This is a genomic window from Desulfobacter vibrioformis DSM 8776 (assembly GCF_000745975.1).
In the GTDB taxonomy this organism is placed as follows: Bacteria; Desulfobacterota; Desulfobacteria; order Desulfobacterales; family Desulfobacteraceae; genus Desulfobacter; species Desulfobacter vibrioformis.
In genome coordinates this window covers 1-57,671 of record NZ_JQKJ01000010.1, presented here as the reverse complement: position 1 = coordinate 57,671, position 57,671 = coordinate 1, and the positions used below count along the sequence as shown (strand labels likewise).

Sequence of the window (57,671 nt, the reverse complement as noted above, 5' to 3'; positions counted from 1 at the left end):
TGGTGATGGGTTGTATGCCTGGTACGGGGCCGACTTTAGCGAAACCATCTGCCTGCTGGCGGAGCGGCCCTCGAAATTAACCGGTTCAGCCGCGAAGGCCAGGGCCGCTGCCTTGAAAGAGGTGGTCAGCCTTTTTGTAGCCCAACGCCGTCCATCGTATTTTCTTTCGGAAGACCCTGCCGTCCTGGAAGCCAAAACCAACAGTTACCTTCGTCTGCTGGCCCAGGCCGGTATCATTACACCGGGGGAAAGGGATGCGGCGATAGTGGCACCTGTCGTCATTCAGGAGCGGGTGGCGGCCCCGGGGACCGAATCATTTCTTTCTCGAAAGGCGCTCAATGCGATCAGAGTCCAGTTGCTGCACCTGCTGGATGTCGACCGGTTGTATCGGCTGGACCGTTTTGATCTCTCCGTTACCAGCACGGTGGATCAATCTGTACAGCAGGAAATGACCAGTTTGCTCAAAAGCTTCAGTGATCCCTCAACAGCCCGGAAGAAAGGTCTTTACGGCTATCACCTCCTTGGAGATGGCGATCCGTCCAATATCGTTTACAGCCTCACCTTGTATGAGCGGTCTGAAGGGGCCAATTTAATGCGCCTCCAGACCGACACGCTTGATCAGCCGCTCAACATCAATTCGGGCACCAAGCTGGAGCTCGGGTCATCAGCCAAATTTCGGACTTTGGCGACCTATCTTGAGATAATTGCTGCCCTGCATGAACAATATCATTCGCTCTCCCGGGCAGAATTAGCCGCAGTGGAGGTGGACGCGGCGGACCACCTGAGCCGCTGGGTGATCTCTTTCCTGAGCCGCGCCGGCGACAGGGAACTTTCCGCCATGCTGACCGCCGCCATGCAGCGCCGCTATTCGGCAAGTCCCCACGAGCAGTTTTTCACCGGCGGCGGGGTTCACACCTTTTCCAACTTTGATGACCGGGATGATACCCGCATCTTTTCCGTGCAGGATGCCTTTAATCAATCCATCAACCTGGTGTTCATTCGGTTAATGCGGGACATTGCCCAGTACTACAAATATCAGATCCCAGGTGTTCGGCAGCTTCTATCAGATGCCAAGGCCCCCGGGCGGCATAACTACCTGGCCAAATTTGCGGATCAGGAGGGGCGCATTTTTCTTCAGCGGTTTTACCGCAAATACGCAGGAAAACCCTTTGGCGAGGCCTTTGACATCCTGCTGGAGGGAATGCGCAAAAATCCGAAAAATCTGGCGGCTGTTTTTCGCTATATCAAACCGGAGGCTGGTCTGGACGAATTTACGACGTTTCTTGCAGGGCATTTAAAAAACGGACAGGGTGTCGGTGGCACCCTGTCAGGGCTTTTCGAAAAATCTGCCCCTGATGCCTATTCGCTTGTGGATCTGGGCTACATTACCAGGATACATCCTCTGGAGTTGTGGACCCTGGCCTATCTGAACCGGCACCCGGATGCCAGGCAGGGCGAGGTGATTCAAAACAGCGCGGCGGAACGCCAGGAGGTCTACACATGGCTGTTCAAGACCTCCAGAAAAAACAAACAGGATGTACGTATCCGAGCCCTTCTTGAAGAGGAAGCGTTCAGCGAAATCTTTTCGGAATGGAAGCGCTTGAAATATCCGTTTAACAGCCTGGTGCCTTCCTACGCCACTGCCATCGGCAGCTCTGCAGATCGGCCGGACTCCCTGGCAGAACTTGTGGGCATTGTTTTGAACAAGGGCAGGTGGTATCCCACCTTTCAGATTCAGGCACTTAGTTTTGGAGAAAAAACGCCCTATGAAACCAGACTGACATATCAAAAAAGCCAGGGGGAGCAGGTGATGCATCCGGAAGTGGCCGAGGAGCTGCGCCAGGCGCTTTCAGGAGTGGTCGAAAACGGTACGGCGCAGCGGATTCGCAGCGCATTTTTACTTTCAGACGGAACATCTTTGGCCATAGGCGGTAAAACAGGCACTGGCGACAACCGCCACAATATCTACAGTTCTGGGGGGCAACTCATTTCCTCCAAGGCAATAAACCGCACCGCCGTTTTTGTCTTTTTCATCGGCGATCGGTTTTACGGCGTCGTCACCGCCTATGTGGATGGCCAGGATGCCGATGACTATACTTTCACAAGCGGTCTTGCAGTACAGCTCCTTAAGGCCGCAGCGCCCAAGTTGATGCCGTTGTTGACAGCCGGCGGGCCGCAGCGGCCCCGGTGAACAAAAAAGTTTTGGACATGATATTGGCGGTGGATGCACCACCTAACCCCTGAACACAATTTTTGATCATTACTGCGGCCTCACGAGCGATGGCGGTATGAATTTTTCCGGTGCTGCGCGCCCCATGGGATGCGCCGAGCCTAAATTACCCAAGGTTGAGAACGATTTTAACGGTATCACCCGCTTTCAAATCACTGGCCCGTTTCAGCCTGTTGAGCTGGATCAATCTTTCGACTGATATTCCATTATATTTTTTAGAAATCTTCCAAAGCGTATCACCGGGCAGGACTTTGTAGTAAATAACGGTTGTCTCGGCGGGTCGAGGCATCAAGGTATAAATTGCGCCGGAATTTTTATGTATGCGCAATTTCTGACCCAGATGGATCTCACTTCCTTGAAGACCGTTCCAACTTTTCAATTGTTCAATCGAACATCCATACTGTTTTGAGATACCATAGAGGGTATCTCCCTTTCGTACCCGATGGCAAGTCTCTGCGTCGGGAGCAGAATGGGTCTCTTTGGGTTTGATGGCTATGGCTGACCTGGTTTTGGAATGGAGAGATCCCATGCCTAAAGCGATATAGGATTGGGAAAGTATACTGCCGACAAATCGATTTCTCACGGACTTGCACGCAATACCCAATGCAATGGCGATCATCCGTCGGCCGTTTTTTTCCGAAGTGGCCGCCAGGCAAAATTGCGCATTATTGGTGAATCCTGTTTTTAATCCGTCCACCTCTTCATAGGTCTTCACAAGTTGGTTATGATTTCTCAGCCGTATGAGTTTTCCACCTTGCGAGATCACGGATTCACCCATGCGGGTAATTTGCAGCAACTTATCATATTTAAGCATTTCCCTGCAAAGCAGAAGAAGATCCGAAGGACTGGAATAATTGTCATTATAACTGTTCGGCGCGGGCATGCCGGTGGCGTTGGAAAAACCCGTTGACGCCATGCCCAGTTGTTTCGCGCGCTGGTTCATTCGATACACGAAGTTTTGTTCGGTACCGCCCAAATACTGGGATAAAAGATATGTCGCATCATTGCCCGAGGATATAAGGGCTGCTTTCATCAGGTCCTCCACGCAAAGAGAGATGCCTGATTTCAGCCCGACCATGGAGCCTCCCACACGGGTCGCTTCCGGGGTGACCCTAATAGGCGTATCCCAGGATATTTTCCCGGCACGAATATCTTCAAAGACCAACAACCCCACCATCATTTTGGTCAGGGATGCAATGGGATAAGTGTGATGCATATTCTTATTCCATACAATGGTGTCTGTAGAAAGATCGAACAAAAGTCCGGCCCGGACCGCCTGGTCGTTAATTCGAACCGTCGGGGGGAGTAAATTCGATTTAGATTGTGCGGCAGAAGCGGCATATCCTTGAAATAAAAGTAATATAAATGTAAAGAAAAGAAGATAAGAGCGTTTCAAACTGCGTGATTTTTTTGTTTGCGGCATTATCACAAGATATTTAAGGTGAATAAAGAATAGCCTTTTTATTTGACAAAATATAGGCGGATCAATTTTTCGTGTCAAGTGTTAAGCCGAACGCGGCATGCAAAATCTCGACACCCATAGCTTACTATAAATTTATTCCCAGAAGTGCCGCAGGCCGATAATTTTAAGACGCCACCCCGTTTTCTTTTTTAATATCAAAGTAAAATTTTATTGCAAGGGACAGTGACGCCAGTTTTGACCGTGTCGAATCCCCCCTTGACGTCAGGATCAGGGGCATATCACCACACAGAATAACCCCGGCAAGGGCTGCCCCTGACTGGGTTGTCAGGGTTTTCCATAAAATATTGCCCGAATCAATGTCCGGCAGGATCAGCACATCGGCATTGCCTTGGATCCGGCCAGTGTAATGCTTTTCTTTGGCAATGGCAGGATCCATGGCCACATCCAAAGACAAGGGGCCTTCCACAATGCAGTCGTCCCTGTCTGCAAAACGGGCAGCAATCCGTTCTGCTTCAATGGAGCTGTCCACGCTGCGGTTTACGTTTTCAACGGCAGAGACCACTGCCACCTTGGGAACCTTGATATTCAGGTTATGTACCACTTTTAATGCATTTTCAAGGATCGCCACACGTTTTTCTTCATCAGGGTAAGTGTTTAACGCACCGTCTGAAAATGCCAGCAATTTGTTTCGGGTGGGGATATCCACAATGGCGGTGTGGCTCATGACCTGGCCTTTTTGAAGCCGGCCGCTGGCTTTCAGGTATTTAAAAAATCCCCTGAGAATATCTTCTGTATGGATGGACCCTTTCATGAGAATATCAACCTTGCCCTCGTCCAAAAGGTTGACAGCTTCTTCTACGGGGTTCTCCGTATCAAAGATGGTGTAGTTGTCATTGTCAATGACAAGGTCGTATTCATAGGCCATCTGGCTGATCTCCTGGAAATCGCCAAGGAGCACGAATTTGGAGATGCGGAACCGGCCTTCTTCATTGGCCCTTTTGGCCGCCTGGATCGCCTCTTCGTTGTTGGCACCCACAATGGCGATGGTTGGGGCATAATTTTCTTCGACCGTCAGGTATGCTGCATCAATAATATCGTCCAAGGTGGTCAACGGCGCGCCTTTTTTCTTGAACCTGATTTCGCGTTTGAATACCGGGGTGTCGATCAATGCGTCTTCATCATGCCTTCTTTTTTCCAGGGCATTCCGTTCGGTTTCGTAGTCCTTGAGTGTTTCAGAGGCATAATACCCCCGGATCTGTCCGGCAGCCAGGGCTTCATGTTCAAAGTAACCGGGCATGGTTACCACGGGGTAACGTCCTGCGATATTCTGTTTGACCCGGTGCATCATGTCCGGATTTTTGGCAAGTCCGCCGGTGATCGCCATCACCCTGACATCTGCCCCGTCCGCGGTCAGCTTGAGCATGCCGCCGGCGATTTTTCTTGCCAGAAAGTTCTGGACCAGTTCTATTTTTTTGCGCTGCACAGGGGTGGCACCCTGGCGCAGGAATCCGATCATGGCGTAAAAATCATTGGTGCCCACAAGTGAGAGCAGTCCGCCCCGGCTGTCCAGAACCTGTTCAAGATCCCGGATGGAGATCTCCTTGGATTTGATGGCTTTGATGACCCGGTCAATGTCTATGGCACCGCTCCTGCTTGTAGACGGCAGGCCGGAATAGGCATCTATGAGCATGGTGACCTGTCCTTGTCTGTGTGCGGCAAGGGAGGTGCCTCCGCCCACATGGGCGGTGACGGCATTCACCTGTTCCGGTGCCTGATTCATCAAAGAGGCCACGATCCGCCACACAGCCTTGTGATTTAAATAATGTGCCCCGGCACCGTTGCGCTTGATTTTTATAAATCCTGTAACCCGGTCCACCAGATCCATTTCGTCGCAGACAAAGGGATCTGTGGTGGTCAAAAGCAGATCCTTTTGATGGCCTGCCATCCGGGCCAGTTCCATGCCCATGGGAATACCCATATTGCTGGCATGGGACCGCAACGGCGCTTCCACAAGGTCTGTGACCATTTCCGGGACCACCCGGTAGGTTCCGGATGGGATGGGTTTGAGAAATCCGCCCTGGCAGGCGATGCCGTCAAAGGAGGCAAGATCAATTCCGGCGCGGTCCAGATGCGCTGCCACAGCCTTGACCCGATGATCTAAGCTGTCTTCCTCATCGGGAAGAACATGGATCTCAAAACTATGCACCTGTTCCAGACCCTGGTATGCGGCAATCCGGGTGGAGGGCGTGCCCGGATTCAGCAACAGAAATTTCATCTCATTCTGCCGGGCTTCTTTGGCCAGGGATGGACCGAGAAGACGTTGTATCACGCAGGATTTGTCCTGGCCTGCACGTTCCATTTCCAGCATCATGGTCAGGGCATCGCCTATAATGGTATTGATACCGGGGGAAGGGGGGGATTTAATCAGGATCTCGATGACGGCTGAAAGATCGCTTTTCATGATCATGGCATCCGAAGTTCCCATGCCTTGTTTTATCTGTTCGGAAAGATCAGCCAGCCATGCTTCACAGGTCACTGTCAAATCCCTTTCAAAGGCGGACATGGAAATATTGATTTTTCCGATTTCACCCACTGCTTCAATTATTTTATTGCGAAGTTTGGCGCTCACTTTTAGGGCTCCCTTTTACATGAAACTAGAAACAAGATACAGGAAACAAGAGGGCGGATCGCCTGGGGCGTACCGTTTTACCCTGCATTGTTGGCGTTTCAGTTTCATTATTTGTTGTGGGCTTGTGGCCCGTGTGCGTTTATTTATCGTCAATCAATTTTCCAAGTCTTTTGTTCGCTCTGGCTGATATGTCAGTCAAGGGGTTCCTCCCCGGCTGCAATGCGGCGCAAAACAGATCTGAACAGTTTTCCTGTGGGGGTCTTTGGCAGCTGATCCGTGATGATGATTTTTTTGGGTACGGCAAAACGCCCGATTTTATCAGCAATATAATCCTTTATCTGGTTAATACATTTTTGTTCATCCTGAATCGGATTACGGGGCACCACGAAGGCCACAATATCCTCCCCGGATGTGTCCTGGGCGCCGATAATAGCAGCTTCTTCAACCAGGGGGTGGGAGGTCAGCATCGTTTCGATCAAGGACGCGCCCAGGCCCTGTCCTTTGACCTTGATGATGTCATCAAGCCGTCCCATGAACCAGAAAAAACCGTCTTTGTCAGACCTGACCCCGTCGTAGGTAAAGAAACAGCCTGGGAATTTTGAAAAATAGGTTTTTTTAAAATGTTCGGCTGTGCCGATGGTGGCTGTTGCCATGGCCGGCCATGACCGGTCAAAAATCAGGTTGCCGCTGATGTTGGTTTTACAGGGTTCTCCAAAATCGCTCATGATCAAGGGCTCCACCCCTAAAGCGCCGAATCCGAGGGCGCCGGGGCGGTTCAGCTCCGGGGTCGGATATGAATTGAGCAGGGCGGTACCGCTTTTGCTCTGCACCCACAGGTTCACCACCCGTTCCGGACCGTTTACCAGTATGCCGTCTGCATATTTGACCAGCCGGGGGGGCAGGGCGTTCCCGCAACAGGCAATTACGGGAAACCGTTTGGCCGTGTTCAGCTGTCCCTCCTGTCCCAGCTGTTCCCTGAGTTCTGAAATCAACGTCGGCCGGCAAAGCAGGGCCGGATTTGGCTGATCATTGAGAATCTCTTCAATGGTATTCACCCGGATTTTTTTATCAATGAGGATAATACCTGTGCCATTGGTCAAAGGTCCCCACAGCCCGTATGCCTGGGTATGCGCTTTGCACATATCCAGCGTGTTGACAATCATCCTGGGTTTGTCCTGAACAAGGGCTTTGTTAAAAATATCATCAAAGGAGGTGTGGGCCTGGACCAGAAATCCGCCTGTTGGAAAAACAGACCCCACATGTTTGCCGGCAAGGCGGTTTTCATAAATAGCAAACAGGGGATGATCTGCCTGGGGGCAAGCCGGCTCAAGTCCGGAAGGATCTGCCTGGCCTACGTATTCTTCAAGCGTTGGGACCCCTTCAAGTTTTTCATCTGAAATGAGAATGGGCAGGTCTTCAAGCAGGGCGCGGACCGTCTGGACATGGCCTTTTTTTTCTTCGTAGGCGTTGCTGTCTGCCATGATTACAAGTTTTGCCCTTGATGCAGTGACATCTTCTGCCACAATGGAAGCGGGCAGATGGCAGCCGATGGGCAGGTAGGTAATGCCAAGATAGGCGGCTGCCAGGGCGCTGATGATAAATTCAGGACAGTTTGGGAGATTTAAGGCAATGCAGTCTCCCGGGACAAGATCGTCCCGGTGAAAAGCCGCTGCAAGGCTGAGTACTCTGTTTTTAAGTTCATTAAACGTCAGGGTGTCCACGTGGCCGGATTTTTGATAAAAGACCAGGGCCGGTGATTCTCCCTTCCCTGTTTCGATTATTCTGTGAAGTGCGTTTTGGGCGGCATTGATCTGTCCGTGACAGAACCAGGATGCCATGGGCCTGGAAAAATCTTCCTTGACCACACAAGAAAAAGCAGTCTGCCATTGCAGCCGCTCTGCCTGGGCAGCCCAGAATTGTTCACGGTGGTCAAGCGTGTGCCTGTGCAGACGGCGAAACGCGTCAAGACGTGCGGGTAATTTTTGGTCAAGGTCAGGATTTTCCATAGTTTTACTCCCTAATTTGGAACATTCAAGGGGTCATTCTTATGTGATTGCAGCCATCATATCATAATTGACAGCGTACCAGTTAGAATAAATACCATTAAAATGGGAGTCAATACAAAACCCGGGAAATGTTTAAAATGAAACATTTTTAAGGACGCACAGATAAGGATTCTGTCTAAAATATCCGGGTGCTTAACATGGGTTGACTTTTTCACGATTTCTTTCTAAAGTCCCGTCATATGAAGCAAAATGCGACAAGATATGATACGAACCGGAAGATTAAGCAGGTTCTTGTCAGTCACAATACAGATCTCAGCGGAATCTCTTTTTCGTTTTCCGGAAAGACAGCCCGGTTTTCCGGTCGGTTTTTAAAAATTTCCGGACAGGAAATGAAATTCGAAGAGGTGGAAACCCTGTGCAGAACCCTGACAGGCCTTGACGGTATCCGGTTTTTTAATTTTGACATGGAGGACTGGGCCATTTCAGCCGGCCCGGGTTCCATGAATATTGTCAAGAAATCCACATCGGTTTCCGTCGTTTCAGACGAGAGAAAAGTCCATCATATCGACACGCCGGAATCTGTTGAAGATGTTCTTAAAGATGAATTTGATGACAACTAAAGAGAAACTTGTCCCGGCCGAACTTCTTGTATAGAATGCAAAACAGCTATTAAAACATGAAAGGCGAAAAACGGCCTGCGGCCATTGATTAAGGATGACGGACTGATGAAAATATGGCCCCTGCTGTTCAAGGCGCCTAAATATCTTGGTTTCTGGATACTGGCGGACACTGCCTATGTTTTTTTTCTGTTCTTTTTTTTAAACGCAATAATCTCATTGAGTTTTTCCAAATTTATTTTTGTCCATTTTTTGGCTATCGGTGTCGGTGCCATGGTGATGTTCACCGGCCTAGGCGCCGGTATTCTCTGGATACCGGTTTTGATCTTCCTGAAAATCAGGCCTTCCGAGGCTGTTGTCATTTCAATATTTACCCAGATAGCCGGCAAAGGCACCGGCTCATTGACCTATTTTTTCAATGGCATGGTCGATGTAAAAACAGCCGCCGCCTTTATTCCCATGGCACTGGTCGGCGTGACCCTGGGATTTATATCCAGTTTCTACATATCCAGGGGATACGAACAACTTCTGCTATACATTTTTGTGCTTATTGCCGCCTATCTTTTGATCCGGACCATCCAGTCCCTAGGAAGCCCGATCCCTGTTATTGAAGCGCCCCCTTTTATCACCCCGCCCATTATCCATGCCCGAAGCTATCCTGTGGTTATTGTGTCTTCTTTTTTCACAGGGCTGTTAAGTATCGGTAATACGGACTGGCTTATCCCTCACATGACGCTTAAGCTCAAAATGCCGACCTCCCGGGCCGTGGCCACCAGTCTGCTTATCATGTTTGTGACCATTCTGTTTTACCTTTTGCTGGCCTGTATCAGTGTCTGGCAAGGATATGCGTCCTGGCCCCATGGAACCCATCTGTTATTTGCAACCTGCAGCGGGGTTATCGTGGGCGGGCAGATCGGCACCCGCCTGATTCGCATTCCCTGGTTTGAAAGATATCAGAAACATACGTTTATTGTATTGCTGGGCGTTTCCATTATTCATTTGCTGTGTTGAAAAATAAGGAGTTACCGTTATGGCATACGAAACCATTATTGCACAAACCCTTGACGGCCATGTGGGCAGTGTGACCCTGAACCGCGCCGGGGCAATGAACACTTTTTCCAGTCAGATGGCAGAAGAGCTGTATGATGCACTTAAAGAATTTGACGCAGCCTCTGATGTCAGGGTCATTCTGATCAAAGGCGCAGGCAGGGCATTTTGCGCAGGTATTGATGTCAATGAGCTCAAAGGCAAGACAACGAATCAATATCGTGAATGGATTGAAACAATGGAAGCCCCTCTATTGCTGATATCCAAATTAAAAACCCCGGTGATTGCCCAGGTCCACGGGGCAGCGGCAGCCAATGGTATGGGCCTTGTGGCGGCATCGGATCTGGCCATTGCCGCTGATAACGTAAAAATGGGGCTGACCGCCATCAACGTGGGATTAAACTGTGTGGGACCGGTGATTCCTGTGGCCCGGTGTGTGGGACAAAAAAAGGCACTTGAACTGCTGCTTTACGGGGATCTGATCAAGGCGGACCAGGCATTGGAGCTGGGGCTTATCAACCGGGTGGTTCCCAGGGAAGATCTGGATGAGGCTGCCCTTGCCTGGGCCCGGGACCTGGCAAAGAAGAGTCCTGTGGCTGTGAAAATCGCCAAATCAGCTTTTTATGCGTCCCGGGATATGCCTTATGAAGCCCAGTTCGCCTATATGAACGAAGCATTTGCCAGATTGTGTGATACCTGTGATGCCAAGGAAGGGGTGGCGGCTTTTTTTGAAAAGCGTCCGCCAATATGGCAGGAGAAATAGGCCTGTACACCATTTTTATAAACCACGGAAGACACGAAAGGCACTGAAAGTTAGCGCGTAAAGCGCTTAATTTGTACTTTTCTGTGTCCTTCCATGCTTTCCGTGGTTCAGCGGCGGCACAGGACAGGAAACACAAGAACGCCTGCCGCCATGACAAGGCTTCCGCAGGGGAACGCATAGGAGAGGCTGAAAAAGTCCATGGTCAGGCCAGCCATGACCGAACCTGTGAACATGCCAAGGGAGTGGGCAGCAGTCAAAATAGCCATTACGGATCCCAGGGCCTGCCTCTGTTCACCCTTAACCACGGCAAGGGCTGTCAGGGCCGGCATGGAAATACCCCCGCCCAGCCCGAAGATACAGACGCCTGTAAACAGATCCATAAATGAAGTGGCCCAGAACGGGTATAAAATACCTGCGGCAGACAACACGCCGCCGACAACCACCATGATCCTCCTGTTCCACCGGTCCGCAGCATAGCCCATAGGCACCTGCAAGGCACCGGAGACAAACACGCCGGCGCTCACAAGCAATCCGATTTTTCCGCCGGTCAGATGAAAGGTCTTGTCGGCATACAGGGGCATGAAACACCAGACAATGCCGATGCAGGCTGTGTAGGCATACCTGAAAACCACCAGACCGGCCAGTTCCCGGTCCCGGATCACCACGGCCAGGGAGGCTGGTGATCGTTTATTCATTCGAATCTGTTCCTGGGACAAAGGCGGCAGACAGATAAGACAAAGGGCCGCGCCCAGGGCAGACAAGATGGTCATGCAGTAGAATGCCGCATTCAAAGACCAGGTCTGCTGGACCACACCCCCCATCACCGGCCCCAAAGAGAGACTTAAAAACATGGACAGGTTGAACAGCCCCATGGCGTATCCTTCGGTGCCTTCATGACAGATTTCTCCCACATAGGCCTGGACCACGGGCATGATCATGGCAGAGCCTGCGCCCTGGATAAAACGGATGGCAATAAGCCCTTCCACATTGGATGCCCATACAAAGGCAATGGCCACCAGCATGTAAGTCGCAAGGCCAGCCAGAATAAAGGGTTTGCGCCCCTTTTTGTCTGACAGACTGCCAAACCAGGGCAGAAAAAACGCCCGGGAAATGGAAAAGGCCCCGAAAATCATGGCCACGTAAATACCTGTTGCACCAAGATCATGGGCATAGATCGGCAGCAAAGGCACCACAATGCCCACCCCGGTAACTGTAATAAAAATAATAAAAAAAAGGGTGAGAAATATCTTTTTGTGGTCCGAAGGGATGGCCCGGGAGCCACGGTGCATGATCCGGGCAGCGGCCTGGGATACGGGTTCTCGTATGCCGAAAAAAAAATCCATATTCAAAAATCAGCGCCTGGGCGCTAGTCCAGACATTCCCTGACCTGATCAATGAACCGGCTGGGGGTGGCAAAATCGCCTTTGCGGTAATTGGCGTAACTTAGATATAAAAACCGCTCGGCCCGGGTCATGGCAACATACATGAGCCTGCGTTCCTCGAACAGGGCCGCATCTCCCTCGTCAATGGAACGCCAGTGGGGAAACAGCCCCTCTTCGCACCCGGCGATGAATACCACGTCAAACTCCAGCCCCTTGGCCGAATGAATGGTGAGCAGACCCACCCCGTTTTCATCCTGGTCATCCTCGTCTTTATCCTCCCGGATCAGGGCCGCCTCTTCCAGATATTCCAGCATGGTATCCTTGGCCCGGGCCGTATGGATCAACTGTTCGATATTCTCTTTTTTGGAAATAAATTCCCCGTCGGTTTTTGTCTTATTTTTCAGGTGGTCATAATACCCGGCGCGGTCAATGACGGTTTCCATGGCCATGGCCGGGGCCATGTCATGGATGGTATCCAGAATATCCAGGGCCTCGGACATATTTTCATGGATTTTTTTGGTCAACAGCCGGTCCTGGACCATAATCCGGGCCGCACCCTGGAGCGAGCCGCCCCGGGAGCGCAGGCCAGCTATTTTTTTAATCATGGACGGCCCGATCCCACGCTTGGGCGTATTGACAATCCGCTCAAAGGAGAGATCATCATTGGGGAAAAACGAGGCGCTTAAATAGGAGTTGATATCCAGTACTTCCATACGTTCAAAAAAGCCCTGGGAGCCCATGAGACGATAAGGAATGCGGAAGGCCCTGAAGGTCTTTTCAAAGGGCAGGGAACAGAATTTGGTCCGGTAGACCACAGCCATTCTGTCAAAGGGAATACCCTGTCCCTGTTTGTTCAGACCCATGATACGCCTGGCAACCCACTCGGCCTCATGGGCATCGGACATAAAATCATAGATCTCCACCACCCCGCCTTTTTTCTGGGAAAAACAGCGTTTCTCCATTTTGTCGGGGTTGTAATCAATGAGATCATTGGCTGCCTGGACAATCTCGTCGGCTGACCTGTAATTTTCCTCCAGCCTGAAAATTTTTGCATCTTTATATTTTTGTGCAAACCGTAAAAAGTGGCTCACGTTTGAACCGCGGAATCCATATACAGCCTGCCAGTCATCTCCGACGCAGAACAGGTTGCGGTGCCCCCCTAACAGAAGTGAAGTCAGCTCCTCCTGCAGATTGTTGGTGTCCTGGTACTCATCCACCAGGATATGGGAAAACAGATCCTGGTAAAACTGGCGCACATCGGCATTGTCCCGGAGCAGGTCCCGGGTCTTGAGCAGGATATTGTCAAAATCAACGCAGTTCATTTCCGCCAGGCGTTCTTCAAACTGGACAAAAATATCGGCCATCCGAATGTTGAGAAATCCTGGTTTGCGGTCAAAATATTTGGCAGGATCACCGTCGTTCTTGGCCCGGGAAATGGATGAAAGAATCCGGTTTGCGTATTTTTTGTCAATATTGTTTTTTACACACAGCTCCTTGATCAGCTTGTCCTGCTGGTACACGGTGAACACCTGTAAAGGCGGGGTGTACCCCATGATCTGACAATGCCGTTTCAAGATCATCAGACAGGCGGAGTGATAGGTTCTCACCCATTCAAAGCGCATCTGGGAAAGACCGGTCATCTCCATAAGCCGGGTTTTCATTTCCTGGGCCGCTTTATTGGTGAAGGTGATGGCCAGAATGCGCTCCGGGGCATGGCCCGTGGCAATGAGGTGGGAAAATTTAGCGGTCAGGGTTCTTGTTTTACCGGAACCGGCTCCCGCAACCACTAGGGCCGGGGAGCCGGTATGATGAACAGCGTCCTGCTGGGGCTGGGATAATTGCATAAAAATTAATTACATATCCTCAATGATTCTTTTCAAATCTGTTTCAATTTCGGTTTTAATTTCTTCCAGGCGGGATTCGGTCAGGGCCTCAAAGCGAAGCACCAGGGCCGGCTGGGTATTGGAGGCCCGCACAAGGCCCCAGCCGTCTTCATAGATGGCCCGCAATCCGTCAATGTCAATGACCTTTTGCCGGGATTTATATAATGCCACTATCTTTTCCACAACCTGGAACTTGACCGCATCCGGGCAGTCAACCCGGATCTCCGGTGTGGTAAAGGTTTTGGGCAGGTCTTTGATCAATTCGTCCACACCAAGGCCGGTGCTGTCCATGATCTCCAGAAGCCGGCAGGATGCATACAGGGCGTCGTCAAATCCGTAGTAACGATCCTTGAAAAACATGTGCCCGCTCATTTCCCCTGCCAGGGCCGCATCCTCTTCCTTCATTTTCTTCTTGATCAGGGAGTGGCCTGTCCGCCACATGATGGGGTTGCCGCCCATCTTTGCGATCTGATCATACATGACCATGGAACACTTGACTTCGGAGATAAAGGTGGCACCGGGATGGCGGGACAGAATTTCCTGGGCATAAATCACCATGAGCTGGTCCCCGTAAATGATGTTTCCGAACCTGTCCACCACACCGATGCGGTCGGCATCCCCGTCATAGCCGATGCCAAGGTCCAGATTCTTTTTTTTCACCAGGGCAATGAGGTCTGTCATATTTTTTTTCTGGGTGGGATCTGCCTCATGGTTGGGAAAGGTGCCGTCCGGATCGCAGTAAATTTCATGGACCTCGCAGCCCAGTCCCCGCAACACCGGTAACGCAGTAATGCCGCCGGTGCCGTTGCCCGCATCAATGCCGACCCGGATTATATTTTTCAGCGTGATGTTTTCCTGAATCATGGCCATATATGGAGAAATCACATCTGCCTGGGTCAATGTGCCCTGGCCCCGGGTATAGGCCTGGGTTTCGATGATCTTGCGGATATCCTGCAATCCGTGGCTGTGGATGGAATCCAGCCCGCTCATCAGCTTGAACCCATTGTATTCCGGAGGATTATGGCTGGCCGTAATCATTGCCCCGCCGTCAAGGCAAAGATGGTGAATGGAAAAATAGAGAACCGGCGTGGGGCATACACCGATATCCACCACATCGCATCCTGCGGACAACGCCCCGTTGATAAATGCCTTTGAATAGGCTTCAGAAGTGATGCGGCAGTCCCGGCCAACAGATACTTTTTTGCGGCCCTGTCCCATGAGCATTGATCCATATGCCTTTCCTACGGCATTGGCGTCCTGTTCGGAAATCTCTTCTCCTGCAATGCCGCGGATGTCATATTCTCTGAATATTCCAGGATGCATAGTTTTATCTCCTTATATAAAATTTGAAAAAAGCGCTAGAATTCCGGCCAGCCAGCAATAGGGTGCAAACAGATGAAACTTTCCGGTATTCACCAGTTTTAATAGGAGTTTTAATGCTGCCAGCCCAACGATGAATGAAGCGATTGTACCACAAATGGTGGCAGGGTCAATGTGTCCCTGGGATTCTATCATATCTTTTAAGCTGATTACCTGGGCACCGAGAATGGCAGGGATGGATAAAAGAAATGAGAACCGGGCCGCTGTTTTTCTGTCCAGGCCAGTGAAAAGTCCGGTGGCAATGGTGGAACCGGACCGGGAAATGCCGGGAATAACGGCAAGGCCCTGGACAATGCCGATGATCACAGCCCTTGAAATGGTTAAATGTTCACCTTGTTCAACCCTGTAGTAACGCCTTGACACCCACAGCAGACACCCTGTTAGCAGAAGCATGGCACCCACCAGCAAAGAGGAGGTAAACAAAATGTCCTCAAACTGTTTCAATGCGAATCCAATAATTGCCGTGGGCACTGAACCGATGATAATGGCGGCAGCCAGGGCCAGATTCGTTTCGTGCCCGGAAGGGTCCCGGGTTCCTGCATAGTACACCAGGCTTTTTAAAATCCCCTGGATATCTTTAAAATATACAATAAAAACCGCACCCAGGGTGCCCATATGTACGGACGCGTCAAAAACAAGGCCGTATTCAGTAATGTTGAAATAGATCTGGCCCAGGACCAGATGGCCGGAACTGCTTACCGGCAGGAACTCTGTAAGCCCCTGAAGAATACCCAGAATTATACCTTGATAGATCTCCATATTATTACTCCGACTTGGGTGTTGTCGTAAAAGTTAGAAAATTATGGCCCAAACTTGGGACGTATATAATTATTTGCCTCAAATTGCAAGGCACTGCAATGCGGCCCCCATTCATCAAAAAAAGAACAGTTGATTTCATTTATTTTTTTTTGTAAAATATCTGAAATTATTTGTATCAGATAATGCAATAGTCCTAACAAGAATAGTACGAACAAGAATTTAATTCTAAATTCTTCAAAAAGGAGATCCGATGAACAAGAAACGTTTAGTGCAAACCCTTTTGACCATTGCTGCCTTCCTCTTCCTGTTTGGTTGCGCGGCTAAGGAACCTGCAGGGCTTCCCTCATTTTCCGCCAAACAGTTTGATGCGTCCATGTATCAGTCCAAAGTAGATAACTTTGTTATTATTCTGGATGCATCCAGCTCCATGGATGACGACTATATGGGCAACCCCAAATTCATGGTTGGCAAAGCTATTGCAGAACGCATGAACATGACCATTCCTGAGCTTGGACAGACTGCTGGTTTGAGAAGTTTTGGGCATGCAGAGTGCATTTCTAAAAACGAAACCGAACTGTTTTACGGCATGGAAGGGTACAACTCGGCTGCCCTGGCTGAAAAACTCGGTGAGATTTCAAAAGCTGGCGGCTACAGCGCCATTGGTTCCGCCATTGCGGCCATGGGTACTGACCTTGAAAGCCTTTCCGGAAAAACCGCCGTTATTATCATTTCCGACGGTCTGGACATGAAAGCCGGCGCTGTGCAGGCGACCGCCGTTAAAGAACAGTATGGCGATGCCATCTGCTTCTACCCTATCCAGGTAGGCGATGCCAAAGAAGGTACCGAATTCCTTTCTGAGATTGCAAGCATTGGCGGCTGTGCAAGCCTGATGAACGCCAAGGATCTGCTGGGCAACGATGCAATGGCCGCTTTTGTTGAAAATGTCTTCCTGGAAAGAGCTGTCGTTCCTGCTGCCCCTCCTGCTGCCCCCATGGACAGCGATGGTGACGGCGTACTTGATCCCGATGACCAGTGTCCCGGAACGCCCGCAGGCGCTAAAGTAAATGCCGTTGGCTGCTGGGTTCTTGACAACGTATTATTTGATTTTGATAAAGACGTGATCAAACCCGAAGCGTTTGCACAGCTTGATGCCATTTATGAAATTCTGGAGAAAAATCCTGCAATGAGCATTGAACTCCAGGGCCACACCGATAATATCGGTTCTAAGAAATACAATATGGACCTGTCCCAAAGGCGCGCTAACTCTGTAGCCAATTATCTGACAAACAAAGGTATTGCCCGCAACCGTCTGGCCACCACAGGCTTTGGTTTTGATAAACCGGTTGCCCTGAACAGTACAGACTTTGGCCGCTCCCTGAACAGAAGGGTTGAAATCCATCCCTACTAGATAAGGTTCAGCGTTAAACGCACAATATTTTAAGTAAATAAAAACCCCTGGCAAACATTTGTTTGCCAGGGGTTTTTTTATGGGGTTGTTAAGTTTTAAAGTGTTAGGGAAATGGAAATTCCGATACTTTAAATTTAAGAGTATAACGTTCGTCTCAATACGAACATACTTCCCTGAGCTGTTTCAAATTCTTCCAGGGCTTTGATGGACATGGTGGCAAAAGGAATTGCTTCCAGCCGCCGCAACCCGATTTCATCCCCGGTCAGTTCACAGTATCCGAAACTGCCGTCGTCAATACGCGCTAACGCATGATCCACCTGTACGATCATATCTGAATGGCGTTCAAAACTTTTTACCTCAAGCTCCAGATCAATATATGCGTTGCTCCGGTCAAGGATATCGGCCTGGGCTCCTTCAAGGGTTTTAATTTTTTTTATGGATTGGGCAATTCTGTTGCTCAGATCATCCTTTCGCTGCATCAGTTTGCTCTTAAAATAAGTGAGCTGTCCTTCACTCATATAGGGCTCGTTGTCCAAGGGACAATACCTGTCCGACGATAACTGCAAAGCCTGTGCCATTTTCTGTATTTGCCTCCATGAAAAAGAATTTTGGAAAGATACAAGAAAATGTTTAACAGGCAAGGGTTAAAAAGTAATTATAATGCTGTTAGATTCCTGTGAAAAAATCCTATTTTAAAACATCTTTCACTCGCGCCATGGCCTTGGCTACATTTTCAGGGCTGTTAAACGCAGAAATTCTTATATACTGCGCCCCACACCGGCCAAAGCCCTGGCCCGGGGTACAGACCACACCCGCTTTATCCAGCAGCAGATCAAAAAATTCCCAGGAATCCCGGCCATTGCCGTCAATCCAGATGTATGGGGCATTTTTACCCCCCACATGGTCAAATCCAAGGTCTGTCATGGTCTGGCAGACCACCTGGGCATTGGCCAGGTAATAGTCAATGTTTGCCTTGATCTGGGCCTGGCCCCCGGGGCTGTAAACCGCCTCGGCAGCCTTTTGCACCGGATAGGAAACGCCGTTGAATTTGGTGGACTGCCGACGATTCCACATGTTATGCAAAGAGACCTTTGATCCGCTGGCCGTATAGATCATGCAAGATTTCGGCACCACGGTAAATCCGCAGCGGGTGCCTGTAAAACCGGCTGTCTTGGAAAAGCTTCTGAATTCCACGGCCACCTCTTTGGCCCCGGGGATTTCATAAATGCTTCTGGGAAGATCCGTATCCCGGATAAAGGCTTCATAGGCCGCGTCAAACAGGATCAGGGCTTTGTTGTCCCGGGCATAATTCACCCAGGCAGCAAGCTGGTCCCGGGTGGCAGTGGATCCGGTGGGGTTGTTGGGGAAACAAAGATAGATCAGGTCCACGGGCGCGTCGGGCAGATCCGGCATAAACCCATTTTCTTTCAGGCAATCCATGTAAACAATGCCCTGGTACCGCCCGTCCTTGAACTCACCGGTTCTTCCGGCCATGACATTGGTATCCAGATACACCGGATAAACCGGATCCGGAATGGCAATGGTAATATTATTGGAGAATAATTCCTGGAAATTGCCGGTGTCGCATTTGGCCCCGTCGGACACAAAAATTTCATCCGCTTCAATATCCGCACCCCTGGACTGGAAATCTCCGGCTGCAATGGCTTGCCTCAAAAACAGATATCCCTGTTCAGGGCCATACCCTCTGAATGTGGCATCAGCGGACATTTCATCCACACCCTTTTGAAACCCCTGAACAACCGCAGGGGGCAGCGGCAGGGTAACATCGCCGATGCCCAGGCGAATCACCTCCTTGTCAGGATTGCTGTCCTGGTAAAGCTGAACCCGTTTGGCGATATCTGCAAATAAATATGAAGCATTCAGTTTGTTGTAGTTTTCATTGGCTGTAATCACGCGTAAATTCCTTATTTCGTTATTATACTTTAAACTTGGACATCATTTGAAAAAGCGTTTCCGCCAAGCCCGACAGGCCGGCTGATTTATCTTTTACCTGCCGGCTGGCATCCACAATCTGAGAGGCTGCAGTGGTGACTTTTGCCGCATCACCGGACACACCTTTTGCCATGACAGATCCTTGGGCAATGTTTTCATTTACCTCTGAAATGCCGAGATACGCCTGGGAAATATTCTGGGTAATCTCATTGGTGGTGGCGGACTGCTCTTCAACCGCCGCAGCAATGGTTGAAACAATCTCATTGATATCTCCCACCACTTTTGTGATGGAGACGATCTCTGCCGTAGTGCCTTCGGTGGAATTCTGGATTCCTGCCACGCGCTCTTTAATCCGGCTGGAGGCACTGGCTGTCTGGTTTGCCAGGTCCTTGATCTCATTGGCAACAACCGCAAAACCCTTACCGGCCTCACCGGCTCTGGCCGCCTCAATGGTGGCGTTCAGGGCCAGCAGGTTGACCTGGGAAGAGATATCTGTAATGGTCTCCACCACGGTAAAAATTTCTTTGGCTGCTGTGCCCAGCTCTTCCACCTGGGCGCTGGCATGCTCTGCCTGCCCAACGGCCTCGGTTGTAATATTACGGGCTTTTTCTGCATTATGGGCGATCTCTGAAATCGTTGAGCTCATCTCCTCGGATGCAGCCGAAACCATGTTGATATTGCTGGCGGCCTGTTCCATGGCAGCAGACATGGAATCCATATTCAGACTCATCTTTTCCGATGCCGATGTCACTGAATCTGCACGGCCCGAGGTCTCTTCGGCCGCTGAATTCAGCTGGTCGGAAATGCCGGCCAGCTCTGAGGACGCATCCGTAAGATCATTGGTATTACCCTTTATTTTCGCGATCATGGTCTGGATATTTTCAATGAACCGGTTAAATCCCTCGGCCAGCTCCTGGGTCTCGTCACCGGAGTTATCAATAATACGTTTGGTCAGATCGCCTTGCCCGGAAGCAATATCTTTAAGCATATTGATCATGTTGCGCAACGGTGCCACAATTCCTTTGGCCACAACAAAATAGGAGAGTACCACCGACAGCACCATAATTCCCAGGACAATGGACAATATTTTCATGGTTGCCGCCTTTACGGTGGATCCTATTTCTTCCTGCTCATTGGCAATAGCCGTTTCAATATCATCGGTATAGGAGCCTGTGGCGATGTACCAGTTCCATTCAGATAATTTTCTTACAAAGGAAATTTTCCTGAAATCCTCACTGGAACCCGGCTTGTTAAAATAATATTCCAAGAAATCCCCTTCGGGGCTGGCATCGGCCTTTTTAATCAGCTCCCGGGTAATATAAAGCCCTTTGCTGTCCTTTAAATCCCATTCATTCGTGCCCACAGCTTCGGGCCGGTTGGGCATGAGAACACAATCTCCCTTGGAATCGTAAATAAAAAAATAGCCAAGGCCGTCTTCTCCATACCGGATGGATCCGATGTTTCTGAGCGCATCCTGCTGGGCCGCTGTTTCAGTGCATTCAAGGTATACGCCGGCACCGATGACCCAGTTCCAGGGCGCAAACAGTTTGACATAAGAGATTTTATCCTGGGGTTTGTCAAAGCCGGGTTTTGGCCATTTATAATCCACAAATCCATCGCCGTCTTTTTTTACAAGACGCTCCATTTCAACAAAGAGCGGTACGCCATCGGGATCTTTTATATTTCCATAGGATTTACCGTTCAACTGCTTTTGCAGGGGATGATGAACAATGTGTCCGCTCATGTCCTGGATCCAGAAATAGTTTTTGCCGTCAATCCCCCAGCGCATTTTGTCCATCACTTTGATGGCATCTGCCTGGCGTTCTTCCAGGGGCCTTGGATCATCGGGCATATTGTTGGCTTCAAACACGGCCATCGCCTGATTGACCACCGACTTGACATTGTCGCCATGGGTCTTTCGAATGGCATTTTTATCCCTTGCCGCATCAAGGCGGGCTTTGGCAATGGTATACGCAGAGGAGACCAGATCCTTGACGTGCTCCTTTTTAATCTTCTCCATATCCGTGCTGTATTTCCCGATGGCAAACCGGCCTTCATCCTTTAAGGCGGATACGGAGAAAATTAAAGAAGCCCCGCCCACAAGCACCATGGCAGAAATGATAAGAAGATTTACTTTTGACCCGATTTTAAGCTTTATCATGTTCTCCTCCGCACAGAATTTTTATGGAAAAAGAATAACCCGTGTTCATGAATTATCTGCGCTACGCCCCCAGGGTAAACGCATTAAAGTTTCGGGTGTAATGAATTTAATTGGTTACAAAACGTTATTTTTACTTTAATTTTTTTTCAAAAAAAATAGCATGGGTTAATTTTAATGTAAATGAAAACATGGTATAGACAGGACTATGGAAGAAATTCAAAAAATAAATAAAGAGGGGTATGGTGGATATTAATCCGTTCCCTTTTTTGTTCAGTGCGCTTGGCAAATTTATTTATGCACGGATGGGCTGGACTTACGATCCGTTGCCGGTCTATTGGGAACCCAGATGCGTGGTCATTGGTTTTCCCCACACAACCAACATGGACACAGTCCGCGCCCTGACCTATATCAAGCTTGCCAGGATTAATGCAAAACTGCTGATCAAGTCCAAGTGGTTCTTTTTTCCCATGTCACTTTTTTTAAAAAGTCTCGGGGGACTTCCGGTACAGCGTGACAAGTCCTGTGGATTTGTGGACAGCGTAATTAAAAAATTTGAAGAAAATAAGAATCTGGTGGTGGCACTGGTGCCCGAAGGCACCCGCAAGTCCGTACCCACAATCAAAACCGGATTCTGGTACATTGCCAAAGGCGCGGATGTTCCCATTATCTGCTGGTATCTGGACAATCAGAGGCAAAGAACCAGATGGCTGGGCAAAATACATCCCGGGGAAAGCCTGGAACAGGACCTGGATGAAATACATGCAATTTATCAACGTGCCGGATTTTCAATCCCCACAAAATTCAGGAACATTTAATCCCCCCCTTTGTCTCTGTCTTTATATAATGTTTTGTCCCACGGCAAATTTTTTGCATATTTATATTTTGCAGAATATGAATATGGATTTATGGTTAAAGACCTATTTTTTCAAGTAGTTATTTGACATCTTCTGTGTTCCCGCATTACCCCCCTCTGCCGCAACCATCCTTAACGGAAAAATAAAGATTGACAGTCTTTATAAGTGCCTTTAGTCTTTAAGTTTCGAAATTTTGGCCCGCAGTCTTTTGACTGTTTAAAGAAAAGACCATAAGGAGTTAATAAAGTATGTGTCGTCTGTTTGCAATCACCAGCAAGGATCCTCAATCGCCCATGCTGGCCATCAAAGCCCTTGACGTAATGAAGGAAGGGCATGACGGCTCCGGCGTGGGGCTTTTGCTCCAGGACCTTGGTGGCACTTTTGAAGAGATGAAAGATGCCCCGATCCTGTCGGGAATCTTTACCGAAGAAGGCATTTGCCGTCTGGACCTTTTTATGATGAAGCTTGGTTTCATGACCAAGCATAAAATCTCTTTGAAACCACCTAAAACCAGGGTAGAAGGTATTCCCAGACGACATATCTATCTGATCAGAGCCTATGAACTGCCCGAAGGCTGGGATGCCCTGACCCAGGAAGAGCTGGCCGTAAAACTTCTGGAAGTACGGCTTAAAATACGGGAGATGGGTGAAGAGAAAAATGATATGATCGTGTTCTCCTTCTGGCCGGACACCATCATGCTCAAGGAGATCGGGGATCCCATGAAACTGGCCGAATACCTGGGCCTTGACAGAAAAGAACTTGAAGCACGGGTTATCATGGCCCAGGGACGGCAGAACACAAATTACGCCATCAGCCTGTATGCCTGCCATCCGTTCTTTATCAAGGGATACTGCACCATGACCAATGGTGAAAATACGGCGTTTATCCCCATCAAGGATTTTCTTTCCTCAAGGAATATCCCTGGCTATACCGGCTATCAGTCCGATTCCGAAGTGTTTGCCCACATCCTCCACTTTTCCATGGAAGAGCTGGGCTTGGGCATTGACGGGTATAAACATGTGATCACGCCGCTTCAGCGCGACGACCTTGCAAAGCATCCTAATTTCGAATTTCTGGATCATTTGAAAAAAACCTGCCGCCCTTTAATTATCGACGGCCCCAATATGGTCATCGGCACCCTGCCGGATCACTCCATGTTCATGGTTCAGGACCGCAAGAAACTGCGGCCCGGCGTGGTGGGAGGCAAGCCGGGTATGTTTGCCTTTTCATCCGAGATTTGCGGGCTTGACGCCGTCATCCCTGACCGAGACAAAACCATGGACATTCAACCCATGCATCTTGATACAGCTATTGTAAGCCCTGAGCGGCAGGAGGTAAATATATGTCGTCAAACAGAAGCCTTGAACCTTCCTCTTTAAGCCTGAATGATCTGCCCTGGCAGATCGAATATAATAATGACCGGTGTACCCTGTGCGGACAGTGTACGGCTGTGTGTCCGGTCAAGGCCATCGCCCTTCATCCGTTCCAGAAACGGATTGTAAAAACATCTGTGGGCAAAAATGCCGAGCACAGTAATGCCTATGACACCTTTTACGGTATCCGGCAGGACACCCGGGTTGAAAATGCCTGCATCGGCTGCGCCATGTGTACCCTGGTCTGTCCCAATGATGCCATCCGGCCCAAGCGAAATCCGGGCCTGGACAGGATGAAATTCCATATCAACCAGCATGGTATTCCCCGGCGCAGAGGCGGCCGGCGCAACGATTCTGGATCAGTACTCGACAGAATCAAGTTCACCAGAATCTCCATGCTCACGGACCCGGCCCTGGATGCCGGACGCCATGAATTTGAGATGAGTACCCTTCTGGGCCGGGTGCTTCCCCCCAGGGAAAACATGAAATGCCTGCGGGAAAAGGGATGGATCCCGCCGGTCAGGGAAATTTATCCTTTGATCATCGGCGGCATGTCCTTTGGAGCACTCTCCCCGACCATGTGGGAAGGCTTGCAGATGGGGGTTGCCTACCTGAACGAAGAGATGGGCATGCCCGTCCGCATCTGCACCGGCGAAGGAGGCTGTCCGCCACGGTTACTGCGCTCCCGGTTCCTTAAATATGTAATCCTGCAGATTGCTTCCGGCTATTTTGGCTGGGATGAGATCATCCACGCCATCCCGCACATGAAAGAAGATCCCTGTGCCATTGAGATCAAATACGGGCAGGGTGCAAAACCCGGTGACGGCGGTCTTTTGATGTGGCACAAAGTGAATAAACTTATTGCCGCCATCCGGGGGGTTCCCCAGGGTGTCAGCCTGCCCAGTCCCCCGACCCATCAGACCCAGTACTCCATTGAAGAGTCCGTGGCCAAGATGATCCTGTCCATGTCCATGGCATGGGGGTTCAGGGTGCCGGTATATCCGAAAATTTCCGCTTCATCCACCTCCCTTGCGGTGATGAACAACCTGACACGTAACGAATATGCGGCAGGGCTTGCCATTGACGGTGAAGATGGCGGTACCGGGGCGGCGTATGCCGTTTCCATGGACCACATGGGCCACCCCATAGCCAGCTGTGTCCGGGATAACTACCTGAACCTGACATCTCTGGGCAAACAGAATGAAGTCCCCATTTTTGCCGGGGGGGGAGTTGGTAAAAACGGAAACATTGCCGCCAATGCAGCCGCCCTGATCATGCTGGGGGCATCCGGGGTTCAGGTTGGAAAATATCTGATGCAAGCCGCTGCCGGCTGCGTGGGCACGGAAGAAGACCGGTGCAATGTCTGCAACCTGGGTATCTGCCCCAAGGGCATCACGTCCCAGGATCCAAGGCTTTACCGCCGCCTTAATCCGGAAGATGTGGCCCAGCGCCTGGTTGACATTTTTGTCTCCTTTGACACGCAACTCAAAAAAATCGTAGCGCCCCTGGGACGCTCCACCTCCCTTCCCATCGGCATGTCCGATGCGCTGGGAATTGATGATAAAAACATTGCTGACCGCCTCAGTATCAAGTACGTGGTGTAAAGGAGGACGGGATATGAAAAAAAGCGAATACATTTTTATAGCAGGTAAAAGGGATGAAAAACGGATCTCCTCGCGGGTGCTTGAAGAGATTATTCATCAGCACGTCAAGCGGGGCAACAGGAAGCTTGAGATCCAGGCTTTTGGCCAGCACGGCATTGGCGGACGACTCTGGGATTGCGCCCCTGAAAAGATGGACATCCGTATCATTGGTCATTCCGGCCAGCGCACAGGTTCCCTGGGCACTCCCAATACCAGAATAGAGATTATGGGGCCGGCCTCGGATGATATTGGCTGGCTCAATGCCGGTGCGCAAATCATTGTGCATGGATCTGCCTCCAACGGGGCCATGAACGGCGCAGCCCAGGGCAAGGTTTTTGTGGGCGGCTCCATTGGCGCCCGGGGCATGACCATGACCAAGCGGAATCCCAGATTTGAGCCCCCTGAGTTGTGGGTGCTGGGAACGGCAGGAGATTACTTCGGCGAGTTCATGGCGGGCGGCATTGCCGTTGTCTGCGGTGTAAATGCATCTAACCCGGAACAGATTTTGGGTTACAACCCCTTGGTGGGCATGGTGGGCGGCAAGGTTTTTATCCGGGGTGAGGCCAAAAGTTATTCCGACAAGGATGCCAAGGAAGTGGATCTTGATGATCAGGAATGGGAGTGGCTGACCCTGGGCCTCAAGAATTTTCTGAAAAAAATCAAACAGCCGAACCTGTTTAAAGAGCTGACTGTACGAAAAGAGTGGCGGCTGTTTGAAGCCAAGAGTCCCCAGGAAAAGGCCGACGGGCCGGACCGCAAATCCCTGTCCTGGTTCAGAGAACAGGTCTGGGATGCGGAACTTGGCCGCGGTGGTCTGATTGGAGATCTCCAGGAAATGGAAAAGGGCACCGTGCCGGTCATTACCAAGGGTGCGTACAGAAGATATATTCCGGTCTGGGAGCAGGGAAAATATATCTCGCCCTGCCAGGCATCCTGCCCCACCGGAATTCCGGTCCAGCAGCGCTGGGCCATGGTCCGTACCGATAACATTGACGAGGCCATATCCATGGGCCTTGAGTATTCCCCGTTTCCGGCCACGGTGTGCGGTCACCTGTGCCCCAGTCCGTGCATGGCGTCCTGCACCCGGAACATGTCTTATATGGCCCCCATTAATGTCCGTCTTCTGGGCCAGGCTGCCCAGACGGCCAAACCGCCAAAACCTGCCCAAAAATCCCAAAAGAAAGTGGCTGTGATCGGCGCAGGCCCGGGTGGTATTTCTGCGGCCTGGCAACTAACCCTGAAAGGCCACACCGCCACGGTATTTGAAGCCGGCCAGACCATTGGCGGAAAAATTTCCGCTGTGATCCCCGAATCCCGAATTCCTGCCGACACCCTGAATGCTGAAATTGACCGGGCAAAGTCTTATATAAAGGATATCAGGCTGGGAGAGGAAATTAATGCGGAAAAGTTTAACGAGATAAAGAACAGCCATGACTATGTTGTGGTGGCAGCCGGTGCCAAAAAACCCAGAGCCCTTCCGGTCAAAGGTGCTGAGCGGGCTGTTTTTGCCAATGATTTTCTTGAGCAGGCCAAAGCGAACAAGATAAAACCAGGCAAAAAGATTGTGATCATCGGGGCCGGTAATGTGGGCTGTGATGTGGCCACTGAAGCCCACCGGCTGGGTGCTGTTGATATCACCCTTATTGATGTCCAGAAACCGGCTGCATTCGGCAAGGAAAGAGAGGATGCTGAAAAATGCGGGGCCCAGTTCCGCTGGCCGTTATTCACCAAAGAAATTAATTCCGATGGGGTTGAACTTAGCAATGGCGAAACGCTGTTGGCCAATACAGTGGTGATCTCCATCGGCGATGTGCCTGATCTCTCCTTCCTTGGAGAGGGGATTGAGCTTGCCAGGGGATTTGTCAAGGTGGACGAATCCGGCCGATCCTCGGATGAAAAGGTCTTTGCCATCGGGGATGCCGTGGGACCGGGACTTATCACCGATGCCATCGGGGCGGGCAGGCGGACAGCTCTGGTCATTGATCAGCTTCTCAAAGGCCAGGTACCGGATATGGACGGTCTTGCCCCCACGATCGACACCTGTCGTGTCAGTCTGACCTATTATAATCCCAGACAGGATGCCGATAATCTGGAAGCGTGCAGTCAGGACTGTGCCTCCTGCGGAAATTGCAGGGATTGCGGCATCTGCGTGGCAGTCTGCCCTGAAGGGGCCATTAGCCGGCAGGAAAAGGAAACCGGCTTTGAATACGTGGTGGATGAATCCAAATGCATTGGATGCGGATTCTGTAAAGGAGCCTGTCCCTGCGGCATATGGGAACTGATACCCAATACGCCTCTGATGTAACAACGCCCAACAATTGGGATCAAATCAACGCTTTGATTTGATTCCAATTGTTTATAGCTAGAATATCCAGCCTGCGGCCTGCCCGCACAGATTCAAATTTTTCTCACGTTTTTGAAAAACAGAGCGTATCCATGAGTGCACGCCACCAATTTTCGTGGTCCAAGTACCAGTCAACGGTTTTTTGAATTCCTGCTTCAAAGGACTCTTTGGGGTGATACCCCAATGCTGTTTTAATTTTACGGGCATCAATGGCATATCGTTGGTCATGGCCGGCCCGATCCCTTACATGAGAGATCAACTCCCGGGAAGCTCTTCCTGCGGCAGGCAACGCTTTTGGAAATTTTTCGGATAGAGAAGCCCTCTCCCTGAACCGGAGATCCGTAAGATCACAGATCAGCCTGACTATCTCTATATTCATGCACTCATTACTGCCGCCGATATTATATGTTTCCCCTGCCTGGCCTTTTTCAAGGATCAGTTCAATTCCCCGATTGTGGTCATCCACATAAAGCCAGTCTCTGATCTGCCTTCCGTCACCGTAGACAGGAAGGGATTTGCCGTCCAGGATATTGGCAATGCACAGGGGAATCAGTTTTTCCGGGAACTGAAAAGGGCCGTAGTTATTAGAGCAATTGCTGGTGGTCGTCACAAGGCCGTAAGTTTTGTGGAATGCCCGGACCAGGTGGTCTGATCCGGCCTTGCTGGCCGCATAAGGCGAATTGGGGGCATAAGGCGTTTCTTCCGAAAAAGGAGGATCATCCGGGCCAAGCGTACCGTACACCTCATCCGTGGACACGTGATGGAACCTGTGGGGAATACCGCTGCCCCGGTCCAGCCAGGCCGCTTTGGCCGCGTTCAATAGAGATAGGGTGCCGGTCACGTTGGTTCGGACAAAGGCGTCCGGCCCATGGATGGACCGGTCCACATGGGACTCGGCTGCAAAGTGAACGAGCGTATCAATTCCTTGATCCGTAAATATCCTTTCGACTAATTTCGTATCCAGAATGTCGCCGTGGACGAACTCAAATCCAGGTACATTCTTCATGGCGTCAAGATTTGCTATATTTCCGGCATAGGTCAGGGCGTCCAGCACCACTACCAGATCCGCCGGGCATTTTTTCTTCCAAAAATAGACAAAGTTGCTGCCAATAAAACCAGCCCCGCCTGTCACAAGTAAACGTCTCATACAGCCAACTCCTGCAGCATCAGTCTGAGCTGCTTTCTCCAGTGAACCGGTAAAAGGCCGGTCTGCTCCACCAGGGAGCGTGTATCCAACACACTGTAGCCCGGCCGTCTGGCCGGTGTCGGATACTCTTTTGTTCCCACCGGCGTGACGGGAATTTCCTCTGCCAACAAACCCAATGCCAGTCCCTCTTCCTGGACAGCCATGGCAAAGTCGTACCAGGAGGCCACGCCGGCATCGGTCCAGTGGAAAATCCCGCGTAAATCTTTTTCAAGGGCCGCCCAAACCGCCTTGGCCAGCCCCCTTGCCCAGGTCGGGGTACCGACCTGGTCGTCCACCACTGATATATGCTCTTTTTCCGCCATCAGCCTGAGCATGGTCTTGACAAAATTATTCCTGTGGGATGAATAAAGCCAGGCCGTCCTGATGATCAGCCCGTCTTTTCCCAGAATTTCAAGGATTGCCTTCTCCCCGCCGCGTTTGGACTGGCCGTAAACCCCAAGCGGTTGGGGCGGATCCTCCGGTAAATAGGGCCTTGAATTCTCTCCGCTGAACACAAAATCCGTAGAAATTTGGGCCAGCCGGATATGGTGTTCCCGGCACAACCCGGCCAGAACCGCCACGGCCCGGCTGTTGATCTGCCAGGCCAGTTCAGGTTCTGCTTCAGCCTTGTCCACGGCCGTGTAAGCTGCCGCATTGACGATCCGGTCCGGTTGAACGGCATTGATGCAATCCCGGAGGCTCTCCTCATTGGCCAGATCCACGTCAGGATAGCCATAAGAATGCAGTGTTATCCCTTGGGGGCATGTCCGGCCAAGCTCCCATCCCAACTGCCCGCCTGGTCCCAGCAGCAACACCTTCATGGAAACACCTCCGCCTCTGTAAACCGCTTCCCCAGCCGGTCCTTCTCTGACAGTGAAAGCCCTGTGCGCTCATCCAATGGCCAGTCAATGCCGATATCCCGATCATTCCAGATGATGGTCCGCTCATGTTCAGGCGCGTAATACGCCGTGCACTTGTATGAAAATTCAGCCAACTCGCTCATCACGTAAAACCCGTGGGCAAATCCGGGGGGAATCCACAGCATTGCACGGTTTTCATCGGACAATACCGTTCCTGTCCACTGCCCGAAGCTGGAAGAGGACCGCCGCAGATCCACCCCGACGTCAAATACCTTGCCTTTTGTTACCCGTACCAGCTTGCCCTGGGACTGCTTTACCTGATAGTGCAGCCCCCGGAGCGTTCCCTTGACCGATCCGCTGTGATTGTCCTGGACAAACGAAACATCAGCCACATGTTTTCTAAACTCATCATCCCGGAAGGTCTCCATAAAAAATCCCCTGTGGTCACTAAACACCTCAGGGGAAATCAATACCATATCCGGAATCCTCAACTGACTATATTTCATTCCGTCTTCTCTCTTCTCAACAATTCCAAAAGATATTGCCCGTACCCGTTTTTTTTAAAAATCATGGCCCGGTCCTCCACCTGCTCCGCTGTAATCCAACCCATCTGGTAGGCGACCTCCTCAAGGCAGGCGATCTTCAGTCCCTGCCTGTCCTCCACCACCTTGATGAACGACCCTGCATCCAGGAGTGATTCATGGGTACCCGTATCCAGCCAGGCCGTTCCCCGGTTGAGCCGCTCCACCCGCAGCATCCCCCTTTTAAGATAAACACTGTTCACATCGGTTATTTCAAGCTCCCCCCTGGCGGAGGGGCGGATGCTTTTAGCAATGTCCACCACTTGATTATCATAAAAATAAAGCCCTGTCACCGCATAGCTGGATGGCGGATTTTCAGGTTTTTCAACGATACTGGTCACCTTCCCGGTTTTATCAAATCCAACCACGCCGTATCGCCCCGGATCCTTGACATAGTATCCGAACACCACAGCCCCGCTCTGTTCGGCACTTATCTTTTGAAGCTTAACTGACAGCCCTTCCCCGAAAAAAATGTTATCCCCCAGCACCAGGGTAACAGGATGATCTCCGATAAAGCGTTCTCCGATGAGAAAGGCCTGGGCCAGGCCTTCGGGTGCCGGCTGGATCTCATATGATAAGGAAATTCCCCACTGGGAACCGTCATGGAGCAGGTGCCGGAACAGGGGTTCATCCTGGGGCGTAGTAATGACCAGGATATCCCGAATCCCTGCCAACATGAGCGTAGACAAGGGATAATAGATCATGGGTTTGTCATATATCGGCATGAGCTGTTTGCTTACGGAATAGGTCAGAGGATAAAGCCTTGTCCCCGATCCTCCGGCTAAGATAATGCCTTTTCTTTTATGATGCATAATTCTCCTCTATATTTCATTTCCCAGCGTCGGCTGCAGTATCCCATGGGGCAGAACGGAATTCAAGTTGCTGAGCTGTTTCATAATTAAAGTATTAGCGGGTGAGCACTGGTTGGAAAAGAGATGGAAGGAGTCGAAAATAAAATAAATTTCTTACAGAATTTGAACATGTTCGGGGCGTCATCAATTTTTTCTTGCATTAAAATTCAGTTTTTAACGCGGGAAACCCGCACCCCAATTGCCCCTCCTCATTTTCTTGTTTTTTTGACAGAAACTGAGGAGTAAGGCACTGATTAGGGACGCGGCAAGATCTGTTCGCCACGGTCTTTTCCTGTTCCACAAGAATCTTCTTCCATCTCCGGACAGTCTTGAAACGGCCCGGCGCACAATGTCCGGCGATAGATGGATTCAAGCAGTTCCGGGGATATGGGCTTGTTTGCTGCGGCAGCCGCGGCCCTGACCCGGGGCAGCAATCTTTGGGCCGCATCTGCATCAATGTTGATGTTCCGGTGGGCCAGTGCATGTTTTATGGCTGCCGAGCCTGAATGCACCCCTAAAACCATTTGTCTTGGGTTGCGCCTGCCCACCTGTCCGGGATCATATAGTTCATAGGATTGTGTATTTTTCAACAGGCCTGCGCAGTGGATCCCGGATTCATGGGAAAATATCCGTGACCCCACAATGGGTTTTGCCGCATGGATCTGCTGTCCTGAAAACCTTGCCACGGTATTGCATAACCGGGCAAGTCCTGACAGGCGCATATTACTTTTTTTTGCACCAATACCGAACAGGGCCATGGCCGTCTCTTCAAGGCGGGCATTACCTGCCCGCTCCCCAAGTCCGTTCACTGTGACACTGATGGCTTTGGCGCCTGCATCCACGGCAGACACGGCATTGGCCGTAGCCATGCCAAGGTCGTTGTGTCCGTGAAATTCCAGGGCCAGCCCGGGAAGGCGAATTAAAAGGGTCTCTATCATATCCATGAGTGCGGACGGGGTAATCATGCCCACTGTATCGGCAAGCCGTACCCGGTGGACGCCTAATTCTATGGCTTCCCGGCAGAACCGTAAAAGAAAATTCATGTCCGTGCGGGTGGCATCCTGGGCCCCCACGGATACCTGGTCAAAATACTGCCTGCTGAACCGGACGGTTTCATCCAGGGCTTCCAGCACCCACGCCTCATTTTTTTCAAAGGTCTTGAGCAGAATGGACGACGTGGGAAAACTGATGTGTACCCCGGGGGTGTTGCAGCCAATGGCCAGTTCAATATCTTTTTTGACTGCCCTGCACCAGCAGGTGAGCATGCTGGGCAAGTTCAACTGGGCAATGGCCTGGATTTCCCGGCATGCAAATTCACCCATGGCAGGGATGCCCACTTCAATCTCGTCAACACCGCATTCGGCAAGCTGACGGGCAATGGTCAGTTTTTCCAGGGGCCTGAAAAAGACCCCCGGAGCCTGTTCCCCGTCCCGAAGAGTGGTATCCACCATCCAGACCCGCAGATCATGGGTTTTCATTCCAGCACATAGTCCTCTGCCACTGTGCCGTCTTCCATGGCATCTAGAATCGCATCAATGGCTTCTTCGTTGTCCACATGTCCATACCAGATATTATCCGGATAAATCACCATGACCGGACCGTCGTCACACTGTTTCAGGCAGCAGGTGGAAGAGACCAGCACCTCTTCAAGACCCCTGTCAATCACTTCATTTTCAATATAGGCCAGAAAATCCCCGGACCCTTTTCTGTGGCATTTGCCTTTGGGTTCTCCACTGGGGCGGAAACTTGAGCATACGAGGATGTGTTTTTCAGGCTTGTTCATTTTTTTCTCCTTTAATATTCTATTAATTGGGTTTCTTAAACTTTTAATTTGGTCTCTTGATGGTGTGTTTGAATCAAAAGTTGCCCAGATGCAAGGCGCAAGTCAATTTGCAACCGGAGCAACCTGGAGGGTTGTGAGGATTGCAAATTGACTTGCAACGCCGCAGATGGGTGACTTTGGGTTCAAACACAAGTTACATGCAGCCGGTGCCGGTCCCCCGGCACTCCCCGCAGGCAGTCTGTGTCCGGACAATCAAATGATTTAACGGCTCCCCTTTTTTAAGCGCCATGAGTACAAGGTCTATCATTCCGTTAACTTCAAGGATGGTAAATCCCATGGTGCCTAGGATTTTTTTAGGGGTATCCCCTGCACCGGACACAAGAATAGTGTGACAATCTTTAATGGTCCGGGCAAGATTCTGCCATCTGGCATTCCCGTCGCCGGTTTTAGGTAAAGTCCTTTTTTCCACCAGGCTTGGGGTCTCCTGGTTTAAGTCATAGATGTGTAGTTCCGTGGCCTCCCCCAGGGGCTGATTGATCAAGGCACCTTCCCGGGTGGCCAGGGCTACATAGGGCCTTGGCGCGGAGGAATTGAACGCATAAACCTCTTCGTCAACGGACGCTTCATGGCAATACTTAGGCGCATTGGGAAACGGGATGGGTGCGGTGGCATGGTATGTCAGCCGGTCCATGAGTTTCTGGTTCAAAGGATCGTCCAGCAGGCCCACGGCATCTGCCCTGCAGCGTTTGCAATGGGTCATCTGGGGTACAAAGACCTGGGCAGCCTTTCTGATTTTCTTAACCAGATCTTTGCCCGGCTCTTCCATATTTTCAAAATTTGAACCCCTAGTGGGAAAATAGGGCATGCAATTGAAGATATCCACACCCATGTCACCCATTTTCTCTGCCACGTCTTCCATATGGTCGTCATTGATTCCGGGCAGGATAATGGAATTGACCTTAACCATAATATTGCGTTCCCTAAGGCCCTTGACCGCGGCAAGCTGACGTTCCAAAAGCAGTTCCGCCCCCTGGAGCGGACCCACGGACCGTTTGCCGTTCCTGACCCAGGCATAAATTTTTGCACCAATTGCAGGGTCAACCGCGTTGATGGTGATGCTGACATGGGTGGTATTGACGGTTGCCAGGTCATCCAGGTACGGATGAATGTTCAGGCCGTTGGTGGCCACGCAAAGCAGCATTTCCGGATACGCGGCACGCACCTTTGTCAGGGTTTCCATGGTTTTGTCGCCGTTGGCAAAGGGGTCGCCAGGACCTGCAATGCCCACCACAGCGGTGTTGGGCTTTGCCTCAACCACGTCTGCCAGGTAGGCCATGGCCTGGTCAGGGCTCAAAATGGAAGAAGTAACCCCGGGCCGGCTTTCATTGACACAGTCAAACTTTCTATTGCAAAAATTGCACTGGATATTGCAGGCCGGCGCAACCGGTAGGTGGACACGACCGAAATCCTTGCAGGATTTTTTATTAAAACAGGGATGGTGATCTAAATTCATCATAATTTTCCTTACAAATTTACATATATGAGTATCCGACTCTGGATTCGGTCTGTCTTGCCGTAAGAATCGTATTGACGATATTGTCAAACAATTGCTGGGCACCTTTGTATCCAATGTGCAGAATGCGCGATCCCCCCACCCGGTCGTGAATGGGAAACCCCACCCTGACCAGCGGGATCTTGAGCCGTCTTGCCATGGCATATCCCTTGGAGTTGCCGATAATGATTTGCGGCCGAAGGTTTTCGGGCATACCTGCGGCTGTCTCTTCCATGCAGGTGAAGTCCATGTCATTCTGGATGACAATCTGGTCAATCAAGGTTTCGGGCAGGATCGCTTCAAGGGCTTGATTAAATGTTTTGCTTTTGCCGCCGGATGCGCAGATCACGGGGATAATCCCGACTTCGGCGAGGAAGCCTGCCATGGAGACCACAAAATCCTCTTCACCGTAAATCAGTGCCCGTTTTTTCGATACATATTTATTGCCGTCCACATAGGCATCCACCAGCCGCCATTTTTCTTTCTTGTACCGCTCAGGAACGGGCCTGCCTGAAATCTGGGACAGGGCATCCAGAAAGCGGTCCGTGGCTTTTACCCCGATGGGAATGGGAAGGCGTGTGCAGGGTATGCCAAAGCGTTTGCTTAGGATTGTCCCTGCCGTCTGTGTTCCCTTTTCAGCCATCAGGCCCAGCACGGAACCCAATTCCATACTGTGGACAGCCACATTCATTTTTTCAATGGCGGAAACAGGGGTGCCTCCTTTCTGAATGGCCTGGTATTCCTGCCATGACGGTCCTTCCAGACGCTCCGAATAATCGGGCAGAATGGTCACAGGGACATGGAAATCCGCGAAAACATCTTTTAAATGCCGCAGATCTTCGTTGGAGAGCATGCCGGGAAACAGATTTATTTTTTTCTTTTTCTTGGGCCGGTAGACGATTTTTTTGCCCGCCGGGTTAAAGCGGTCCACAACGGCAGCCACGGCTCCGTGAAATCCGTCAACGTGGGTGCCGGTGTACGACGGTGTGGATACATGGACCAGGGCCGTACCGTCAATCGCATTGCCCATGCTGTTCAAAATTAACGGCACATCATCGCCGATGGTTTCGGACAGGCATGTGGTGGCGATACCGATCATCTCCGGGGAATACTGGCGTGCCACGTTTTCAATGGCCAGTTTCAGGTTGGCACCGCCGCCGAATACCGCCGTCTCCTCGGTGAAGTTGGATGAGGCAATATCCACGGGTTCCTTGAAATGGGAGATCAGGTAGCGCCGCATATAGGTGGAGCATCCCTGGGAGCCGTGAAGCAGAGGCACACAGCCTTCAATACCCTGGAACACCAGGGTCGCCCCCAAAGGTGTGCACATTTTGCATGCATTCTGGGTGGGGGTATACGATGGTGTTGTCTTATGGGATCTGCTCGGGGTCATATCACACCTTCCTTTCCGGTTGGAGTCTGTCGTCTTGGCACAAGATCCCATACCGGGCTTGTAACGGTTCCGTGTACTTCCTTTGCAAAATTGACCATGCCTTCAAATCCCACCAGGGGAATTTTTCGTTCATGGTTGTGGTCACAAAACCCAATCCCCATTTTATAGGCAATAGGGCGTTCCTTGACGCCGCCGATAAACAGGTCAGCGTCTTTTTCAACGGAATACTTGGCCAGTTCCAGCGGGTTTGAGTCATCCAGGATCACGGTGCCCTCGTTGCACATCTGTCTGAGCACTTCGTAGTCTTCCTGGGTGCCGGTCTGGGAACCTGCCAGAACCACTTCCATGCCAAGGGTTCTTAATGCCTTGATCATGGAGAATGCCTTGAACGCACCGCCCACGTATATGGCTGCTTTTTTGCCTTCAAGGTCTTTTTTCATGGTTTCAAGGCTGGGGATAATGGCCTGGACTTCTTTTTTAATCAATTCCTTGGTTTTTTTAAGCATTTCGGGGTTCTGATCAAAGAATACGGCCACCCGGTACAGGGCATCCGAGGTATCTTCAATGCCGAAATAGGAGACCCGGATATAGGGGATGCCGTACTCTTCCTGCATCTGCTTTGCCAGGTGGGTGACCGACCCTGAACACTGGACCACGTTCAGGGCGGCATTGCCCGCCTGCATCACTTCATCCACCCGGCCGTCTCCTGTGATCACAGAGACCACCTTTACCCCCATGGCTTCATAGTATTTTTTTATGATCCATGTCTCTCCGCCAATATTGAATTCGCCCAGGATATTGATGGAATCGGGGATGGTGACCCGGGGGGCTTTGTTTCTTTCAATCAGGCTGAACAAGGCGTCGCAGGCTGCCTTGTACCCGTCTTTTTTGGTTCCTTTAAATCCTTCGGAGTGGACAGGGATGACAGGAATATCGGTCTCTTTTTCCACCTGGCGGCAGACCGCGTCCACGTCATCTCCAATAATGCCCACGATACAGGTACAGTAGATAAAGGCCGCTTTGGGTGAATATTTGTCAATGAGCTCCAGCAATGCCTTTTTCAACTTTTTTTCTCCGCCGTAGATAATATCGGTCTCTGACAGATCCGTTGAGAAACTCATCCGGTGAAGCTCCGGGCCCGAAGACAGGGCGCCTCTGATATCCCAGGTATAGGAAGCGCACCCGATGGGACCGTGGATCAGGTGCAAGGCGTCGGCAATGGGGTAAAGCACCACCCTGGAGCCGCAGAACACACAGGCCCGCTGGCTGACTGCGCCGGCCAGACTTTTGGTTTCACATTCCATCTCAAAGGGCTGTTTACCCTTCTGGTAGATCTGTTTTTCCCGCTGCTTGAGTACCGATATGGAGGTCATTTTATTTATCCTTTACTGCTTTAATTTACTCTACCAGTTCAAATCGTTCTTCCGGTGCATCCCGGTCCGTGCGGTCCATAAGGACGCCCAGAATTTTTTCCAGAAGATGCAACCCGCCTTTGTATCCCACGGTGGGGATGTAGGAGTGGCCGATTCGGTCCAGGATGGGAAATCCGTGGCGTACAAACGGAATATCCTCGTCCCGGGCAATGTATTTGCCGTAAGTGTTGCAGATGAGCAGGTCCACGGGTTCGTTTTTAATCCACTGATGCAGGAGGAACAGATCGCCGGGGCACTTGACATTGATATCGTCTCCGAACCGGGCCGTGATTTCCTTTATCCGTTTGATAAAGGCCTTACCCGGGGTACCGGTAACGATATGGACCGGTTTCATGCCGATGGTGACCAGAAATTCGGTCAAGGCAATCACCTGGTCCGGATCACCGGCAATGGCCACCTTTTTGCCGTACAGGTGGGGCTGCATGTCTGAGATCACATCTAATAGCTGTCCCCGCTCCTGGGTAACCGCATCGGGTACGGACACGCCGGCTGCGATGCGCAGGGCATCAACGAACCGGTCTGTGGCCAAAAGACCGATGGGCAGATCCTGCACCTGGCAGGGAACCTTGAACTGGGCGTCAAGGGCTCTGACCGCATCTGCCGAAGCCCATTCTCCCAGCCCGATGGAGCCCCGGCTGTCACCAATACTTTTCAACGCTTTGATTGAAACGCCGCCCTTGGGGTACATATGGAATTTGCCGGTCAAAGGGCCGTTCAGAACGCCGGAGGTGTCCGGAAAGAGGATGGAGTCAATGCCCAGCATTCCGGCGATCCGTTTAATTTCAACCATGTCCGAAGGTTCCACAAATCCGGGCACAATGTTCAGTTTCCCGTTGGCCCTGCCTGTCTTTTCAGCAAGCTGGACTGCCATGGACTTAACCATGTTGGAAAAGCCTGTGACATGGGATCCCACATAGGACGGCGTTGACGTGTGGATTACATGCTTGCCTTTGGGGATTGTGCCGTCTTTATAGGCCTTCTTGACTATCTGGTTAACGTCGTCGCCAATGGTTTCCGACAGACAGGTGGTGTGAACCGCAACAATGTCCGGGTCATAGGTGGTGAACATAGTTAAAAGGGCCTGGAGCAGGTTGGCCTGGCCACCGAATACCGATGCCCCTTCAGTAAAGGATGAGGTGGCCGCCATGATGGGTTCACGGTAATGACGGGTCAGCGTGGACCTGTGATAGGCGCAGCAGCCCTGGGAACCATGGCTGTGAGGCAGGCAGCCATGGATTCCCAAGGCCGCGTACATGGCCCCGATGGGCTGGCAGGTCTTAGCCGGGTTAATGGCCAAAACTTTTCGTTCTTTAATCTCTTTGGGTGTATGTCGAAGCAGCATAAGTTTCTCCGTTTCTTGTTTCTTGTTTCTCGCTTCTTGTATCTTGATTATTCCCAGACGTACTTGGCGGATAACTCAGGTGCTTTTTGCCAAGGCGCTTCCAGGTACTGCCAGATGTTGGCGTTGAGCATGCGGTCAATTTCCTCAAAAAAGTTTACCGCCCCTTTGAATACCGCGTATGGCCCACCCGTGTCATAGGAGTGAAGCTGCTTCATGGGGATGCCGTGCTTCTGGATTGCGTATTTTTCCTTGATGCCGGCACAAAAGATGTCCGGTTTGTACATGGCGATAAGGGTTTCTGTTTCATGATGGCTGATGTCGTCGATAATCAGGGAACCCGCGTTCATCTCAGGGATCAGGCCGTCATACGATTTAAACGGATACCCCTTTTCCTCCAGGGCCTTCATCTCTTCCTCGGTCTTTCTGGGGTTGTACCGGGTTTCATCTTTTTCTATGGTCAGCTCTTCAATATTTCTGGAATCGGCATCAACCTTGATATCCGGAATGACATGGCGTCCTTCATAGTCATCCCTGTGGGCAAACTCGTATCCGGCGGAAAGCACCTTCATGCCGATATCCCTGAACAGTTCCTGGTAGTGGTGGGCCCGGGAACCGCCCACAAACATCATGGCTGTTTTTCCCTGGCACCGTTCCTTGACTTCTTTGATTTTGGCCTCAACAGGAATCATCTCCTCGGCAATGACCTCTTCCACCCGGTCAATGAGTTCCTGGTCTTCAAAATAGGCTGCTATTTTGCGCAGGCTGTTGATTGTTGACGTGGGTCCCGTAAAACTGACTTTTATCCAGGGAATGCCGTACTTTGTCTCCAGCATGTCTGCCACATAGTTAATGGATCTATGGCACATGACCGCATTAAGATCTGCGGTGTGGCAGTTGGCAAACTGGTCAACGGTGGAGTTGCCTGAAAATGTGGAAACAAGCTCAATGCCGCATTTATTCAGCAATTCGTCAATGATGAACCCGTCGCCGCCGATGTTGTATTCACCCAGCAAATTAATTTTGTATTTCGCGTCCATGACCGTGTCATCCAGGCCCACAACGTGTTTAAAAATCGTGTTGTTGGCAATATGATGGCCCGCGGACTGGCTCACGCCTTTATATCCTTCACAGGAGAATCCGAAAATATTGATGCCAAGCTTTTCTTTCATCTCTCTTGCCGCGGCATGGACATCATCGCCGATCAGGCCCACCGGACAGGTGGAGAAGATGGAAATGGCCTTGGGTTTGAAAATGTCATAGGCTTCCTGGATGGCGGCTTTAAGTTTCTTTTCCCCGCCGAAAACAATATCTTCATCCTGCATGTCCGTGGAAAAGCAGTAGGTCATATAATTTTCAGCGTCGTCTGACGGGGGACGGGTCTGGTTGCGCCGGGTCAGCCATGAATAGAATCCGCAGCCGATGGGGCCGTGGGTCAGGTTGATGATGTCCCGGGTCGGACCCATGATAACGCCTTTGCAGCCTGCATAGCAGCATCCCCTCTGGGTGATGATGCCCGGGACGGTCCTGACATTGGCTCCTACCTGGAGGCCGTCTTTTTCATCGCTTGTCACCGGCGTGATCTGTTTGGCGCGTTTCCGGGCCACTTTGGGCGGATATTTTGCCAGAATTTCTTTTTTTATATCTTCCGGGTTAACGGTGTGGGTTCGTTCGCCTGTCATATGATTACCCCTATCTTTTCTCTCATGTTGTTTTGCTTAAAATTCGTCAAGAACGGCATCTCCGTTTTCAGATGTTCTCACGGAGATGGAGTCTTCGGTGGGCTTGACCCAGATAACCCCATCTCCTGACTTTCCGGTCTGGTTGGCTTCAATAATGGTGTTTACGGTTTTTTGAACCAGTTTGTCGGGTACAACTACAAATATGGCCCGCTTGGGGTGGAGGCGGTCACTCTGGCCCAACAGGGCAATGGCCTCTTCATAGCCTTGTTCCGCACCCTTGAGCAGATCCATGTTTACCAGGCCTTTGCCGCGTCCCAGGCACTCCATGGCGGTCATGGAAGAGACGCCCGCGTCAATCAGGGCCTTTTTGGTCTTATTGATCTTGTTCATGCGGACGACAGCCATGATTTCTTTCATGATGCCACCTCTACGTCTGAATCAAGATCGATGTCCTTTTTGCCTGAGCTGATGGTATAAGACTCGATGATCGGAGAGATGAAAATCTTGCCGTCGCCAAAGGCGCCTTTCTCACCGGTCTTTGCCGTGGCTAAAATGGTTTTAAGAAGAAAATCACGATCTTTTTCATCAATCACCGATATCAGCATCTCCTTGGGAATTTCATCATAGGTAATTTCACCGATTTTTATGCCCCGCTGCTTTCCACGTCCTGCCACACTCATCCGGGTGACAGCCGGATACCCGGCTTCCATGAGGGCGGCCATGACTGCGTTAACTTTTTCAGGGCGGACAATGGATTTAATCATTACTTTCATTTAAATATTCCTTCTGGTTGGGGGTTATTGGTTACGCAGCGATCCCGTATTTAATGAGCAGGGCCTCCAGTTCTTCAATCTCAAGGGGCGTCGGGATGACAAACATTTCATTTTCATCAACTTTTCTGGCCAGGGCCCGGTATTCATCTGCCTGGGGGTGATCCGGTGCAAAATCAATTACCGTTTTTCTGTTGATCTCAGCCTGCTGAACCATGTTGTGCCTGGGGACAAAGTGAATCATCTGGGTGCCCAGTCTCTTGGCCAGCTGCAGAATCATCTCCTCTTCGTTGTCGACCTGACGGGAATTGCAGATCAGGCCGCCGAGACGTACGCCGCCGGACTGGGCAAATTTTACGATACCCTTGCAGATGTTGTTGGCCGCGTACATGGCCATCATCTCGCCGGATACGACAATGTAGATCTCCTGGGCTTTGCCTTCACGGATAGGCATGGCAAAACCGCCGCAGACAACGTCGCCCAGAACATCATAAAATACATAATCCAGATTCTGGGCCTCGTCATAGGCACCCAGCTGTTCCAGCAGGTTGATGGAGGTGATGATCCCGCGTCCGGCGCAGCCGACACCAGGTTCCGGCCCGCCTGATTCCGTACACAGAACCCCGCCGTATCCTTCTTTTCTGACATCTTCGAGTTCAACATCTTCACCTTCTTCTCTCAGGGTGTCCAGAACGGTTTTCTGGGCCAGTCCGTTGAGCATGAGCCTTGTAGAGTCAGACTTGGGATCACACCCCACGATCATAATTTTTTTGCCGGCCTCCACCAATCCTGCTACCGTATTCTGGGTTGTAGTGGATTTCCCGATGCCGCCTTTTCCGTAGATTGCTACCTTTCTCATTGTTTTCTTAAGCTCCTTAATTAAGGTTTTGTTGTTTTGAGCAGGCACATAACCTGTCGATCGTCGTAATGCCAACAAATGCAACGGGTGTTCCATCGGAATCTTGGATGAATGGCAAAAAATCTAACTTGTTTGAATTACAAATTGTTTTAAATAAAAAAAAATTTTTATTTATGTCAGCATAAATGGAGAAGTGTTTTAATATTACAAATATGGAATATATATAGATCCAAATATGTAATATTTTATTTACTAATAGATTATTATTCATTGAATGAATTCTTGCAGCTATTAAATGGAAGGGGTTTGAAAATTTAAAAGAATGTGCGGGATATCTGCAAATAATGCCTTCTCAATGGGGTTATAATTATAAACGCCAAAAATGTAATTTTTTATCCGGCATCCATTTTTTCTGACAGATATGCGAAGAAGATCTTCGGGTTTAAGGTATTACATGGGATCTTGACCCATGGATTTGACCAGGCAGACCAATGCGGTGCGTTTCCACGCTTTTTTATCATAAAAATCAAGCCCTTTATGGTTATCTTTGTCTGCGAGCAGGGAGATGGATTTTATCCCTTTGTTTACGGCCCAGCCTTCAATGGCAGACAGCAAAAGACTTGCTATGCCTTTGTTTCTGTATTCACGGTCCACAACCAGGTCTTCCACCACTGCACTGATATTGCCCTGGGCCGTTGAAATCCGGGTCTGGGCTGTGCACATTCCGACAATTGTGTCATTCATCCACGCCACCTTTACGGCTCTGTGCTTTCCGCACCCGTCCAGCATCAGCCGCAGCCCCCGGGTCTGGACTCTGGAATTGAATTCAAAATCCTGTTCTATTTCAAAAAGCTGGGCCAGCAGGGGCAGCATCTGATCAATATCGAGGGGGCGTGCGTCTTTGATGATAATCTCCATAATCTTTTTCTCCTTTTAATTATCCTGTTGATACCTTTTGGGTTTCATCCGCAAAAATTTTGCAAGACATGTTCCAGCCAAGGCAACCGCCTGGGAGAAAGACAGTCAAGAAAAAATACTTTTTCTGTAACAAGAATATAGATTGCGAAAATATAGAAATATAGTCCGGGAGATATCCCAAATAATGATCCACAATTTGCCGGCCTGGCTGGATGTTTTTTTTAAAGATCAGGCGGGACAGGCGGTTTGACAAGATGTACGAAAAATATAGGGCCAACCCGTGGCTGTTATAAAATTTGCGGTCCTTAGCTGCTCAGGCAGGAGCAGAAATTGACAAACATGCGCCTGCTGTATTTGCCTGCGATGACCTCGTTTTTTAAAAGCTGGAGGGAATGAAACGGTTTCTGGGGCGTCCCATGGCGACTGGTGCCCCGGTAGGTCAACGGTTCGTAGCTGATGATCAACCCGATGAGCTGGGCTTCCTCGGATATATTGGTGATACCCTTGGGATAGCCTGAACCATCCAGTTTTTCATGATGCTCCAGGGCCACCGTGGCAATTTCCGGTTCAAACGAGGCGCTGTTTTTAATGGTGCGGTATCCCTTTACCGTATGGCTCTGATGTCCCTTGAACTGGGTGTCTGATAATTGGGTCTTGGTGTTGTAAATTTCCGGGGGAAGTTTTGTGCAGCCGATGTCATGGAGAATGGCACTGACCCCGAGCTTTTTGACTTCTGCTTCGGAATAGTGGTGGAATATGCAGAACTGCATGGTTAAGAACAAAATATTTACAGTGTGGTCCGCCAGCTGGTCTGAATAACTGGAAAGTTTTGCAAGGGATTTCACCAGAATTTTATTTTCGCTGTAACCCTGGAACAGGATCTCCAAGGTCTCCGGCAGCATTTTGCCTGAAACATTCAGCGGACCTTCCAGGGCTTCCTGGACAATGGTGCTCAACGCCTGCTTTATGTAAACATATCCCTGGGAGAAAATGGTTTCCGACAAATAGGCGTTCATTGTTTTGTAAAGGGCTTTGGAGGCTTTTCCCCTGTCAGATGCGCGGATAAAAAGTTCCGGAAACTGACCGTTCCTGATCCGGGGATCTTTAAGCGGTTCGCCCTCTTTTTTATAAAGCAGCGGTTCATTTTCTTTTGAAAAATAGAACAGGGGAAAATCTTTGAACAACGGGATCTGGGATCTTTTAACAGGAATGAAGTCTTTGTTCATTTTCTTTAAATTGCGTTGCGATTAATGGTGTTATTGTTCAAATAAAATGGTAGCATTTTTTTTATTCAAATAGCATAGTATAATGATGTTTTGCAAATTCATAAATTTAATGTGCCTGTTGATTCTCTGGGTATTTTATTTGAGATAGATGTTGACGGGTATAAAAATGCCATTACTTTTAGGCTGTAATAAATAAAAAGTAATATGTATCTGGAGGTGCATTATGAATTTTGATAAATTGACGGTGAAATCCCAGGAATTGTTCCAGCAGGCCCACACGCTTGCGGTTGAAAAGGGTCAGCAGGCCATTGAGCCCGTCCACTTTCTGGGGGCCATGCTGGCCGATTCCCAGGGCATTGCTGTATCCATATTCAATAAAATAGGTGTCAATCCCGGTGATGTGGTACAGCTCGTGTCATCTGCCCTGGACAATATGGTCAAGGTGTCCGGGGGACAGCCCTATCTGTCCGAAGCCGGACGGAAAATGCTGGATCTGGCCTTTAAGGAGGCCGCAAAGATGAAGGATCAGTATGTCAGCCTTGAGCATATATTGATCAGCCTAACCCAGGGCCGGGACAAGGCGGGCGAAATCCTTACGGGGCTGGGCGTTAAAAGAGACGTGATCCTGTCCGTACTCAAGGATATCCGGGGTAACCAGCGGGTGACTGACCAGAATCCCGAAGATAAGTACCAATCTTTGGAAAAATTCGGAAAAGACCTGACTGATCTGGCACGCCAGGGTAAACTGGACCCGGTTATTGGGCGGGATGAGGAGATCCGGCGAATCGTTCAGGTATTGTCCCGGCGCCGGAAAAACAATCCTGTGCTCATTGGCGAGCCGGGGGTCGGCAAAACCGCCATTGTGGAAGGCCTGGCCCAGCGGATTGTGGAAGGCGATGTGTCCGAAACCCTGAAAAACCGGCGGGTCATTGCCCTGGATATGGGGGCAATGCTTGCCGGGGCAAAATTCCGGGGCGAATTTGAGGACCGTCTCAAAGCGGTATTAAAAGAGGTTGAGGCTGCCGAGGGGGAAATTGTTCTCTTCATTGACGAGTTGCATACGGTGGTGGGGGCAGGTGCTGCCGAGGGATCCGTGGATGCCTCCAATATGCTTAAACCGGCCCTGGCCCGGGGCAGTCTGCGCTGTGTGGGGGCCACCACCCTGGACGAGTACAGAAAATATATTGAAAAGGATGCAGCTCTGGAGCGGCGTTTCCAGCCGGTCATGGCCAAGGAACCCACGGTGGAAGACACCATCTCCATCCTCAGGGGGCTGAAGGAAAAATACGAGGTGCACCACGGCATCCGGATCAAGGACTCCGCCCTGGTGGCGGCCGCCACCCTGTCCCACCGGTACATTGCCGACCGGTTTCTGCCGGACAAGGCCATTGACCTGATTGATGAGTGCGCATCCAAGCTTCGTATCGAAATAGACTCCATGCCCCGGGCCATTGACGAGATCCAGCGGCGGCTGACCCAGGCGGCCATTGAGCGCCAGGCCCTGATCAAGGAAAAGGACAAAGCCTCCAGGGAGCGTCTCGAACACCTGGAGAAAAATATTGCAACCATGGAAGAGGAGATCCGGCCCTTGAAGCTGCACTGGGATAATGAGAAATCCATTATCCGGGAGATCTCAGGGCTCAGGGAGGATATTGACCGGTTCCAGACCGAGGCCCAGCTTGCCGAGCGTGCCGGGGACCTTGCAAAGGTGGCCCAGATCAGGTACGGCACCATTGCGGATCTGAACAGAAAAATTGAGGAGAAAAAGCTCAGTCTTGCAAGTCTGCAGCAGACCTGCAAGATGCTTAAAGAAGATGTGGAAGAGACGGATGTGGCTGAGGTGGTCTCCACCTGGACCGGCATCCCCGTATCCAAGATGCTCCAGGGTGAGCAGGAAAAACTGATCGCCATGGAATCGTATATTGCCAAACGGGTGATCGGCCAGGAAAAGGCCATTGATGCGGTTTCCAATGCTGTGCGGCGGGCCAGGTCCGGTTTGCAGCCCGAAGACCGGCCCATTGGTACCTTTATCTTCATGGGACCCACGGGTGTGGGTAAAACCGAACTGGCCAAATCCCTGGCCGAGTTCATGTTTGATTCTAAGGACGCCATGGTGCGGCTGGATATGTCCGAGTACATGGAAAAGCACAGTGTGGCCCGTCTCATCGGTGCCCCTCCCGGCTATGTGGGATATGACCAGGGTGGCTACCTCACCGAGGCGGTGCGGCGCAGGCCCTATAGTGTTATTCTGTTCGACGAGATTGAAAAGGCCCACCCGGACGTGTTCAACATCCTGCTCCAGGCCCTGGACGACGGCCGGATGACCGATGGCCATGGCCGGACCGTGGATTTCAGGAACACCATCATCATCATGACATCCAATATCGGGTCCAGAATACTGCTTGAAGCGGGGAATGGCGCGTCGGCCGAAGCGGTGGAACAGGCGGTGCAGCAGGCCCTTAAAGCCGCATTCAGGCCGGAATTTTTGAACCGGATTGATGAGATCATCACCTTCCATGCCCTGGAACGCGAGCATATCATGGACATTGCCGCCATCCAGATTGCGGCCCTGAACCGGCGGCTGGCCGCCAGGAACCTGGCTGTTCATCTGGATGATGACGCCATGGCCTTTTTGGCGCAAAAGGGTTATGATCCCGGGTTTGGGGCCCGTCCGCTCAAACGTGTGATCCAGCAGGAAATCGAAAATCCGCTGTCCTTGGCATTGCTTAAAGGGGAGTATCTGGAAGGAGAGACTGTGTCCTTCCGCCTTGACAAAGAAAAAGACCGGCTTGTTCCCGGTCATGGCCCAACACGTATCTAGGCCATGGGATAGCCCGGTCTGTTAGAAAAATATCCCCCTGGGACCTGCATATGAAATTTTTGTCGGCCCCGGGGGGATATTGTTATATTTAACTAATCGTTATCTAAGCTTGTATTAAAAAACAATGATACTGTGCCGGTTGTCCGCCAGTGGTGGCTTGTTATCCCGACGGGATACCAAGGGTAAAGACCAAAAGGCAAACCAGGGCCAGCAACCCAAAAAGCCAAAGGCGCCTTGACCTGTTGGCAAGTGTCTTGTTCTGCCAGGCAACAATCCATGCAACCCCGCATTGCAGCATATAATAAAGCGCAAATGCCCTTGAGGCATAGGCAATAATTTCATTGACATTGGTTGCCCAGGTGAGTGCCACGGTGACGATAATGACTAAAAGGTAAGTGGTTCGTATGGAAAGCTTGCCGTGGATGATATCCTGGATTAATCCGCCGGCACCTGAGGTATCTGCCACAGAAGCACTGAATTGGCTTCCAATGGCGGCAACGGAAAGCAGCAGTGGCAGTACAGATGCCACAGGCTTTGACATGCTGATGATTGCCGTTACATCCGATCCAAGATTTTTGTGAAACAGTATGGTTGCCAGAGCAATGAAGGTCAGATAAATGCCTGTGGAGATCAACTGGGCAGCCCGCATGGTGCTGATTCGTTGGTCTGCTGTATGTTCCTTTCCAAGATAGCGGGAGGTTTCAAATCCCTGCACAACAATTAGAAGCCCGAGCAGCACTCTTAAATCATGAAAATTGATCGCAGATGAAATCCCAGGCAGTTCCCAGAGTCCGCCTGCAGCCCGCTGAAAATTATAAATGCCCAGGCCGGCTAAAAGAGCGCCGATCATCCCAAGATTTAAGGCAATGGCATATTTTTCAACTTTTTCCAGTTCATCCAGCCCCCGCCACATCCCGATTCCCCCGATGGTCACCAGAAGTGCTGTGGTGATGCCGTTGGCCGCAAATTCGTTTTTAATACCCAAGCTGTTTAGAAGAAAGGCTGACAGCAATTGCAGGTAATAGGTGATTGAGATGAAATACGCACAGGTTAGTACAATCCTGGAGAAAAAAGCCACGCCTTGTGCGAAACCGCGCCCATGGGTTTCAATGGGTTCAAAATGACGGATATTGAACCGGATGGCCTCACCCACAAGAAATGCCAGGGCAAGAAGCAGTGCCATGCATATCACAGCCAGGTTGCCGACGGTCCCGGCCAGAAGCGGTGCGCTGATCAAAAAACCGCTTCCCATGATTGATGCCAGAGGCGTGACCGTGGCTTTCCAATTTGAAGATTGAGACAGATGTTTGGAAAAGGCAAAGTAACTGCCTAAAATCAAAGCAATAATAATAATAGTGCCATTTAACAAGGGGTTATATCCAATCCGTCTATTCGATGGTTTTATAAAAAAGCTTTAAAATAAAGGTATTATGGAATAAAATTAATCATAACACCATATTAAAGTTTATCGTTTTGACGGGTGCGTTGGCAGAAAAGCACTGACGGTGACATGGGCGGGTTGTATGGGCGTTTCCGTGAAACCGGTATCGGATGATACATAAGTGTTTTCTGTCTCAGGTTGAATACATATTTCTTTGTTTGCAGGTGGTTAAATGAAAATAACGAACCATTAAAGAACGATTTTTTTTATATTTTAACTACAAATATTACAATAAGCGTTTAATATCAGTAAAAAATGGATAAAAACTGATTATGATAAATTACTATGGTATAGTATCTGCTTAAAAACGATACAATAAAAAGTACGGGGAAATGCGGCAATTAAATTGGATTCGGAAATGCATGCCTGTTCTTTTTCAGTTCAGGTATAAATGTAACAAATTTAACATGGCAAAGATGATTTAGGCGGTATTATGAAGACATGGATTTTTAATTACAGAAAAAGTTGTAACGGGTTCGGGATCGCTGCTGTCCGTATGATTATGGCAATTTGTTTATGCTGCACGATGTCCCATGTGCCCCTGTCTTTTGCCCAGGACACTGTACCGGAGGTGTGGACAGGACCTGAAGCGGTCCGGTTTGCCCTGCAGAATAATCCCGACGCACAGATTGCGCTGAAGCGAATTGCCGCATCCGCAGCCGCCATAAAAGAAGCCAGCGCAGCCTTCTATCCTCAATTGGGAGCCCAGGCAGGATATTCGCGCACCAACAACCCCATGTATTCATTTGGAAATATTCTTAACCAGGGGGTGTTTTCCAACAGTATTGATTTTAACAACCCCGGCGAAACCGATGATCTTCAGTTTATGCTTGGGCTGACATACCGCATATATAACGGCGGGCGAAGCCAGGCCGGCGTGGATGCTGCCAATGCCCGGAAAAAAGCGGCCATGCTCCAGGAAAAAGCCGTTAAAAACAGCCTTGGCTTTGCCGTGGTAAAATCCTTTTTTAACATTGTCCAGGCCAAGGGGAATGTCAGCGCAAGGCAAGCGGCGGTTCAGGCCATTGACGCATCAATACAGGCGGCCAGGGCCCGGTTTGAGGAAGGGGATCTGCTCAAACAGGAGCTGTTGAACCTGGAGGTACAGCAGTCCCTTGCCAGTGAAGATTTGATTCAGGCACAGCATGGTCTTGCCCTTTCAAAACAAAGTCTTTTGAATGTGCTGGGGCTGACCGGAAACCAGGTGGACATCAACCTTGACCAGACCCCTTTACAGCCTGTGCCCACACAGCCTGATTTTAAAGACAGGTCGGAAATCTTGGCCATGCAGTTTCTGATTCAGGCAAGGCAGGCCGGACTTCGCCAGGCCAAAAGTGGATATTACCCCACGGCCGATGCCTTTGGTTCCTATCAGGTGGACAAGGGGTTTGAGATAGGCAGCGGCTCCGGCGACTCATGGATGGCCGGAATCCGCGTCAATATGACGCTGTTTGACGGAAAACAGACAGATGCCAGGGTTCAACAGGCCAGCATCGCACTGGCCCAGGAAAAGGATGAACTTCGGAAAATGGAGCTGGCCTATGCCCTGGAAATCCGGCAGGCTGTTTTGACTCTTGACCAGACAGACAAACGGTGCCGGGTAACCGAAAAGATGGTGGCATCTGCCCAGGCGTCTGCCTGCCTTTTCCGGGAACGATTCAAGGCAGGGCTTGTGCTTTCTTCGGAATTGATTGATGCGGAAAACCGGCTGACAGAAGCCCAGGTCCGCCACACACTGGCCAATGCGGAACACCGCATCGCAGTTGCCAATTTAAGACGGGCCTGCGGATTACTGCAATATTCCGAATAATAATAATAACATTTTTAAGGCAATGGGTATTACAATGAAAATTCGTACACACCTTCTGTTTGTTCTGATGATGATCCTGGTCCCGGGCGTTGGTGCCCGGGCACAGGAGACATCCCCTGCGCTGCCTGTTGCAGCGGTGCAGACTTCCACAGTAATTGAGCAGACCGTACCCACACTTGTGGAGGTTGTGGGAACCCTGCAGGCTGTTGAACGTGCGGCCATTGCCGCCAAAGTGACGGGTGTCGTGACTCAAGTGCCCGTGGTTCTGGGCTCTCGTGTAAACAAAGGCGACCTACTGGTTAAAATCAGTGCCCGGGAAATCGAGGCCCAGCTTAATCAGGCCCAGGCCCGGCTCAATCAGGCCGAGCGCAATCTTTCCCGGGAACAGAAACTTTTAAAAAAAAATGCCACCACGGCTGAAACCGTCAAATCCATGCAGGATCAGTATGCAGTGGCAAAGGCAGCGGTGCAGGGGGCCCGGACCATGCTTGGTTATGTCACCATCACCGCGCCGTTTTCCGGCGTGATCACGGCGAAAAATGTACATGCCGGGGATCTGGCCACACCCGGCACGGTGCTGCTGCGCATTGAAAATGATCAGAACATGCAGGCGGTGTGTGCCGTACCCGAAAGCCTGGTGCTGCAGGTTGCACCGGGCCAGACACTTACGGTCACCATCCCCACGGCCGGACTGACCATCAACGGTACCGTGGCCCAGGTGGCCCCTTCGGCTGATCCTGTCTCCCGGACAGCACCGGTCACCATTGATCTTTTGTTCAACGAGAAATTGCGCACCGGGCAGTTTGCCCGGGTCAAGCTGCCCGGACAGGCCAGGACATCCCTGTTTGTGCCAGACAGCACCGTGTTACCCAAGGGACAGATGGAACGTGTCTTTGTGGCTGCCGGCAACAAAGCCCATCTTCGCCTGGTACGAACCGGCATGCGCCAGGACGGACTCACGGAGATTGTGGCTGGTCTGAATCCCGGTGAAACGGTTATTTTCAAAAACAATGAACATCTCGTGGACGGACAGCCCATAAAAACGGAATAGAGAAATCCCATGAACGAACAACAGTCTCCCGAACATAAGGGGTTTGCCGGCTGGTTGGCCGCGACCTTTGTTGAATCCAAACTGACTTTGATTGGCATTATTGCCTCGCTTCTGCTCGGGGTCATGGCCATTACCCTGCTGCCCAGGGAAGAGGAACCCCAGATTAAAGTGCCGATGATTGATGTCATGGTTGCCATGCCCGGGGCGAGTGCCAAAGAGGTGGAACAGCGTTTAAGCATCCCCATGGAAAAGCTGCTCTATGAACTGCCCGGCGTGGAGTATATCTACTCCACTTCCATGCCGGGTAAAAGTATGCTGGTGGTCCGTTTCTATGTGGGCCAGGATCTGGAAACTTCCATTGTCCGGCTGAACCAGAAGCTGCAAACCAATTTTGACCGGATTCCCCACGGCGTGTCCATGCCCATGATCAAGCCGCATACCATTGACGATGTGCCGATTCTGGCGTTGACCTTTCATTCCAAAACCTATGACCATTTTATGCTGCGCAGGCTGGCCGCCCAGGTGGATGATGAGGTGAAATCCATTTTTGAGGTCTCTGAAACCAAATTGATTGGCGGAACCCGCCGCCAGGTGCGTGTGCTGTTTGATCCGTTGCAGCTGGCGGCCCGGAATCTGACGCCTTTTGATCTGATCAATCACCTTACCGAGGCCAACCGCCGGTCGTTTTCAGGGGTCACCCAGGCCAATAACCGGGAAATGCTGATCCAGACCGGCACCTTCCTGGAAAGCGCCGAAGATATCGGCAATATCGTCATCGGTGTTTACAGCGGCAATCCGGTTTACCTGCACCAGGTGGCAAAAATTATTGACGGCCCCCAGGAGCCTGACTCTTATGTATTGTTCGGCAGCAAGGACCGCCATGATCCCGAAGCAGCTGTCACCCTTTCCGTGGCCAAACGGCCCGGTGCCAATGCCGTTGATGTGGTGAAAAAAGTTTTAACCCGGGTGGACCAGCTTAAAGGCAGCCTGATTCCCGGCGATGTGGACGTTACCGTGACCCGGGACTATGGGGAGACCGCGGCTGAAAAATCCAATGAACTGCTTTTGCACATGGGTATTGCCGTGTTCGGGGTGGCCCTGCTCATCCTGATTTTTCTGGGATGGCGGGAGTCCATGATCGTCATGCTGGCCATCCCTTCCACCTTGTCCCTGACCCTGCTGCTTTTCTATTTACACGGCTATACCCTGAACCGGATCACCCTGTTCGCCCTGATTTTTTCCATCGGCATTCTGGTGGATGATGCCATTGTGGTGGTGGAAAATATTGTCAGACACATGCGGCTGCCGGAGAACCGGTCCCGTTCCTTCAAAGATATTGCCATCATTGCGGTGAGCGAGGTGGGCAATCCAACGGTTCTGGCCACATGGGCCGTGATTGCCGCGATTTTACCCATGGCTTTTGTGGGCGGTCTCATGGGACCGTACATGCGCCCCATCCCGGTGGGGGCGTCGGCTGCCATGGTCTTTTCCCTGATTATTGCGTTTACCATTACCCCCTGGGCTGCCACCCATATTTTAAAACGCAAACAAGCGGCAGCAGGAGACACCGGGGTAATAGAGGAAGGCCATGATCCGGACCATGCCCCGGATGATCCGTTTACCCGGTTTTATCACCATATCATGGATCCGCTGCTGGCCCACGGTGGCTGGCGTATCCTGTTTTTCTGTATCATCATTGCCATGCTGTTGGGGTCTTGTGCCATGGTTGTGTTGGGCCTGGTGAAAGTGAAGATGCTGCCCTTTGACAATAAGTCTGAATTTCAGGTGATTCTGGACATGCCCGAAGGCGGCACCCTGGAGCAGACTACGCAGGTGGCCATGGAGATGGCCCAGGTGATCAAACAGGAACCGGATGTCACTGATTATCAGATTTACGCAGGCACGGCCTCCCCGTATAATTTCAACGGTCTGGTCCGGCATTATTTCATGCGGTCGGGTCCTGATGTGGCAGACATTCAGGTCAACCTGGCATCCAAACAGGATCGTGACCGGCAAAGCCATGAAATTGCCAAAAAGGTGCGTCCGGCCTTGGCGGCCATTGCCCAAAAATACGGGGCCACCATTGCGGTTGCCGAAGTGCCCCCGGGTCCGCCGGTCCTCCAGACCCTGGTTGCCGAGGTCTACGGCCCCAACCAGGCCTCGCGCCTGGCTTTGGCCAAAAAGGTCAAACAGATTTTTGCCCGGACAGATGGTGTGGTGGATATTGACTGGTACAGGCAGACAGACCGCGAAAAGACCATTATCACGGTGGACAAGGAAAAAGCCGCGCTGCACGGCATCAGTGAAGGCGACATTACCCAGGCTGTGAATATGGGGCTTTCCGGATTGTCCGTGGACCTGTTCCACCAGCCCCGGGACAAGGAAGAGATCAATATTGTATTTGAACTTCCCAAAGCTGAACGCGCCCGGATTGATTCTATCCTGAACATCGGGCTGCGCAATCCGCGCAATCCGGCATCGGTCCTGACGCCCTTGCGTGAACTGGTGACCCTGGGCCGGGCACCCGTGGACCAGCCCATCTACCGGAAGAACCTGAAGCCGGTGATTTACGTGACAGGTGATGTGGCAGGCGCGGCAGAGAGTCCGGTGTACCCCATCCTTGAGATGAATAAAGCGCTTGGGAAGCTGTCTGGCAGGGATTTTGGCGGAAGCCTGGACCATGTGGCTGTATATAACCTGAAGCAGCCGTTTAACCCGTCCGAGCCCTCCATCAAATGGGACGGGGAGTGGCATATTACCCTGGAGGTGTTCCGGGATCTGGGCCTGGCGTTTTGCGTGGTCATGGTGCTTATATATATGCTCATGGTGGGCTGGTTTAAAAGCTATGTCACGCCGCTGGTGGTGATGGCGGCCATTCCGTTTTCTTTGATCGGCATCCTGCCCGCGCATTGGGCACTCGGGGCATTTTTTACCGCCACCTCAATGATCGGATTTATGGCAGGTGCAGGGATTGTGGTGAGGAATTCCATTATTCTGGTGGATTTTATCGAACTGCGCCGAAGCCATGGTCTGCCCCTGGCCGAGGCTGTTGTGGAAGCCGGTGCCATCCGGTTCCGGCCCATGCTGCTGACAGCCCTGGCGGTTGTTGTGGGCGCTTCGGTGATCCTGGCAGACCCGATTTTCCAGGGTCTGGCCATTTCACTGATGTTTGGTGAGATTGCCTCCCTGCTGATTTCCAGAATGGCGGTGCCGGTTCTGTATTACATGGCCCAGAAGAAAACCCCGGGTAACGCGGATATCTCTTGACGTCAGTATTAAAACCATGAAGCGCACGAAGTACATGAAGAATGGACTTCTTCATGCTCTTCATGTACTTCATGGTAAAAAATCAAGCCCAGCCGGTAGGGTGGGCACGTTTTTTGTGCCCACCGCTGGAGGATATGGTGGGCACCGCACAATTGTGTGCTGGTCAAATTTATAATTGCTGATTCCTGCATCGGAAATAAGAAAATCATCGGGCTCAAAGATATCTCCGGATCGTCTCTCAATACGGTGTGCGGCCGTTAGAATTTGGCTGAGTATTTCATCTACAAGTTCCGTATCAAACATAAACAGCCTCTGAATCAATACGCTTTTTTAAAAACGCATTCATTTTGTCACGATAATGGATAATATCAACTTTTGTCTGGTAATCGTTCTCAAGTTCTTCTTTAATATGAACCATGTAAAAAAGATCAGGTTTGACCATCTTCACCACAACATCCACATCACTTCCAGGTCCGCTCTTTCCATTTGCAAAAGAACCAAAAACACCTATGGCACTGATTCCGAATTTTTTTTCAAATATTGATTTTCGTTCCTTGAGCACGTTGAGTACTTCATCAAGACTCAGATTTTTTTCCCTCATATTTATCCCCTTTATACCCATCAATTCGATGGGGTTTTCCGGTTTGTACAATTGATCATTATCCAGGACAAAAAAATTAAAACCGCCGCACTAATAATTTGTATTGTACCATTTTTTTTAATATCCACAACTACTGTGGTCTGTCCCTCATTTTTTTTAAAACCAAAGCAATTATCTGGCACATAAATTGTATATTCTATTTTCAATTAAGCCTGTTTTGTTTGAAGCCGGCTTAACCAGCGCTTGACCATCACCCTATAACAAGGAGAGAATCATGACTGAAAAGAAAACAAAGAACCACAGAATCAAAGGCATCTGCCCGCAGTGCGGATGCAGCCATTTATCAACCATGACCGAAGAAGAGATCAAAGAGAAATATCCTGATCTTGAAAATGCCACAATGGAATGTTCAGAGTGCCTGGCCTCCATGGACTTAGGCTTCGAAGAAATTGATTAATAAGGGCGTTGACTCTATATGAACGCGGCCTGATACAAATCTGTCCCGGAATTGACGGGACGGTCCGAATTTGTCCGAACCGGGAATGAAGCCGTGATACAGCAGCCTTTTTCCGGTTCGGATGCCACGGAAAAATCGCCCTGTTCCGTGGCGCACCGGACCTGCATGGCGGTCAGGCCCCGGCCTTTTTGGATCTTGGACAACTCAAATCCCTTGCCGTCATCCTTGATGGTCAGGCAGACAATATTGCCATGGTCGTTGATCCGGATGGAAATTTGATCCGGCTGCCCGTGGCTCAGGGCATTATTGGCAGCTTCCTGGACAATTCTGAAAATCGGTATGTGGAGTCTTTTGGGAATCCCTTCATCATTGGCCGGTACATCAAGCCGGATGTCCGTATTTTTGCCGATCTCGTCACAAAACCATTCCAGGGTGGTGGCAAGGCCGAATTCCTCCAGCATGACCGGCTGCATTTTTTTCAGTATTTGTTTGATTTCAGCCTGTATCTGATCCAGGTAAAAGGAAATTTTTCCAATGATATGATTATCGGTATTTTCATTTTTAAGTACAGCCAGATGAAGTTTGATACCGGTTACAATCTGGCTGATTTCTTCATTGAGCTGGCGCCCCACCCATGCCTGTTCCCTGTCCGTGATATCAAATACGGTCTTCCGGGTTTTGGTCAGGCTTTCCAGGCGGTCCAGCATGGCATTGAACGATATTAAAAGCGCATCCATTTCATGGCCGTTGTCTTTTACCGCCACCCGGTGGGCCAGGTTGCCCTGCCTGACAACGGCAGTGGAATGCAGGAGCTTGTGCACCGGTGTCATGATGCCCGACCAGAGCGTCAGGGTCCAGAAAACCAGCAAAATGCACCAGGTGCCAACACTGACAATTAAAAAAGTTCTCTGTTGCCCCCGGACCTTCTGGACATGGGCGTAGCTTTCAACCAGAAGCCCCTGGGTGAGGGAAGACATTGAATGAAGATACGTGGTCAGGTTCTGGATCCGGAACTGTATTGCCCGGTTAAAGCTGTCCCGGCTGCCCAGGGCGAATACATCTTCACAGGTCTGCATATACCCCTTCAGAATCAGGTTCAACTGAATCATTTCAACGCGCATTTTATCCACCGCGGCGTCGCCCTGGGGAAAACTTGAGACAAGGGTTTCCAGCCCATCCATTTTCCACTGCCACTGCAGGCGGGTGCGCGGGATGCCGGCCCGGTTGACATCGGCTGCCAGCCGGTTCAGTTGAAACACCTCATTCACAATTAAGGTAATGGTTTTACTTGCAGACAGGGCGTTGTCTATTTCGTGTTCCGTATAAACAAGACCGCTTCCCGTGATAATGAGAACAAGAATGACACTTGCCGCCAAAGCGATCAGATTTGTTTTTAATTTCATGATTTCCCCTCACCAAGACACTTGACTTATTGAAAATTTTTGAATTTATTGGGCTTTACGGATTATTAACGGACTTTACAGCCAGGGCACGGAACCCGGCATTACCTGTGGTTTTGTCCTGATCAGCAGTGTTTGCAAAGCCATTTGATACATTGAATAAAAACCAGAATTGAAAAGGTAAGATAAATCGGAGTAGCTTGTCCCATGACCTCAATGTCATAAAGTTAACGGCAAGGTTTTAAATTCATATGATGCTCCCTTTTGGCAACTTTATGTTTTCGTTCAAATTTACGCCCAGGTCTAATCGGTTCTGTTGCTCCCATAAAAAGTGTATGAATTTGCTGGATTAGCTGTTCAATTATTTCACGAGGTCTTTCAAAAAGTAAAAAGAGTGTATCTTTGGATTTTGAAATTGCCTGTGTCATATTCAATTGATGTTCGTGCTTTTTTTTATCATCCTTTTTCTCTATTACATCTTGAGCAGGTGATGCTAATATCCATGTAAGATTTTTTGCCAGGACTTTCGCATGAA

The 57,671-nt window shown here is 50.5% G+C and carries 43 protein-coding genes and 1 pseudogene (1 of these 44 running past the window's edge); 14 read left to right on the top strand and 30 right to left on the bottom strand.

Annotation, left to right across the window (positions count from 1 at the left end):
* Positions 1-2,191, top strand: the 3' portion of a protein-coding gene (locus tag Q366_RS07685) for a transglycosylase domain-containing protein (protein WP_245619904.1). It extends 788 nt beyond the left edge of the window; the window shows 2,191 of its 2,979 coding nt (coding positions 789-2,979); its start codon lies off the left edge, out of view; it ends in the stop codon at positions 2,189-2,191.
* A gap of 145 nt (positions 2,192-2,336) precedes the next feature.
* Here the strand turns inward: Q366_RS07685 and Q366_RS20160 are convergent, their stop codons facing one another.
* The 3 genes from Q366_RS20160 to Q366_RS07665 all read right to left on the bottom strand — a co-directional run bounded on the left by Q366_RS20160 (position 2,337) and on the right by Q366_RS07665 (position 8,288).
* The gene (locus tag Q366_RS20160) at positions 2,337-3,653 is read right to left on the bottom strand and encodes a LysM peptidoglycan-binding domain-containing protein (RefSeq protein ID WP_084691747.1); all 1,317 of its coding nucleotides are present in this window, start codon (positions 3,651-3,653) and stop codon (positions 2,337-2,339) included.
* A 163-nt stretch (positions 3,654-3,816) separates the two neighbouring features.
* Complete coding sequence (locus tag Q366_RS07670; RefSeq protein ID WP_035237809.1) at positions 3,817-6,282, bottom strand: phosphate acyltransferase; 2,466 nt, start codon at positions 6,280-6,282, stop codon at positions 3,817-3,819.
* A gap of 191 nt (positions 6,283-6,473) precedes the next feature.
* Positions 6,474-8,288 (bottom strand): AMP-binding protein, encoded by a 1,815-nt coding sequence (locus Q366_RS07665; RefSeq protein ID WP_035237807.1) that lies wholly within the window; start codon positions 8,286-8,288, stop codon positions 6,474-6,476.
* 239 nt (positions 8,289-8,527) lie between these two features.
* Here Q366_RS07665 and Q366_RS07660 point away from each other — a divergent pair, with 239 nt between their 5' ends.
* The 3 genes from Q366_RS07660 to Q366_RS07650 all read left to right on the top strand — a co-directional run bounded on the left by Q366_RS07660 (position 8,528) and on the right by Q366_RS07650 (position 10,715).
* A complete protein-coding gene (locus Q366_RS07660) occupies positions 8,528-8,908 on the top strand; it encodes a hypothetical protein (RefSeq protein WP_035237805.1) in 381 nt (126 codons plus the stop codon).
* Between the two features lie 105 nt (positions 8,909-9,013).
* Positions 9,014-9,916 (top strand): sulfite exporter TauE/SafE family protein, encoded by a 903-nt coding sequence (locus tag Q366_RS07655; RefSeq protein WP_035237803.1) that lies wholly within the window; start codon positions 9,014-9,016, stop codon positions 9,914-9,916.
* Positions 9,917-9,935: 19 nt separating this feature from the next.
* Positions 9,936-10,715, top strand: coding sequence for an enoyl-CoA hydratase/isomerase family protein (locus tag Q366_RS07650; protein WP_035237801.1), 780 nt, complete (start codon positions 9,936-9,938; stop codon positions 10,713-10,715).
* A 107-nt stretch (positions 10,716-10,822) separates the two neighbouring features.
* Here Q366_RS07650 and Q366_RS07645 read toward each other — a convergent pair whose 3' ends face one another.
* Genes Q366_RS07645 through Q366_RS07630 form a run of 4 tightly spaced genes read right to left on the bottom strand, consistent with a single transcriptional unit; the run spans position 10,823 to position 16,119 of the window.
* A complete protein-coding gene (locus Q366_RS07645; RefSeq protein WP_035237951.1) occupies positions 10,823-12,058 on the bottom strand; it encodes an MFS transporter in 1,236 nt (411 codons plus the stop codon).
* A 23-nt stretch (positions 12,059-12,081) separates the two neighbouring features.
* A complete protein-coding gene (locus Q366_RS07640) occupies positions 12,082-13,941 on the bottom strand; it encodes an ATP-dependent helicase (protein ID WP_035237799.1) in 1,860 nt (619 codons plus the stop codon).
* A gap of 9 nt (positions 13,942-13,950) precedes the next feature.
* A complete protein-coding gene (locus Q366_RS07635) occupies positions 13,951-15,303 on the bottom strand; it encodes a phosphomannomutase/phosphoglucomutase (RefSeq protein ID WP_035237797.1) in 1,353 nt (450 codons plus the stop codon).
* 12 nt (positions 15,304-15,315) lie between these two features.
* Positions 15,316-16,119 carry an undecaprenyl-diphosphate phosphatase gene (locus Q366_RS07630; protein ID WP_035237795.1) on the bottom strand — a complete coding sequence of 268 codons (804 nt, stop codon included), beginning with the start codon at positions 16,117-16,119 and terminating at the stop codon, positions 15,316-15,318.
* Positions 16,120-16,369: 250 nt separating this feature from the next.
* On the opposite strand from Q366_RS07630, the gene Q366_RS07625 reads away from it, so the two are divergent.
* Positions 16,370-17,527 (top strand): OmpA family protein, encoded by a 1,158-nt coding sequence (locus Q366_RS07625; protein WP_035237793.1) that lies wholly within the window; start codon positions 16,370-16,372, stop codon positions 17,525-17,527.
* Between the two features lie 134 nt (positions 17,528-17,661).
* Here Q366_RS07625 and Q366_RS07620 read toward each other — a convergent pair whose 3' ends face one another.
* The 3 genes from Q366_RS07620 to Q366_RS20155 all read right to left on the bottom strand — a co-directional run bounded on the left by Q366_RS07620 (position 17,662) and on the right by Q366_RS20155 (position 21,641).
* Positions 17,662-18,105 (bottom strand): TraR/DksA family transcriptional regulator, encoded by a 444-nt coding sequence (locus Q366_RS07620; RefSeq protein ID WP_035237792.1) that lies wholly within the window; start codon positions 18,103-18,105, stop codon positions 17,662-17,664.
* 109 nt (positions 18,106-18,214) lie between these two features.
* Positions 18,215-19,441: an LL-diaminopimelate aminotransferase gene (locus Q366_RS07615; protein WP_035237791.1), complete on the bottom strand. Its 1,227-nt coding sequence runs from the start codon at positions 19,439-19,441 to the stop codon at positions 18,215-18,217.
* A 22-nt stretch (positions 19,442-19,463) separates the two neighbouring features.
* Complete coding sequence (locus tag Q366_RS20155; protein ID WP_051957891.1) at positions 19,464-21,641, bottom strand: methyl-accepting chemotaxis protein; 2,178 nt, start codon at positions 21,639-21,641, stop codon at positions 19,464-19,466.
* A gap of 239 nt (positions 21,642-21,880) precedes the next feature.
* On the opposite strand from Q366_RS20155, the gene Q366_RS07605 reads away from it, so the two are divergent.
* The 4 genes from Q366_RS07605 (at position 21,881) to Q366_RS07590 (ending at position 27,816) form a co-directional block, all read left to right on the top strand.
* The gene (locus Q366_RS07605) at positions 21,881-22,456 is read left to right on the top strand and encodes a 1-acyl-sn-glycerol-3-phosphate acyltransferase (RefSeq protein WP_245619903.1); all 576 of its coding nucleotides are present in this window, start codon (positions 21,881-21,883) and stop codon (positions 22,454-22,456) included.
* 287 nt (positions 22,457-22,743) lie between these two features.
* Positions 22,744-23,874, top strand: coding sequence for a class II glutamine amidotransferase domain-containing protein (locus Q366_RS07600; protein WP_035237789.1), 1,131 nt, complete (start codon positions 22,744-22,746; stop codon positions 23,872-23,874).
* The gene (locus Q366_RS07595; protein WP_035237787.1) at positions 23,838-25,472 is read left to right on the top strand and encodes a glutamate synthase-related protein; all 1,635 of its coding nucleotides are present in this window, start codon (positions 23,838-23,840) and stop codon (positions 25,470-25,472) included. Before Q366_RS07600 ends, Q366_RS07595 begins: the two co-directional genes overlap by 37 nt.
* 13 nt (positions 25,473-25,485) lie before the next feature.
* Positions 25,486-27,816 carry an FAD-dependent oxidoreductase gene (locus tag Q366_RS07590; protein WP_035237785.1) on the top strand — a complete coding sequence of 777 codons (2,331 nt, stop codon included), beginning with the start codon at positions 25,486-25,488 and terminating at the stop codon, positions 27,814-27,816.
* Between the two features lie 103 nt (positions 27,817-27,919).
* Here the strand turns inward: Q366_RS07590 and rfbB are convergent, their stop codons facing one another.
* The 16 genes from rfbB to Q366_RS07505 all read right to left on the bottom strand — a co-directional run bounded on the left by rfbB (position 27,920) and on the right by Q366_RS07505 (position 44,288).
* Entirely contained in the window at positions 27,920-29,002 is a 1,083-nt protein-coding gene (gene rfbB / locus Q366_RS07585) for a dTDP-glucose 4,6-dehydratase (protein ID WP_035237784.1), read from the bottom strand.
* On the bottom strand, positions 28,999-29,862 hold the full coding sequence (gene rfbD, locus Q366_RS07580) for a dTDP-4-dehydrorhamnose reductase (RefSeq protein WP_035237782.1): 864 nt from the start codon (positions 29,860-29,862) through the stop codon (positions 28,999-29,001). The genes rfbB and rfbD overlap by 4 nt, the downstream gene beginning before the upstream one ends.
* Positions 29,859-30,407: a dTDP-4-dehydrorhamnose 3,5-epimerase gene (rfbC, locus tag Q366_RS07575; RefSeq protein ID WP_035237779.1), complete on the bottom strand. Its 549-nt coding sequence runs from the start codon at positions 30,405-30,407 to the stop codon at positions 29,859-29,861. Before rfbC ends, rfbD begins: the two co-directional genes overlap by 4 nt.
* Positions 30,404-31,294: a glucose-1-phosphate thymidylyltransferase RfbA gene (gene rfbA / locus Q366_RS07570; RefSeq protein WP_035237777.1), complete on the bottom strand. Its 891-nt coding sequence runs from the start codon at positions 31,292-31,294 to the stop codon at positions 30,404-30,406. The genes rfbC and rfbA overlap by 4 nt, the downstream gene beginning before the upstream one ends.
* A gap of 293 nt (positions 31,295-31,587) precedes the next feature.
* Positions 31,588-32,811, bottom strand: a complete 1,224-nt coding sequence (locus Q366_RS07565; RefSeq protein WP_245619902.1) for a LeuA family protein — start codon at positions 32,809-32,811, stop codon at positions 31,588-31,590.
* On the bottom strand, positions 32,808-33,116 hold the full coding sequence (locus tag Q366_RS07560) for a (2Fe-2S) ferredoxin domain-containing protein (RefSeq protein ID WP_035237775.1): 309 nt from the start codon (positions 33,114-33,116) through the stop codon (positions 32,808-32,810). The genes Q366_RS07565 and Q366_RS07560 overlap by 4 nt, the downstream gene beginning before the upstream one ends.
* Before the next feature lie 193 nt (positions 33,117-33,309).
* A complete protein-coding gene (gene nifB, locus Q366_RS07555) occupies positions 33,310-34,632 on the bottom strand; it encodes a nitrogenase cofactor biosynthesis protein NifB (RefSeq protein WP_245619901.1) in 1,323 nt (440 codons plus the stop codon).
* 16 nt (positions 34,633-34,648) lie between these two features.
* Positions 34,649-36,061, bottom strand: coding sequence for a nitrogenase component 1 (locus Q366_RS07550; RefSeq protein WP_035237771.1), 1,413 nt, complete (start codon positions 36,059-36,061; stop codon positions 34,649-34,651).
* A complete protein-coding gene (gene nifE / locus Q366_RS07545; RefSeq protein WP_035237770.1) occupies positions 36,058-37,434 on the bottom strand; it encodes a nitrogenase iron-molybdenum cofactor biosynthesis protein NifE in 1,377 nt (458 codons plus the stop codon). The genes Q366_RS07550 and nifE overlap by 4 nt, the downstream gene beginning before the upstream one ends.
* A 25-nt stretch (positions 37,435-37,459) precedes the next feature.
* Complete coding sequence (locus Q366_RS07540) at positions 37,460-38,836, bottom strand: nitrogenase component 1 (RefSeq protein ID WP_035237768.1); 1,377 nt, start codon at positions 38,834-38,836, stop codon at positions 37,460-37,462.
* 47 nt (positions 38,837-38,883) lie between these two features.
* Positions 38,884-40,515 (bottom strand): nitrogenase molybdenum-iron protein alpha chain, encoded by a 1,632-nt coding sequence (gene nifD, locus Q366_RS07535; RefSeq protein WP_035237767.1) that lies wholly within the window; start codon positions 40,513-40,515, stop codon positions 38,884-38,886.
* A 36-nt stretch (positions 40,516-40,551) separates the two neighbouring features.
* Positions 40,552-40,932 carry a P-II family nitrogen regulator gene (locus tag Q366_RS07530; protein ID WP_035237765.1) on the bottom strand — a complete coding sequence of 127 codons (381 nt, stop codon included), beginning with the start codon at positions 40,930-40,932 and terminating at the stop codon, positions 40,552-40,554.
* Positions 40,929-41,288 carry a P-II family nitrogen regulator gene (locus tag Q366_RS07525; protein WP_035237764.1) on the bottom strand — a complete coding sequence of 120 codons (360 nt, stop codon included), beginning with the start codon at positions 41,286-41,288 and terminating at the stop codon, positions 40,929-40,931. The genes Q366_RS07530 and Q366_RS07525 overlap by 4 nt, the downstream gene beginning before the upstream one ends.
* A 31-nt stretch (positions 41,289-41,319) precedes the next feature.
* Positions 41,320-42,144, bottom strand: coding sequence for a nitrogenase iron protein (gene nifH, locus Q366_RS07520; RefSeq protein ID WP_035237762.1), 825 nt, complete (start codon positions 42,142-42,144; stop codon positions 41,320-41,322).
* Between the two features lie 450 nt (positions 42,145-42,594).
* Positions 42,595-43,062 (bottom strand): GNAT family N-acetyltransferase, encoded by a 468-nt coding sequence (locus tag Q366_RS07515; RefSeq protein ID WP_035237760.1) that lies wholly within the window; start codon positions 43,060-43,062, stop codon positions 42,595-42,597.
* Positions 43,063-43,367: 305 nt separating this feature from the next.
* Positions 43,368-44,288 (bottom strand): HD-GYP domain-containing protein, encoded by a 921-nt coding sequence (locus Q366_RS07505; RefSeq protein WP_035237757.1) that lies wholly within the window; start codon positions 44,286-44,288, stop codon positions 43,368-43,370.
* Positions 44,289-44,511: 223 nt separating this feature from the next.
* On the opposite strand from Q366_RS07505, the gene clpB reads away from it, so the two are divergent.
* On the top strand, positions 44,512-47,109 hold the full coding sequence (gene clpB / locus Q366_RS07500) for an ATP-dependent chaperone ClpB (RefSeq protein WP_035237755.1): 2,598 nt from the start codon (positions 44,512-44,514) through the stop codon (positions 47,107-47,109).
* Positions 47,110-47,269: 160 nt separating this feature from the next.
* Here clpB and Q366_RS07495 read toward each other — a convergent pair whose 3' ends face one another.
* Positions 47,270-48,478, bottom strand: coding sequence for a hypothetical protein (locus Q366_RS07495; protein WP_035237754.1), 1,209 nt, complete (start codon positions 48,476-48,478; stop codon positions 47,270-47,272).
* 505 nt (positions 48,479-48,983) lie between these two features.
* On the opposite strand from Q366_RS07495, the gene Q366_RS07490 reads away from it, so the two are divergent.
* Genes Q366_RS07490 through Q366_RS07480 form a run of 3 tightly spaced genes read left to right on the top strand, consistent with a single transcriptional unit; the run spans position 48,984 to position 54,678 of the window.
* The gene (locus Q366_RS07490; RefSeq protein ID WP_051957890.1) at positions 48,984-50,360 is read left to right on the top strand and encodes a TolC family protein; all 1,377 of its coding nucleotides are present in this window, start codon (positions 48,984-48,986) and stop codon (positions 50,358-50,360) included.
* 34 nt (positions 50,361-50,394) lie between these two features.
* Positions 50,395-51,411 (top strand): efflux RND transporter periplasmic adaptor subunit, encoded by a 1,017-nt coding sequence (locus Q366_RS07485; RefSeq protein ID WP_035237752.1) that lies wholly within the window; start codon positions 50,395-50,397, stop codon positions 51,409-51,411.
* A 9-nt stretch (positions 51,412-51,420) separates the two neighbouring features.
* Positions 51,421-54,678 (top strand): efflux RND transporter permease subunit, encoded by a 3,258-nt coding sequence (locus Q366_RS07480; RefSeq protein ID WP_035237750.1) that lies wholly within the window; start codon positions 51,421-51,423, stop codon positions 54,676-54,678.
* Between the two features lie 295 nt (positions 54,679-54,973).
* Here Q366_RS07480 and Q366_RS07470 read toward each other — a convergent pair whose 3' ends face one another.
* Positions 54,974-55,279: a nucleotidyltransferase family protein gene (locus Q366_RS07470; protein ID WP_035237747.1), complete on the bottom strand. Its 306-nt coding sequence runs from the start codon at positions 55,277-55,279 to the stop codon at positions 54,974-54,976.
* 274 nt (positions 55,280-55,553) lie between these two features.
* Between Q366_RS07470 and Q366_RS07465 the strand changes: the two genes are divergently transcribed.
* Positions 55,554-55,736: a hypothetical protein gene (locus Q366_RS07465; RefSeq protein ID WP_035237745.1), complete on the top strand. Its 183-nt coding sequence runs from the start codon at positions 55,554-55,556 to the stop codon at positions 55,734-55,736.
* Positions 55,737-55,750: 14 nt separating this feature from the next.
* Here the strand turns inward: Q366_RS07465 and Q366_RS07460 are convergent, their stop codons facing one another.
* Positions 55,751-57,139, bottom strand: a complete 1,389-nt coding sequence (locus Q366_RS07460; protein ID WP_035237743.1) for a sensor histidine kinase — start codon at positions 57,137-57,139, stop codon at positions 55,751-55,753.
* A gap of 224 nt (positions 57,140-57,363) precedes the next feature.
* A pseudogene (locus Q366_RS21535) lies at positions 57,364-57,671 on the bottom strand (IS4 family transposase); the annotation flags it as partial.

Excerpts from the sequence above, each read along its gene's own strand:
- Q366_RS20160 (WP_084691747.1), bottom strand. The coding sequence starts at position 3,653 with ATGCCGCAAACAAAAAAATCACGCAGTTTGAAACGCTCTTATCTTCTT.
- Q366_RS07665 (WP_035237807.1), bottom strand. The coding sequence starts at position 8,288 with ATGGAAAATCCTGACCTTGACCAAAAATTACCCGCACGTCTTGACGCG.
- Q366_RS07660 (WP_035237805.1), top strand. The coding sequence starts at position 8,528 with ATGAAGCAAAATGCGACAAGATATGATACGAACCGGAAGATTAAGCAG.
- Q366_RS07655 (WP_035237803.1), top strand. The coding sequence starts at position 9,014 with ATGAAAATATGGCCCCTGCTGTTCAAGGCGCCTAAATATCTTGGTTTC.
- Q366_RS07650 (WP_035237801.1), top strand. The coding sequence starts at position 9,936 with ATGGCATACGAAACCATTATTGCACAAACCCTTGACGGCCATGTGGGC.
- Q366_RS07645 (WP_035237951.1), bottom strand. The coding sequence starts at position 12,058 with ATGGATTTTTTTTTCGGCATACGAGAACCCGTATCCCAGGCCGCTGCC.
- Q366_RS07640 (WP_035237799.1), bottom strand. The coding sequence starts at position 13,941 with ATGCAATTATCCCAGCCCCAGCAGGACGCTGTTCATCATACCGGCTCC.
- Q366_RS07635 (WP_035237797.1), bottom strand. The coding sequence starts at position 15,303 with ATGCATCCTGGAATATTCAGAGAATATGACATCCGCGGCATTGCAGGA.
- Q366_RS07630 (WP_035237795.1), bottom strand. The coding sequence starts at position 16,119 with ATGGAGATCTATCAAGGTATAATTCTGGGTATTCTTCAGGGGCTTACA.
- Q366_RS07625 (WP_035237793.1), top strand. The coding sequence starts at position 16,370 with ATGAACAAGAAACGTTTAGTGCAAACCCTTTTGACCATTGCTGCCTTC.
- Q366_RS07620 (WP_035237792.1), bottom strand. The coding sequence starts at position 18,105 with ATGGCACAGGCTTTGCAGTTATCGTCGGACAGGTATTGTCCCTTGGAC.
- Q366_RS20155 (WP_051957891.1), bottom strand. The coding sequence starts at position 21,641 with ATGATAAAGCTTAAAATCGGGTCAAAAGTAAATCTTCTTATCATTTCT.
- Q366_RS07605 (WP_245619903.1), top strand. The coding sequence starts at position 21,881 with ATGGTGGATATTAATCCGTTCCCTTTTTTGTTCAGTGCGCTTGGCAAA.
- Q366_RS07600 (WP_035237789.1), top strand. The coding sequence starts at position 22,744 with ATGTGTCGTCTGTTTGCAATCACCAGCAAGGATCCTCAATCGCCCATG.
- Q366_RS07595 (WP_035237787.1), top strand. The coding sequence starts at position 23,838 with ATGTCGTCAAACAGAAGCCTTGAACCTTCCTCTTTAAGCCTGAATGAT.
- Q366_RS07590 (WP_035237785.1), top strand. The coding sequence starts at position 25,486 with ATGAAAAAAAGCGAATACATTTTTATAGCAGGTAAAAGGGATGAAAAA.
- rfbB (WP_035237784.1), bottom strand. The coding sequence starts at position 29,002 with ATGAGACGTTTACTTGTGACAGGCGGGGCTGGTTTTATTGGCAGCAAC.
- rfbD (WP_035237782.1), bottom strand. The coding sequence starts at position 29,862 with ATGAAGGTGTTGCTGCTGGGACCAGGCGGGCAGTTGGGATGGGAGCTT.
- rfbC (WP_035237779.1), bottom strand. The coding sequence starts at position 30,407 with ATGAAATATAGTCAGTTGAGGATTCCGGATATGGTATTGATTTCCCCT.
- rfbA (WP_035237777.1), bottom strand. The coding sequence starts at position 31,294 with ATGCATCATAAAAGAAAAGGCATTATCTTAGCCGGAGGATCGGGGACA.
- Q366_RS07565 (WP_245619902.1), bottom strand. The coding sequence starts at position 32,811 with ATGAAAACCCATGATCTGCGGGTCTGGATGGTGGATACCACTCTTCGG.
- Q366_RS07560 (WP_035237775.1), bottom strand. The coding sequence starts at position 33,116 with ATGAACAAGCCTGAAAAACACATCCTCGTATGCTCAAGTTTCCGCCCC.
- nifB (WP_245619901.1), bottom strand. The coding sequence starts at position 34,632 with ATGATGAATTTAGATCACCATCCCTGTTTTAATAAAAAATCCTGCAAG.
- Q366_RS07550 (WP_035237771.1), bottom strand. The coding sequence starts at position 36,061 with ATGACCCCGAGCAGATCCCATAAGACAACACCATCGTATACCCCCACC.
- nifE (WP_035237770.1), bottom strand. The coding sequence starts at position 37,434 with ATGACCTCCATATCGGTACTCAAGCAGCGGGAAAAACAGATCTACCAG.
- Q366_RS07540 (WP_035237768.1), bottom strand. The coding sequence starts at position 38,836 with ATGCTGCTTCGACATACACCCAAAGAGATTAAAGAACGAAAAGTTTTG.
- nifD (WP_035237767.1), bottom strand. The coding sequence starts at position 40,515 with ATGACAGGCGAACGAACCCACACCGTTAACCCGGAAGATATAAAAAAA.
- Q366_RS07530 (WP_035237765.1), bottom strand. The coding sequence starts at position 40,932 with ATGAAAGAAATCATGGCTGTCGTCCGCATGAACAAGATCAATAAGACC.
- Q366_RS07525 (WP_035237764.1), bottom strand. The coding sequence starts at position 41,288 with ATGAAAGTAATGATTAAATCCATTGTCCGCCCTGAAAAAGTTAACGCA.
- nifH (WP_035237762.1), bottom strand. The coding sequence starts at position 42,144 with ATGAGAAAGGTAGCAATCTACGGAAAAGGCGGCATCGGGAAATCCACT.
- Q366_RS07515 (WP_035237760.1), bottom strand. The coding sequence starts at position 43,062 with ATGGAGATTATCATCAAAGACGCACGCCCCCTCGATATTGATCAGATG.
- Q366_RS07505 (WP_035237757.1), bottom strand. The coding sequence starts at position 44,288 with ATGAACAAAGACTTCATTCCTGTTAAAAGATCCCAGATCCCGTTGTTC.
- clpB (WP_035237755.1), top strand. The coding sequence starts at position 44,512 with ATGAATTTTGATAAATTGACGGTGAAATCCCAGGAATTGTTCCAGCAG.
- Q366_RS07490 (WP_051957890.1), top strand. The coding sequence starts at position 48,984 with ATGAAGACATGGATTTTTAATTACAGAAAAAGTTGTAACGGGTTCGGG.
- Q366_RS07485 (WP_035237752.1), top strand. The coding sequence starts at position 50,395 with ATGAAAATTCGTACACACCTTCTGTTTGTTCTGATGATGATCCTGGTC.
- Q366_RS07480 (WP_035237750.1), top strand. The coding sequence starts at position 51,421 with ATGAACGAACAACAGTCTCCCGAACATAAGGGGTTTGCCGGCTGGTTG.
- Q366_RS07470 (WP_035237747.1), bottom strand. The coding sequence starts at position 55,279 with ATGAGGGAAAAAAATCTGAGTCTTGATGAAGTACTCAACGTGCTCAAG.
- Q366_RS07465 (WP_035237745.1), top strand. The coding sequence starts at position 55,554 with ATGACTGAAAAGAAAACAAAGAACCACAGAATCAAAGGCATCTGCCCG.
- Q366_RS07460 (WP_035237743.1), bottom strand. The coding sequence starts at position 57,139 with ATGAAATTAAAAACAAATCTGATCGCTTTGGCGGCAAGTGTCATTCTT.